We start from the raw sequence: 57671 nt of genomic DNA, 5'->3' as shown, positions 1-57671 counted from the left end.
TGCTGCGCCGGGTCGCCCGCATCGAGGAGGTCTACCGGCTGCTCGAGGTGCTGAACTCCATCGGGGTGCGCACCCGCTGGATCAACGGCGGCGTCGACCTGGAGATCGTGCCGCCCGCCGAGCTGGACATGGCGGCGATCGACGCCGACGCCGCCGTGCGCACCCGTTCCATCATCATGTTCTTCGGCCCGCTGCTGCACCGCATGGACAGCTTCAAGCTGCCGTACGCCGGCGGGTGCGACCTCGGGACCCGGACCATCGAGCCGCACATGATCGCGCTGCGCCGGTTCGGTCTCGACATCGCGGCGACGGAGGGCCACTACCACGCGGTCGTGGACCGCGCCGTGCGCCCGGACCGCCCGATCGTGCTGACCGAGCGCGGGGACACGGTGACGGAGAACGCGCTGCTGGCCGCCGCCCGCCATGACGGCGTGACCGTCATCCGCAACGCCTCCTCCAACTACATGGTCCAGGACCTGTGCTTCTTCCTGGAGGCGCTGGGCGTGCGGGTCGAGGGCATCGGCACCACCACGCTCACCGTGCACGGCGTTCCGGACCTCGACGCCGACGTGGACTACTCCCCCTCCGAGGACCCGGTCGAGGCGATGAGCCTGCTCGCCGCGGCGGTGGTCACGGAGTCGGAACTGACGGTGCGCCGGGTCCCCATCGAGTTCCTCGAGATCGAGCTCGCCGTCCTGGAGGAGATGGGGCTCGACCACGACCGCACACCGGAGTACTTCGCCGACAACGGCCGTACCCGGCTGGTGGACCTCACCGTCCGGCCCTCCAAACTGGAGGCGCCCATCGACAAGATCCACCCGATGCCGTTCCCCGGCCTGAACATCGACAACGTGCCGTTCTTCGCGGCCATCGCGGCGGTCGCCTCGGGCAAGACCCTCATCCACGACTGGGTCTACGACAACCGCGCCATCTACCTGACCGACCTGAACCGCCTCGGCGGCCGCCTCCAGCTCCTGGACCCCCACCGTGTCCTGGTCGAGGGCCCCACCCGCTGGCGCGCCGCCGAGATGATGTGCCCGCCGGCCCTGCGCCCCGCCGTGGTCGTCCTGCTCGCGATGATGGCCGCGGAGGGCACGTCCGTCCTGCGCAACGTGTACGTCATCAACCGCGGCTACGAGGATCTCGCGGAGCGCCTGAACTCGATCGGGGCGCAGATCGAGATCTTCCGGGACATCTGAAGACCCTCAGGAAGAGCGCCGTCACACCCCTGCTGACCTGCATGAACGCGAGGCAGGAGAGGAGGTGGCGGCGCTGCTGGGACTTTTCTGGGACTTTTGGCCAGGACCGAAGGCTTCCGGTCGCTACGCACTCGGCATGATGCGTCATCGACAACGTGTCGGCCTGAGCGAGTCACGGAAAAGGCCGGGTCGGGAGCCGGCCGGTCGCTGCCGCTGGCCGAGCGGGTGCTGGTGGTCGCGGTCTACTACCGCACGAACCTCACGATGCCGCAGCTCGATCCGCTGTTCGGTGTCTCCTCCTCCACCGTATGCCAGGTCATCCAGCGGCTGGGACCATTGTTCGTGATCGAGCCCGCCAGCCGCCCGGCGGAAGCCGCAGACCGGTTGCGGATCGTGGACGACACACTGATCCCTCTGTGGGACCGGAGCGTTGCGGCCTCCAGCCGCAACTACCGATTCTCGACGAACGTGCAGGTCGTCGTGGGCGCCGACCTGGCTGGTGATCGCGGCGGCACGACCGGTGCGGGTACCCCTAGGTATACCCACGCATGGCGTGCGTCCGGGCTGAGCCAGAACTGTGAGGGTGTGACCGTGCTCGGCGACGGCGCTTATCTCAACTGCGGGATGGCGGTGCCTCACCGCAAACGCCCGGGACGGGCTCTACTGCAGGCCGAGGAGGACGACAACGCCGAGCACAACAGGGTCCGCGCCCGGGTGGAACACGTCATCGGCCGGACGGAGAACTGCAAGATCCTACGCAACTGCCGCCAGCGGGGCGACGGTCTCCATCACGCGGTCCAGGCCGTCGCCCCCATGCACAACCTCGCCCTCTCATCACAAGCAGAAGAGCCCGCCACCCCGCTCTGCCCAAACTCAGCCTTGTGCAACACCCATTAGCCTGACCGAAGCATCTTCATCTGAGGGTCAAAACAGTTCAGTCCAAACCTGTTGGCAACCTGTGCCACATAAACAGACGCAATATCTGCGCGACTCCACGCGAGCGCGATGTAAATGTACGGCCCACTTGCCCCTTTGGAAAGTGGCGTTGCAGCCCAGGGCGTATCATCTCCGGTCTCACTATCAGGCCAACGCTCAGTAAGGACAGCAAGGAAGTCAGTGATGACGCTTACCATCGGGAACAGCTCATCGCTGTCGAGATATTCATCGTACATGCGATTATGTATCCTAGCGGCTTCGCGATCACTGGACGGCACATCCCCTTGCCAAACCGCCAGGTCGTAGCTCATCCTTCGCTCACTCCATATCGCAGGCAGTAGGGCTCAACGGTTATCCATGCTTTCTTCCTGGCTCCCCCTACCACGCCTTTGCCCCGCCATAGAGGATCACGCTAACGTCGGCCTGCGGGAGCAAATCGCCACTCTTCAAGCCCCAACTGTTTAGTTGGTCGGTCCGCAAAATCACATCCCCGCTATCACTAAGCTGTCCGTACACAGTTTTCTGCTGCGGTGACAGCTTGGCTGACGGACCATTCTTCACTTCAAAATATTCAGGCGCGCCCAAGCCGGGCCCATTCCTGGTTGCAACGACATCAACATACGATGTCGTCCCGTCTTTAGCTTCGAGCTTCACATGCGTACCCATGATCGTGTAACCCCGGTCCTGAAGTTCCTGAACGGCTCTTGCTTCGCCCGCCGCCCCCTTGGCCGGGCCGCACGGTCCGCTGTTGTGAACGAGCACCGGTGTGGCACCTGCGAGCACATAGTACGTGTGCAGTTGCTGAACGGTGAGGTTGTACATGTCTGCCGCACCCGGGCGGACCCGGACGGCGAGGATGCGGGCGTGCCCGTTGGTTGAGGTGTTCAGGGCGTGGCCCGGCTTGAGCCGGCCCGCCGGTACCCAGGTGTGGTCCGTGTCGTCCCAGAAGGGGTGGCGCGAGGTGGTGTGGACGATGGTGGAGTGGTAAGGCGTGGTTTCGATCGACAGGTCGATCAGGTCGTTGTCGTGGTTGACGAGGCGGGCCAGGACCGCGCGTGGGCCGCGGTGTTTTCCTGTTTCAGGGTCGGCGGCCTCGACTTGGTCGCCGTTCTTGATCTTTGCTATGGCCTTGGTCTTGCCGTTGGCCATGAGAACCTGGGTCGAGGGCGTGAAACTGCATTTCGCCCCGAGAATTCCGGCATCATCTTCGGCGAACCTTCCGCCGAGGGCCAGGAAGGGCGCCGTGAATCCGTTGTTCTTCGCCGCCTCGTAGACGCTTGAGGAAGTGTCCGCTCCCGCGCCCTTCGCCCATTCGTCATACGTTGCGCTCGTGGAGTCGGAGCTGCTGCAGAAATCTGAATCGAACCAGCAGAACGGGTTGGCCAAGTCACTTATCTTGTCGAGGCCGTTGCCTATGCCGGCGAGTTCCCCCGCGATGATCGTCGTCGAGCTGACGTGGCCATGGGATTGCATCGGGACGATGGCGCTGCCGCACGGGTTGAGCAGGACGTAGCGGCACCCGTTGTCATGACCGACCTGTGACAGATTGGTGCCGCCGTGTCGAGGACTGCCGTCGGCATTGACCATGTTGCCCTGGCCGTCGAAGCCGCCCTGGTAGACCCAGTTGTTCTCGGCGTTGAGCCAGGAGCTGCCGTCGTCGCCTTCAAGACCGGTGGGGTCGCTGTTGGTGACTGGATTGTTGGCGGCGTAGGTGTAGCCGCCGAGTTGCTGGGGGCTGGTGGCTTCGAGTACGGGGTCGGCGCTGATGAAGCGGCCCAGGGTGGGGTCGTACTTGCGGGCTCCGACGTCGGTGTAGCCGGTGGAGGTGTCCTGGGGTTTGCCGAGGAAGGAGCGGGTGGGGTCGGGCCAGGTGGTGGTGTTGGCGCTGCCCCGTGGCTGGCCGTAGGGGGTGTACTGCTGGCGGGCGACCTGCTGGGTGGTGGTGTCCATCGAGAGGGTTGCGGTGCCGTGCGGGTCGTTGAACAGGTACTTCAGCCCGCCGCCCGTGAGGCTGGAGCGGACGGCCACGGGGGTTCCGGCGCCGCCGTGGGTGTAGGTGCGGACGGCGCCGAGGAGGACGTTGGGGGTGACGCTGGTGTTGACGACGATCTGGGTGTCGCCGGCGAAGAGGGTGGTTTGGCCGGGGTCGCGGCGGATGAGCTGGTTGCCGTCGGCGTCGTACAGGTACTTGGTGGTCGTGGGGCTGGAGCCGCTGGTGTCCACTTGGGCCAGGTGGCCTTCGTCGTCCCAGGTCAGGGTCTGAGCGGGGCCGGTGGTGGGGGTGCGGGTGTGCAGGTTGCCGTTTTCGTCGTAGGTGAAGGTCGTCGGGTTGGTGCCGCCGGTGGTGGCGGTCAGGGTGTGGGGCTGGGCGCCGGTGGAGTTGCAGTTGGCGGTGCATCCGTTGGCGTAGGTGGTGGTGGCGGTGGTTCCGGAGTTGCCGATGGCGTGATCGATGCTCTGGTGGCGGTCGCCGATGGCGTCGTAGTTGAACGTCTGCCAGTACGAGCCGGCCGTCGTGGTGAGAGTGGCGGCCGTGGGCGGGTTGGCGGCGCAGTTGTCGTTCGCGGTCCAGGCGTCGGTGAGCCGATCCAGGGCGTCGTAGCCGTAGCACTGCTGGTCGGTGACGGTGTTGTCGGTCTCCGACTGCTGGTCGGTGATGGATGTCGGGTTGCCGGAGGCGTCGTAGGCGTACTTGGTGTCATCGACCGTCGGGCCGGGTGCCTGGGTTCGGCTGATGACGCGGTGCGTCAGCCGGAGGGTCTGGTCGTCGTAGTCGTACGTGGTAGTGGCCGGGTTGGTCGAGGCGCCCTGGGTGACTTGGGACAGCGCGCCGTAGGCCGTGTAGACGGTCGCGCTGACATAGCTGTTGGCGCTGCTGCCCGTGGTGGTCGGATTGCCCAGGGCGTCGTGGCCGTAGGTGATGCTTTCGCTGTTCAGCCCCTGGGTACGCGGGTCGGACTGCGTGGCCAGCAACTGGTCGTTGATGGTGTAGGTGTACGTCGTCGTGTAGGTCGACGGCAGCGGCGTCTCGGACGCCGGTAGGGTGATCTTGGTACCGGTCGGCTTGCCGAGGACGGTGTAGCCGGTAGTGGCGACCGTGTAGCCACCAGTGGTGCCCGGGACGTAGCGGGTCGACGAGGAGGGGAGGCCGATGCGCAGTGTGTCGTAGGCCCAGGAGGCGAACTGGAAGTTGGAGTTTGCTTTGTCGCTGCCGGTGAGTTTGCGGCCCAGGAGGTCGTAGGTGTAGTCGAGTTCGACGTGTTTTGCCTCGTTGGTGGTGGACACGAGGTTGTCGGCGTCGTCGTAGCCGTAGCTGCTGTTGCCCGCGTCCGGGTCGTTCTGGGACTTCTTGCGGCCGAGCAGGTCGTAGTCGGAGGTCCACGTGGTGTGGTCGGGGCCGGTTATCTGATGCTGCTGGCCTGCGGTGGTGTAGGTGTAAGTGGTGGGTGAGGTGGTGCCGCCGGTGGCGGTGAACCCGTTGGCCGGGGTTCCGGAGAGGGCGGGTGGGGCCGTGTACTGGTCGAGTTCGGTGCTCTGGCCGCGGGCGTTGACGATCGTGGTGGTGGCGACGCCGCCCTTGGGTGGCAGGACGGTGGCCTTGTCTCCGGTGTAGGCGGTGGTCGTGGTCCAGGTCTTGGAGCCGTTGTGCTCTTCGGTGACCAGGTCGGCGCGGCCCATTCCGTCGTGGTCGGTGACGGTGGTGTCGGGGATGGTCACCTGGGAGACGGTGTCCAGGCTGCTGCCGGGGTTGCCTGAGACGTTGTAGGCGTTGTTGGTGACCACGGTCCAGCCGTGGGAGTCGTATTGGGTGTCGCTGACCGTGGTGGTCGAGTTCTCCGCGGTCGCCTGTGTCTGCAGGATGCGCAGCATGGCGTCGTAGAGCGTTTCGCTGGTCTTGTAGCTGCCGTTGTCCAGGAGGGCGTTGGTGGCGACGACCGAGGGGCCCGTCTGGGACAGGTTGTAGGTGTAGGTCGTGTTCGCGGGTGCGCTGTTGGCCTTGCTCTCGTTGGGCAGCCATACGCCCGTGCGGCGGCCGAGGGCGTCATAGGTGAGTGAGGTGAGCAGGCCGGCCGCGTCAGTGGTGGCGGTGGGCTGGGCGCGGGCCGGGTCCATGGTGCTCTTGGCGACGTGGCAGTCCTTGGAGCTGGTCGTGCTGGTGGTGCAGGTGGCTCCGGGGGTGACCTGGGTGGCGGTGACGACGCTGGTCGGGAGTTCTCCCGTGGCAGGGCTGTATCCGGTGGTGGTGCTTTGGGACAAGCTGGTGTTGTTGGGGGCGGTGGAGTGGGGCGTGCGGGTGGTCAGTGTGGTGCGGCCGTAGCTGTCGTAGGTGTTCGCCGCTTCGTCGACGAACGCGGTCGCGGTGGCTCCGGTGGTGGCGGACGCCTTCTGGACCAGGGTGGCGTCACCGGTCTGGGGAAGCGTCGGGTTCTGCTGGCCGTCGCCGTCGTAGGCGAAGGCGTGGTTGTCGTAGGAGGTGCGGACGTCGGAGACCAGTGTGCCGCCGGGAGTCGCTCCGGCTGCGGAGCAGTCCTGGTCGGTGGCGATGATCTCGGCCGGTACGACCAGGGTGTCCACTGCGCCGGTGAGGTAGCGGGTGTAGGCGCATTTGGAGACGTTGGCGCTGTCTGCGGTCTCGCCGCGGTCGTCGATCTGCACCGGCATGCCGGTGGTTGGCTTGCCCAGGGTGGTGGTGTAGAAGGTGTCGGTCTCGGTCTTGCGCCATCCGTAGGAGACGGTCTGTCGGGTGAGGCTCTTGGCGGTGCGGACCATCTGTGCCGTGAGGTCGGGCAGGCCGCTGCGGGAGCGGGAGGCTGTGGGCCCGATGATCGTGGGGACGGTGACGGTGGCCTTGTCCAGGCTGCCTGTGGCGCTGGTGTAGGCGTCGGTTTCGAAGACCTGCCCGGCCAGTGCATTGTCGTCAGCGACGGAGGTGGCGCCGTCCTGGCTGGTGAGCGCGGGCACCGAGCGGGTCTTGCCTCCGGGCAGCGTGTCGCCGTTCATGCCGAGGAAGTAGTAGGTCTTGCTCAGCGTCTTCTGGTCGTAGACTTTGGCGCCGTTGGTCAGGTGGAACACGCTGGGGTCGCCGGTGGTGACGTCTACCTCCGGGTAGCCCCGGAACTGGCCCCATGTGCGGTTCTTGGCCTTGACGACCTCGTTGTCGTCGTAGTGCCAGCCGGGGTTGCCTTTGTAGGCGTAGTCCGTCTCCAGCTTGGGGGTGGTGCCGTCCTGGTAGGAGTTGTTCGGATCCTGTGTGAGGACCGAGTTGACCTTGTACTTGTAGAACCAGTCCATCATCGGCGCCGGCTGCCCGTAAGGCGTCCAGTACACGGGGAAGCACGACAGCGTGTTGGTCGACGCGAAGGTCCGGGCGGCCGCGTCCGTCGGGTCGTTGGGGTCACTGGCCGGGGCGCTGGCGCAGTTGGGCCGGTCGTAGGTGACCGTGGTCTGGGCGCCGGTCTCGCTGGTGACCGTCTGGATGCGGTCGTGGTACATCAGCGGCATCTGCGGGATGGTGCCCACCCGGTTGGGCAGTTGCAGCGGCGGGTCGAAGCTCACTGCCGGCGTGGAGGTGCTGCCCGATGCGCCGCCCAGGGTGTCCAGGCCGGTGCGCTTGATGGAGTCCAGCCACAGGGTGGGGGCGTGGTCGCCGCCGTCAGGGAAGGACTGGGTGAAGGTGTACTTGTCGACCTGCTTGGTCGCGCCGCCCACCTGGATCTGGGTGGTGATCGCCGTCAGGCGCTTGCGCGACCAGAAGCTCGGACCGTGGTTGGTACAGCTCGCCCCGGAGATGCAGTTCAGGTCGATGGGCACATCCGGCCAGTACGCGGCGTTGGCGGTCGTGAACTGACTGTCCGCGCAGGTGTTGCCCGACGGCGTGCCGGGAATGCACCGCTCGGCCGTGGTGTCGAAGAGGATCTGCTCCGGTGCCGTACCCGAGTAGATGCTCGAGGAGGTCATGCCGTAGTCGATGCGGGACAGGGTGCCGCCGCGGGTGTAGGGCACCGCGGTGTTCTTCATGTCCGTGCCGTAGTAGCCGGTCTCCGGTGCGTAGTACCAGGCTGTGGCGTTGCCGTGCAGGTCGACCGCGTAGTCCAGGTTGAACCGGTAGCCCAATACGCAGGAGGTGGCGGCGAAGTCCGTGCTGTCCGGGCAGGCGGACACGCCGCTGTGCGCGTGGTAGACCGGCTCGGTCCAGACGGATTTGGTCTCGTCCTTGCCACTGGTCCAGCCCGGCAGGCGGTTGAGGCCGAAGAAGTACTGCACTCCGCCGTCGGTGACCTTGAAGTACTCCCCGTTCTTGGTGCCGTTCGTGCCGCCGGTCAGGTCCTCGATCTTCGTGGTGGAGTTGTCGTCGACCGCCCGGAAGGTCTTGGTGGCGTCGTCGTAGACGATGTCGGTGGACTTGCCGTTCAGTGACAGGGTCAGGATCTGTCCCGCCCAGCACTGGTCCGCGTCGTCCTTCGGAGCGCCGGACGAGGAGTCGTCGTTGCATGACTTGTAGGTGCGCTCGACGTAGTTCTCCGTCGAGCTCCAGCCGTCCCCCAGCCACGAGGACTGGTTATTGGTGCCCTCGGTGCGCGCGTCCTGGCCGGCGGAGCTGTACGAGAGGCCCACTTGGGGCGCCGCCCCGCCGATCGCCGGCGGCACTGCGATCGGGTAGCTGTAGGTGAACGCACCGGTGTTCCCCGAGGTCGACCAGGAACCGCCCGGCGACAGAGCCGTCGCCGAGTAGTCACCGGATGAGCCGGAGGTACCTGCGGTCGCAGCCATCACAACCATCGCGCTGGAGGCGGCCTTCACAGAGCGCGGAGGGGCCGCAGTGCCGGAGGCGGTGGGAGAGCCGGGCACCGGGATCTGCGCGGACAGTGCTGCACCCGGGGTTGTGTGCACAGATGTCTGAGCCTGGCATTTCGCCAGTTCGGGGGTGTTGAGCACGCATGCGGGCAGCTGGACCAGGTGGAGGCGCGAGGCGAAGTCGCCACCGAAGGCGTAGCGGAAGGATGAGTCGTCCACCCGCAGCGCGACCTTCCCGCTGCCCGGGCTGGTGCGCTGCAGCGTAAACAGGACACCGTGGACGCCGGCGGCCCGGGCGGCTTTCTGATCCAGCATCGTCACCCGCACTTGCTGCGACGGGGCGACGGCGGCTGATGAGGGCTGCGAACCGGCGGCGGTGCCGAGCAGGACGGGCATGTTTCCGGCTCGTACCTGGGTCGCCTTGGCGCTCAGGCTCGCCGAGGCAGCCGTGCCGGGCAGGGTCACCACGGCGCTGCCTGCATCGGGGAGCTTCGTGTGCCCGGTGGGGTCGAAGTGTTTGAACCGCTTTGTGAAGGAGGACCGCTTGGGTGTGGAGCGGGTGAAGGGGATCAGCTTGTCGCGTGGAGCGGCGGGAGCTGACGCCTGCCCCGTCGTTGGAGAAGCCGCCGTCGCCACACCGACTGGTAGCAGGCCCACCAGCAATGCGCCGGCCGTCACCACTGCTGTGCGACGAACTCTTCGGGCACCCCAAGCCGCCCAGCCGTGTCTCCACATAGATGTCCGCACCATGCCGTGCGCTCCCCTCCCCCGTCCCAAACCACCCAAGTCCCTTGTGACTTAGATGATTTGAGTGCACGTCAAGGCGGCGACACAGCCGATCGAGCCCCCGCGAGGCATCACGCTAGGGCGCGAAGTCGACACATTTCGCAAAGCTTCCCCACAGGAAGACCAAAAGAATCACCCAGGTTGGATCGCAAGTTGACTCATACGCGCCAAAAACCCACTCCAAGCGGGCACTTGGCGATCAATTGTTGATGGACCCGGCACCCATCGGCCCTCAGAATGCACAGCGGCGCGGACCCACGGGGGGCCGCCACAGACGCGAAGGATCCCAGCCTCGATGTCCGCCTTTCGCACACCTCTACGCGCATCCAGACGTCCCGCGTCCAAACCGGTCGCCATCGCCGCTGCCGTCGCCATCGCCGCCGGCTCACTGACCGCCACAGCGACGGCCCACGCCGCGTCCGACCCCCGCCAACCATCGGCAACGTCACAGAGCACTGACGCCAAGTCAGCAACCAAGCGCCTCAACCCCACGGAGTCGGCCTCCGCGCAGGCGAAGGCGACCGGCAAGCCGGTGACCATCGACCAACTCACCGACACCGGGACCCAGGTGGTCGCCAACCCGGACGGCACCTTCACGCGGACCGACTCCTCGATGCCACAGCGTGTGCAGCAGCAAGGGAAATGGGTCCCCATCGACACCACCCTGGTGCGGCGCGCGGACGGGACCTGGGCACCAAAGGCCGCAGTGACAGACGTGGCGTTCTCCGGCGGCGGCTCCGGCGCGCTCGTCACGCTGCGCAGCGGGGCGAACAGGCTTGGTTTCTGGCCGGGCGCACTGCCCGATCCAGTGGTCTCCGGTGACACCGCCACCTACCCGGAGGTGTATCCCGGAGTCGACCTCCAGCTGACCGCAGACGCCTCCGGCTACTCCTCGATCCTGGTGATCAAGACCCCAAAGGCCGCAGTCGATCCACGACTGCAAAGCCTCGCATGGAAGACCACCTCGACGAACCTCAAGCTGGCCACCACCTCGAACGGCGGCATGCAGGCTACTGACAAGGGCACCGGTAAGACGGTGTTCCACAGTGACACCGCTTTGATGTGGGACAGCACCGGCAGCAAACAGAAGGCCGGAGCCACTGCCCGCGCCCGCACAGCGACCGCCCCTGCCGCCAGGGCCGAACACGCGGCAGCCGCGCAGGTCGGCAAGCACCGCGCCCAGGTCCATGTGACCCTCGAACACGGCAAACAGCTGCTTGGCCTGGACAAGTCCCTGCTCGCCGCCAAAACCACCACCTACCCGGTCTACGTGGACCCGGAATGGAGCGGCAGACCCTCCCAGCTCGACTGGGCCCGGATCTCCGACAACGGGTGGAACGTCTACAACTCCACATCCACCACCGGAGCGACCAATGCCCGGGAAGGATGGGACAACAACACCCCCGGCAACGGCGAACGGGCCCGCACCTACTACCAGATCAACACCAGCGGCATCAAAGGCGCCGTGGTCAGCCACGCCTCGCTGTACGTGAAGCAGCTTTCCGCCGCCTCCTGCTCCGACACCCCGGCCGCCGTCTACGGCACCGACCGCCCCGCCGGATGGAGCTCCTCCTCGCTGTACTGGGGCCACGAGCCCGGCGGGCGCACCGGCGCGCTCGGCACCAACCCGGTCAGCCACGAGGCCGGCACCTGCCCGGTCACCAACGGTTCCAACTCCTGGGTCAGCCCACCGTCGCTCGAGTTCGACGTCACCTCCCGGGCAGTGAGCGCCGCGGCAGGCAGCTGGAGCAGCATGACGTTGATGGTCCAGTCGCCCAACATGAACGACGCCACCCAGTGGAAGCAGCTCGCCTACGGCGGCGGCGCCACCCTCTCGGTCACCTACAGCTACCGCCCCAAACTCAAGAACGGCACCGGCACACCCGCCATCAAGCCCTCCATCGTCAGCTCGGGCAAGACGATGACCACCACCCACACCCCGACACTCTCCGCCCGAGCGGTCGACCCCGACCTCGCCGGCGGCAGCGAGCTCCTGCGCATCGAGTACAACCTCTACAACTCTTCGGGCACCCTGGTGCACCAAGGATTCGGCCCGAACCTCGACTCCAAGAAACGCGCACGGTACAACACCAACGGCAGCGACTGGACGACGCCGAGCCTGCCGGACGGCACCTACACCTGGAAGGCCACTGCCCAGAACGCGGCAGGCTACTGGGCCGGCACCGGCTCCGGCATCTGGACCAAGACCCAGACCTTCACCGTGGACACCAGCGCCCCGCCCTCCCCCACGGTGACCTCCAGTCAGTTCCCCGCCAAACAGATCGGCGCCGCCTTCGGCGACCCGGGCACCTTCGTCCTGGGCAACAACCACACCAACAACATCACCGGCTACCTGTTCTCCCTGGACGCCACACTCGGCAGCACGGTGTACACGAGTAGCGGCGTCATCCATCTGGTAGCCGGCACGAAGATCGCACAGGGCAAGATCTACTACGCCACCGCCGACAACGGCCCCGGCACCGGCACCTCTGTCATCAACGGCAGCGCCTCCCCTGTCTTCGCCCCGGGCGTGGTGGGGCCCCACACGCTGTATGCCAAGGCAGTGGACCAGGCCGGCTCGACGTCCGTCTCCCAGACGGCCTACGCCTTCTACGCCGGCACCAGCACCCCGACGTACGCCTACGGCGACAAGATGATCAGCGGCTGGACCGCGACCAACACCGACGGCACCACCACCGCAGTGCCCAAGGCGACGACCACCAGCACCGGCGGCCAGCTGATCAGCCAGGCCGCCGGCAGCGGCTACGAGTTTGCCGACGGCTACCAGGCCATGCTCGCCAACAAGACCAGCACCTCGAAGGTCGTCAGCGGTGACAGCGCCACCTTCAGCTTCGACGTCCCCAAGGACGGCCCATGGAGCTTCGGGGCCAATCTGACCAAGGGCAAGGACTACGGGATTTACCACCTGATCCTGGACGCGGGCAAGAGCACCCAGTCCACGCTGATCAGCGGATTCGACGCCTACAACTCCTACACCACCACCCAGTTCGTCAACCTCGGCATCCCCAAGGTCGGCAACCAACTACTCACCCTCAGTCAGGGCGTACACACCCTCACCCTGACCCTGAGCGGCAAGAACCCTAACTCGACCGGTTACCAGGCTGGCATCGACTTGTTGCGCCTCGGACCGGCGCTGACTTGCGCGATCAACGCCACCAGCGCCTGCCAGAACAACACGGCCACCAGCACCTTCACCACCACGACCAGCCCGGCCGACGCCGACGGCTCCGGCAACAGCATCAACTCCGCCGACCTCACGACCACATCGGGCTGGCAGAGCAGCAAGACGGTGACCGTCGACGGCGCCACCGTCGCGTTGCCGAAGTTCGGCACCGGCAGCTACGACAACATGCTGGCCTCCGGCCAAACCATCACCCTGCCGGAAAGCGGCGTAGTGAACACCGGCGACGCCGTGGTCTTCCTCGCCTTCGCCACCGGCGGCGACGCCAAAAGCGCCAAGGGCACCCTCACGTACGCCAAAAACAACTGCCTGAGCAGCGATCCCGCCGACCAGGACTACCAGCTGGACACCGTGCCCGACTGGCTCTCGGGCCCAGCCTCCGCAGCCTCAATCACCCTCGTCCACGAGAACCACAGCAACAACACCCAGACCAGCCCGAGCTCCGGCCCGAAGCTCTACGCCATCAGCGTCCCCCTGCAATGCCCCGGCTCGGTCATCAGCAGCATCTCCCTGCCGCTGTTCACCAACGGAGTCCAGCCCGGCCAGCCGGCCCTGCACGTCCTCGGACTGGGATTGCGGCCGATGACCCTCACCGGCAGCGGATCGAGCGCCAAGCACTGGGTCGGTACCTGGGCTTCCGTCCAGGACACCGCCAAGGTGCAGCTCTCCAACGGCAGCACCGCCACCGTCAACGGACAGACGCTCCGTATCCCCGCGCACGTCAGTGTCGGCACCGATGAGGGCAACGGGGTACGCATCCACCTCTCCAACGCCATGGGCACCACCCCGGTGACCTTCGACGCGGCATCCGTCGCACTGCAGGACACCACAACGGGCGGAGCCACCGCAGCCGCGGCGCCCACAGCGCTGGCCTTCGGCGGCTCCGCCTCCGTCACCATCCCCGCAGGCGGCGACGCCACCAGCGACCCGGTAACCCTGTCCGTCGCGCAGCAAGCGACCGTCCTGGTCAGCCTGCAGGTGCACGGCTCCGTGTCCGCCATGCCCGGCCACGCCACAGCCCAGACTCCCGTCTGGACCAGCGACGCCGCGAACCGCACCGGCGACACCGCGGCCGCCAGCTACACGCAGACCACCTACACCGGTCTGCCGTACCTCGCCGGCGTCGACGTGACCACCCCCACCGCCGCCCCCACCGGTTCGCTGGTCCTCTACGGCGATCAGAGCGTCAACGGGGACACCGCAAGCGGTGACGGACAGCACCATCTCAGCGATGCGATCACCGATGCTCTCGTCACCGACTCCAACGGGGACAACTCCGTCGACTATGGCGTCCTCAACGCGGGCACCAACAGCACCAGTCTGAGCAACAACCTGCTGCCGCAGATCACCAACAACAACGCCCCGGTCAACGCGCTCAACCCCCTGGACCGCAACGTGCTGGCCCAGGGAAACGTACGCACCGTCCTCGTCTCCACTGGGGCCACCGACCTGCTCAACTGCACCAGCGACGCCAACACCTGCGCCACCAACGTGGAGAACGGACTGGCCTCCCTCAACAGCCAGCTGAGCTCGTACTGCACCGACGACAGCCAGACCTCGGTCACCCAGAACTCCAACATCACCGTCTACCTCGCGACCATCCCGCCCTTCACCGCCGCCCACCCCAGTACGGCAACGCAGGAATCCGCCCGCCAACTGGTCAACAGCTACCTCCTCAACAACCTCCCCAGCCAGGTCATCGACTTCGCCGCCGCCGTCTCCACGGACGGCACAGCCACCTCCTCGACAGTGAAGGCGGCAGACCTATCAGGCAGCAACCCATCCAACGCCTACTACGCCGACCTCGCCGGCCGGTACGTCAACGACACGAACACCGTGGTCGGCATCGCGCCGAACCTGGTCGTCCCACTCGCCACGGGCAGCGACACTCCCGAGAACGAGTGGCAGCTGGACACCGACGGCACCGACACCAACGGGGACAACCCGTTCACAGCGGTCGGCGGCGCAGCCTTCACCTCCGACGGCCCGGACGCCGTCAACGCCGGCCCCGGCGCCGCGTCCTTCGACGGCAGCACCGGATTCCTGGAGAGCGACCACACCCCCGTCAACACCCTCGGCGACTACACCATCTCCGCCTGGGTGAAGATCAACTCGGCCGTCGACGCCACCGCCATCTGCCAAGGCACCAGCCAGCACCAGGCGTTCTACATCGGCTATGACAGCGGCAACAAGGGCTGGATGTTCCAGACCACCACGACCAACGATGCCAACGCCGGCTTCCCCACGGCGGAGGGCGACACCGACACGGGCGCCGTGGGCACTTGGGCACACCTTCTGGTCACCTACACCGCCCCGATCGACGGAGACACAAGCACAGGCGTGATGTCGATCTACCAGAACGGCAGCCTGATGGGCACGGCCACCAACCTCACCCCGCAGTACGACTCATCCCTCCCGCTGACCATCGGCGGCTGCGTCAACAGCGTCGACGCGACCAGTCCGTACGCCGCCTTCCCCGGTTCCGTGGCAGACGTCCACGTCTACCCTTACGCGATGGCGGCGAGCCAAGCCGGCGCGAACAGCGTGATCGTGCCGGCCGGCTGGGACAACGGCATGCCCGAGGACGAGTGGAAGCTCGCCGCCAACGGGTCCGACACCGCGACCCTCAACCCGCTCACCGCTTCCGGCAGCGCCACGTTCGGTACCGACGCGCCGAGCGGGATGTCCGGCAGCGTCGCGTTCGACGGCAGCACCGGCTTCCTCAAGAGCAAGCAGAGCGCCGTGAACACCCTCGGTGATTACACCGTCTCCGCCTGGGTGAAGATCAACTCAGCACTCGGCACCACAGCCGTCTGCCAAGGCACCACCCAACACCAAGCGTTCTACATCTCGTACGACAAGCCCAGCGGTGCGTGGATGTTCCAGACCACCACCACCAACGACGAGAACTCCGACTTCCCCACCGCAGAAGGAGACCCCAACACCGGCCCCATCGGTACCTGGACCCACCTCGTCGCCGCCTACCGGGCACCCATAGCCGGAAAGTCCGGCACCGGCTCGATGGCCCTCTACCAGAACGGCACCCTCATGGGGACAGCCACCAACCTCAGCCCCCAGTACGACTCCTCGCTACCCCTGACCATCGGCGGCTGCGTCAACAGCGCAGCCGCCACCAGCCCGTACCTGGCCTTCCCCGGCTCCGTGGCCGACGTCCACGTCTACTCACGGACCCTCTCGGCGACCGAGGTCGGCGCACTGCACTGACCACACCGTCAACCTGGGCCCCGACCGTTCGCGCCGCGAGCGATCGGGGCCCGCCCGCCTCCCCAACCGAAACGAAACAACGCCGCTCCAAGACATTCGGTACCCGAGGATGAAGCGGGTCCACGGACCGAGCTGAGTGGTCCGGCAAGAGCGCCGTTCGCCTGGTCAAGGCATAGCAACTCCTCCGTCAGGTGCTCGCTCCAAGTGCTCGAAAGCGGAGAGCCTGAGTTCGACGTCGGGGCGTTTGAGGCCCACACCGCGCTGCCTCACCCTGAAGCCGGAAGGGCATCCGTCAGCAGTGAGATCTCTCTGGGACTTTTCTGGGACTTCCGGCTGCATTGACGGGCACGAGCGTGAAACAGTCGAAAGGTCATTTTTGCTGGTCACCGCACCCCGACTGCTCATCGTTGCAGGTCACAGGGCTGGTGCGTCTCTTCCGGGACATCTGAAAGGCGGGTGCCCGCCGTCGGAGACGTGGTGGGGATGCGCTCAGTCCGTACCGGCGGCGCCGCCGTAGCCGTGCAGGAACGCGTCGACCGCGCGGGTGACGCAGGCGCGGACCTGTGCCGGGCTCGGGGCGCGGCTGGCGTAGGGACTGATGGTGATCTCGGAGTTGACCAGGGCGACGAAGTGGAGGGTGGCGCGGGCGGGGCTGGAGATGTGCAGGAGGCCGGCGTCGGCGAGCTGGGAGAGGCGCTGGGAGACCTCGTGCTGGACGCGCAGGGGTCCTGCCTGCTGCCAGGTGTCGATCAGGGCGGGCGAGAAGTGCTGCACCTCGGCCTTGATCTGCCGGATCATCGCGAAGTGGTCGGGGAACTGGGTGCGCTGGCCGACGAGGGCGCGGCCGAGGGCGATCAGGTCGGCGCGGGCGTCGGTGCCGGAGAGCTGTTCGGCCACCGTCGCGATGAAGGCGTCCGCGACCTGGCCGGCGCTGTCGTGGACGACCTCCGAGAAGAGGTGGTCCTTGCCCTGGAAGTGGTTGTAGATCGTGCGGGTGGACACCCCGGCCTCGGCGGCGATGGCCTCGATGCTGGTGCGACTGTATCCCTCGCGGCCGAAGACGGTACGCGCGCCTTTGGTGATGGCCCGGCGTTTCGCGGCTCTGCCGCCGGGTCGGCCGGGGCTTGGCGGCGCGTCCGGGGCGGGGGCCGCGGGTGTGGTGTTCAGGGGAGCCTCCGGTGGATCGGGTGGCCCGTCGGCCAAATTGCCATGCACGTTGCATTTTACTTCCTTGAGGGTCGAGCGGTCCTCCGCTCGGGCTCTCAAGCCAAGGGTGGCATCTCCAGGACGGTCTTGCCCCGGCCGTGTCCGCCCTCCACGGCCCGGACCGCCTGCGGTGCCCGCTCGAACGGAATCACGTGCGTCACCTTCGGGTCCAGGGCGCCGGTGCGGACCAGTTCCACGACCGCGCCCAGGATCGCGGGGTCGCGCACCGGCCCCACCGGTGCGCCGCCGAGTGCGGCGACGGCGTCCCGGTCGGCGCCGCTCACCAGTTTCGTACGGTCCGCCAGGAGCGCGGCGCTCTCGCGCAGGACCTCTCCGCCGACCAGGTCGAGTACGCCGTCCACGCGGCCCGGTATCCGCGCGGCGAGGCCGGGTCCGGAGGCGACGAACCGTACACCGAGTTCCTCGACGAACGCCCGCTTGTCCTCGGCCGCCGAGCCCACCACGGTCAGCCCCAGGCCCGCCGCGACCTGCGCGGCGGCCACGCCGACGCCTCCCCCGACACCGGTCACCAGCAGCGTCGCGCCTGGCGGCAGGGCGAGTTGGCGTACCGCGCCGTAGCCGGTGGCGGCGGCGATGGGCAGGGCGGCGGCGTCGGTCCAGGAGACTTCCGGCGGTTTGCGGACCGCCGCTCGCACGGGCAGCAGGGTGTACTGCGCGTACCCGCCTGTCGTCGGGCCGCCGAGGACCGCGTCGCCCACGGCGAAGCCGGTGGTGCCACGGCCGAGCGCGACGACCCTGCCTGCCGCCTCGCCGCCCATCACGGCGGGCAGCACGACGGCGGGCGCCCCGGCCGGGCGGCGGCCCGAACGGCGTTTCCAGTCGACGGGGTTGACGCCGGCCGCGCGTACAGCGACCAACAGGTCACCGGGGCCCGGAACCGGTCGCGGGAGGTCGGCGAAGTGCTCGACCTCCGGTCCACCGAAACGGTCGTACACATAGGCCAGGGGCATGCGACACCTCGATGTCTCTGTCTGGCTTCGGGCATTAATTGCCATGCAGATTGCACTTTACCTAAGTCGCCGGTTAGGCTTCCCTGGCGTCGGCGGAGCCCTGTCTTCCGCCAGTGGTACCGACACGGTGAGCACAAGGAGCGCAACATATGGGCAGCACGGTCGCGATCGTCGGCGGCGGATACGGAGGGGCTGCGCTGGTCCGTGAGCTGGACCCGGACTTGGACGTCGTCCTGATCGACCCCAAGGACGCCTTCGTCCACGCGGTGGCGGCCCTGCGCGGGCTGGTCGACAAGGAGTGGGCCAAGCGGATCTACTTCGGGTACGACGGGCTGTTCACCCGGGGTCGGCATGTGCGCGACCGCGCCGTGGCGGTGGACACGGGAGGTGTCACCACGGCCGACGGCACGCGCATCGACGCGGACTACGTCGTCCTCGCCACCGGTTCGTCGTACCCCTACCCGGCGAAGCCGGACACCGAAGACAGCGCCGACTCCGTGCTGCGGCACGCGGACACGCGGGCCGAACTCGCCGCCTCCTCCCGGGTGTTGCTGCTCGGGGCCGGTCCCGTCGGGCTTGAGCTGGCCGGGGAGATCACCGAGCAGTGGCCGCAGACGGAGGTGGTCGTGGTCGACCCCGCGGAGGACGTGCTGGGCGGGCGTTATCTGCCCGAGCTGCGCGGCGCGTTGCGCGAGCAACTGGCCCAGCGGGGCGTGCGGCTGGAGCTGGGCAGCGCGCTGACCGCCCCGCCGTCGGCGCCTGCGGGGGTGCGCGAGCCGTTCTCGGTCACCACCGAGGCGGGCATCCGGATCGACGCGGACCTGTGGTTCCGCTGCTACGGCATGACGCCGCTCAGCGACATGCTGGCCGGTGAACTCGCCGCCGCCCGGCGGCCGGACGGGCATGTGGAGGTCGACGAGCACCTGCGGGTGGCGGGCGCATCGAACGTGTTCGCCATCGGTGACGTCACGGCCGTGCCCGAGCCGAAGCGGTCCAAGGCGGCCACCGAACACGCCGTCACGGTCGCGGCCAACATCAGGGCGCTGGCCGCCGGGCGCCCGGTGGAGCAGACCTACCGGCCGGGGCCGGACGCGGTGCTCGTGCCGCTGGGTTCGACCGGCGGCGCCTCCCAGGTGCCGGGCCCCGAGGGTCCGGTCGTGCTGGGCGCGGCGGAGACCTCCGGCTACAAGGGCGCCGACCTGCTGCTCGGACGGTTCGGCGAGCTGTTCGGCGCCTCCGCCTGACCTTTCCGGACACCCGATACGACCGTACAGCGCCGCTTCCCCGCACGTCCGCCTGGCTACGAAAGGTCGGTCACCGATGACGAACGGAACGCAGTCCCTGGTCGGCAAGGTGGCCGTGGTCACCGGCGGCGCGGGAGGGATCGGCGTCGCGACGGTGGAGGCGCTGGCGGTCGCGGGGGCGCAGGTCGTCCTCGCGGACGTCGCGGACGACACGGCGAAGGCGGCCGCCGAGAAGCTGGCCGCGCAGGGGCTCTCGGTGGTCGGGCACGGCGTCGACATATCCTCCGAGGCGAGCGTCGAGCGGCTGGTGGACTTCGCCGTCGACACCTTCGGCGGCATCGACGTCCTGGACAACAACGCGGCGCTGACGTCCGCGATCCGGCAGGACCGGGACGTCGTGTCGATGTCGGTGGAGTTGTGGGACCAGGTACTCGCGGTCAATCTGCGGGGGCCGATGCTGCTGTGCAAGCACACGGTTCCGGTGATGATCGAGCGCGGCGGCGGGTCGATCATCAACATCACCAGCGGCCAGGGCCTGTCCGGTGACCGGGTGATGGTCGCCTACGGCAGCTCCAAGGGCGGGCTGATCGCGCTGACCCGGTTCGTGGCCGCCGCGTACGGCGCGGACGGCATCCGCTGCAACGCGGTCGCGCCGGGGCTGGTCCGCACGCCGGCGCTGGAGGCGGACATGCCGGTGCCGGTGCAGCAGATGTTCCAGAGCGCGAACCTGATCCCGCGCCTCGGTACTCCGGAGGACGTGAGCCAGTTGGTGGCGTTCCTCGCCTCCTCGGCCGCCTCGTTCATCACCGGGCAGGTGCTCTCCGTGGACGGCGGCTTCCTCGCCCACCTGCCGACGCTCTCGCCGCTGCCGCCGCGCTGAGGGCCCGGGATGGTCTGCGTACGGCCGGTGGTGGCGGACCGCTCTGACGCGGTCCGCCAAGTCCGGTCAGCCCGTCCAGGGGGCGAGGCCCGCCTCGATGACGGGGACCTGCGGCGCTCCCGCCCAGGCGTAGTAGCCGTCGGGGCGGACCAGGAGCGCCTCGTCGCCGCCGGTGCGGTGGGCGACGACCAGCCCGTCCCGGGCAAGCCCGCCGGCCTCCGTACCCGGCGGCAGGGCCAGCACGAAACGTCCCTCGCGCAGCACCTCGTACAGGCGCCCTCGGTCCAGCTCCAGGTCGGGGGCGCGCTTGCCGGTCAGGGGGTGCGCGCCTCTCGGGGCGGGGTAGGAGAAGCCGATGCCGGTGATCTCGCCGACGGCCTGCCGGGTCACCGGGCGTACGTGGGTGACCACCAGCTTGCGTACGGTGCGCAGGGCGATCTCCAGTGGGTTGTGGGCCATGGCGAGGCGCAGGTTGAGGCCGCTGCTGCGCAGGACCGCCTTGCCGATGGGGTGGCGTTCGGTGTGGTAGGTGTCCAGCAGGGCGTCGGCGGACCGGCCGTTGTGTACCGCCGCCAGCTTCCAGCCGAGGTTGGCGGCGTCCTGGAGGCCGGTGTTCATGCCCTGGCCGCCGGCCGGGGAGTGCTGGTGGGCGGCGTCGCCGGCCAGCAGGACGCGGCCCACGCGGTAGTCCGGGACCTGGCGTTCGTCGCTGTGGAAGCGGGACAGCCAGCGCGGGTCGTGCATCCCGAAGTCGGAGCCGAAGGCCCGCTCGATGAGTTCGCGCAGCTCCTCGAACTCGACCGGGGCGTCGTCGGGTTCGCCCCGGTGCGCGCGGTCCCAGCCGCCGACCCGCCAGTAGCCGTCACCGAAGGGGGCGATGAAACCGAACGCGCCGCCGGTGCCATGCACCCGCACCACGAGGGACGGCTCCTCGGTGAACTTCACGTCGGCGAGCGCGACCGACCGGATCACCACCTTTCCGGGGAAGGGCAGCCCGAGCGCCTCCCGCACCGCACTGCGCGCCCCATCGGCGCCGACGAGATACCTGGTCCGTACGGTCGTGTCGCCCGCCTCCGTCCGCACCGACACGGTGACGCCGTCGCCGTCCTGCTCCAGACCGGTGACCTCCGTGCCGTACCGGATGACCGCGCCGTTCTTCAGGGCCCGGCGCAGCAGCAGCTTCTCCACCTCGTACTGCGGGGTGACCAGCAGGAAGGGGAACCGGGACGGCAGCGTGCCGATGTCGAACGGCACCGCCCCGAACAGTCGCAGCTCGCGGATGGTCTGGCCGGTGAGGACGAGTTCGTCCGCGAGCCCCCGGGCGTCGAGGAGTTCGAGGGTCCGGGCGTGCACGCCGAAGGCGCGGGTCAGGTTACTGATGCCCTTCGGGCGCTTCTCCAGTACGACGACGTCGACGCCGGCCGCCGCGAGGTCACCGGCGAGCAGCAGCCCGGTGGGGCCTGCGCCGGCGACGACGGCGGGGAACTCATGCGTGTGAGACATCCGCGACTCGCTTCCATCGGTGGGAATCGGAGTCCGCCCCCCTGGAGGGGTCGGAAAACGCGGTGGTGCCGGAATCCGTTTTCAGGTCCGGCACCACGCGAGTGATTTTCGGGCGGTCGCCTCGATCTATTCCGTCGCGGCGACAAAAGTTACGGCAAAAAAAGGCCGCATGTAGCTCTTCGTATTGCCATGAGCGGAAATTCAGGCGTGTCCGAGCCGGAATCCGACGCCGCGTACGGTGACGACCCAGCCGCTGTCGCCGAGCTTTCTGCGGAGGCTGCTGACGTGGGTGTCGACGGTCCGCCGGGACCAGGAGTCGCCCCACACCTGCTGGAGCAGGCGCTTGCGCGAGATGACCGTGTCGGGGTGGGAGGCGAGCAGGCAGAGGAGGTCGAACTCCTTGCGGGTCAGCTCCACGCTGTGGCCGTCCATGCAGACCTCGCGGGAGTTCACGTCGATGTGCAGCGGGCCGTGGTCGATCGCCCGGCTCAGCCTGCTCTGGATGCGCACACGCCTCATGACCGCGTCGATGCGGGCCATCAGCTCACGGAAACCGTACGGCTTGACCAGGTAATCGTCCGCGCCGGCCTGGAGTCCGAGGACTCTGTCCAGCTCCGAGCCGCGCGCGGTGACGACGATCAGCGGGACACAACTGACGGCGCGGATGGCCTTGCACACCTCCAGGCCGTCCAGGTCCGGCAGTTCGAGTTCCGTCAGGACGAGGTCCACGCTCTCGTGGGCGGCCAGGGCGACGCTGCCCCGGTCCACGGCGGCCACCTCGTGGCCGTGCCGGCGCAGCCCCTCCTCCAGGGCGCAGGCCGCAGAGGCGTCGCCCTCGACGAGCAGGATGCGCCAGCCTGCGGTGCCGGGTACCGCGACAGGTGCCGGGCCCGGCAGGAGTTCGGTGCGCTGGTTGGGTATAAGAGGCCCTCGCAAGAACTCTGACGTCTGCGTCATACTCTCTCCCCCGGTAAGTCATGTTCGTCGCACGAAGCAAAACTCACGCACGATTCTATGAAATCGGGGCCGCGCATTCCAACCCGACGCAGTGAAGTTTCTGTTGCAGCAGTATGAAACGGTTTTCGGTCACTTGGCGCGCGGAATCTTCCTTTACGAAATTCGGTTGCGTGTTTCTCGGCGCGGCCGGTCGTCGGCGTCCAGCAGTCTGCGCAGCAGCATCGTCAGCGTGTCCCGCTCCTCGGGGGTGAAGCAGCTGAGGAAGGAGTCCTGGGACTCCTGGGCCACCTGCCACAGTCGGCGCTGCAACTGGGCCCCCTCGTCGGTCAGTTCGACCAGTTGCCGGCGCCGGTCGGACCGGTCGCGGGTGCGGCGCACCAGCCCGCGCTCCTCGATCGCGTCCAGATAGCCGCCCAGGTGGCTGCGCTGGAAGCCGAGCCGGTCGGCCAGCACGTGCTGGGGCAGCGGGCCGAAGTCCGAGAGCGCGGTCAGGGTCGCGAAGTGCGGCAGCCGCAGCCCGTGCCGGCCCACCGCCTCGACGAGCGCGTCGTGGCCGATTCGCGCCATGTGCCCGGCGAGGTACGACGGCAGCGCCAGCAGGCTCGGCGGGCGAGGCGCGCTGTCCTGGGTTGTGGCACCCGAAGCAGATTCAGGGGTTTCGCTCATGCGTTCACGATACGGGAATGCGGTGACTGGACGTAAGAATGACATCGTGTAATCATTACAAGACGATACTAGTTCGGCGCTCATTCCGTGCTCCGAAACAGCGGACCGAGGCGCCCGTCCCCGGAGGACCGCTCCATGACCGACACACCAGCCCCCGGCGCACAGCGCGGCACCGCCGCCCCGTTCGGCGCCCTGCTCCTGGCCGTCCTGTCCTTCTCCCTGATGCAGACGATGGTCGTGCCCGCGCTGCCCGACCTCCAGCGCGAGTTCGACGCCTCGACGACGGCCGTCTCCTGGGTGCTCAGCTCCTTCCTGCTCACCGCGTCGGTGGCGACGGCCCTGCTGGGGCGGGTCGGCGACATGTTCGGCAAGCGCCGGGTGCTGATCGCCAGCCTCACCGTCTTCGCCGCGGGCACCCTGCTCGCCGCCCTGTCCGACTCGCTCACCCTGCTGATCGCGGCGCGCGCAGTGCAGGGTGTCGGGTCGGCCGCCTTCCCGCTGGCGTTCGGGATCGTGCGCGACCAGTTCCCGCGCGAGCGGGTGCCGGTGGCGATCGGCCTGATCTCGTCCACGTTCGGCATCGGCTTCGGCGTCGGGCTCGTCATCCCCGGCCCGATCGTCGACGCCCTCGATTGGCACTGGATCTTCTGGCTCGGACTGGTCGTCATCCTGCTCGGCATCGCCGCCGTCACCGCGTTCATCCAGGAGTCCTCGGCCACCAACCCCGAGCGCATCGACTGGGCCGGTGTGGTGCTGCTCAGCGCGGGTGTCGTGGCACTGCTGCTCGCCATCAGCGAGGGCAAGTCGTGGGGCTGGACGTCCGGCGGGATCGTCGGCCTGTTCCTCGCCGCCGTCGTGCTGCTCGCGGTGTTCGTATACGCCGAGAGCAAGGTCCGCGAGCCCCTCATCGACCTCGAACTGCTGCGCCGACCCGCCGTGCTGACCAGTCACATCACCGCGCTCATCATCGGGTTCGGCATGTACGGCGCGTTCACGCTGGTGCCGCTGCTCGCCCAGACCCCGTCCAAGGCCGGGTACGGCTTCGACGCGTCCGTAACCGAGGCCGGGCTGTTCATGGTGCCGATGGCCGTGACGATGCTGATCGCCAGCCCCCTCGCCGGGCGCATCGGCGCGGCCGTCGGCTGGAAGCTGCCGCTCGTCCTGGCCTGCCTGATCGGCGTCGTCGGCTTCGCGGTCTATGCGGGCGCGCACGACACCGAGTGGACCATGTACGTCGGCTCCGGGGTCCTCGGCATCGGAGTCGGTTTCGCCTTCGCCGCCCTCGCGAACCTCGTCGTCAGCGCGGTCGACCGCAGCCAGACCGGCGAGGCGACCGGCATCAACACGATCATGCGTACGATCGGCGGCTCCCTCGGCGCCCAGATCGCCGCGTCGATCGTCGTCTCCAAGACGATCCCCGGCACCCGAGTACCCGCCGAGTCCGGCTACACCACCGCGTTCGTCATGTCGGCGATCGCCCTGGGCGTCGCGACGCTGGCCGCGCTGGCGGGTCCGGGCAGGTTCTGGGGCAGGACTCCGGCGCCGGTGGCTCCGGACATGGAGCAGTCACCGTCGGCGGCTTGAGGGGGCTGGGTGCGGGCATCCATGCAAGCACAACCACCCTGCCGCACCGGCCAGTTGCCATCCCCGCCCGCCGGGAGACGCCCGGCACCCCTGCCTCAACGTCGCGCCGACAACCAGGAGTTCGCGCACATATGCCTGACTACGGACACGACCTCCTCTTCGGTGCCGTCCTGGTGCCGAGTGCGGGGCATGCCGAGGACGCGGTGGAGCTGGCCCGGGTCGCCGACCGGGCGGGACTGGATCTGGTGAGCGTGCCGGACCACCCTTACCGGCCGGACCTGCTCGACGCGTGGATGGCGCTCGCGGTGATCGCCGCGTCCACCACCCGCGTACGGGTCTTCCCGAACGTCGCGAACCTCCCGCTGCGCCCGCCCGCCGTGCTGGCCCGCACCGCCGCCGGCCTGGACCTGCTCAGCGGGGGCCGGGTCGAACTGGGGCTGGGTGCCGGGGCGTACTGGGACTCCATCGCCGCCGACGGCGGACCGCGCCGCGGTCCCGGCGAGGCGGTGCGGGCGACCCGCGAGGCCATCGACGTCATCCGGGCACTGTGGAGCGAGGGCCGACGGGTCCGCGTACCCGGCGAGCACTACAGGCTCGACGGCGCCACCGCGGGACCGGCACCCGCTCACCCCATCGGCATCTGGGTCGGCGCGGTCGGCCCCCGCATGCTGAGGCTGACCGGCGCGACGGCGGACGGCTGGCTGCCCAGCGTCCCGCACGTACCGCCGGGCCGCCTCGCGGCAGGGCACCGGGTCGTCGACGAGGCGGCGGTCTCCGCCGGCCGCGACCCGTCCGAGGTCCGCCGGCTGTACAACCTCTCACCGGGACCGGGCGGCTTCCCGCAGGGCCCACTCGACGCCTGGCCCGAGCAACTCGCCGCGCTCACCCTCGAACACGGCACCAGCAGCTTTCTGCTGCCCGCCCATCAGCCGGGCCTGCTCCAGGCGTTCGCTGCAGAAGTGGCACCGGCGACACGGCAGTTGGTGACGGCGGAACGCAAGCGTGCGGCGGAAAAACCGAGTTCGGCGAACGGCTCGGGCACGGCGGGTGGCCGGGGCGATGTCGCCGGGCAGCGTGCGGGTGGTGCTGGGGCCCCGGTCCCGGCCGCCTTCGCCCGGAACCGCCCCCGCCCCCGAGCCACCCCCTCCGGGGATCCACTGTCCGTACGGCCCACTCCGCCCCCGAAGGCGTGGCGGTCCGCCGAGCGGTTGTGGGACGAGTCGACGCGCCCCGTCGGGCCACCCGCCGACCCGGAGCGGCGCTATCCGCGTCGCGAGCAGGAGCCGGCCCGGAATCTCGTCGCCGCGCACGATCAGCTCCGCGCCGATCTCGACCGGCTCGGTGAGGTGGTGCGGGAGGTGCTGGCCGACACCCTCGCCCCGGTGGACGCGCGGTCGGAGATCCAGCGGCTGAGCCTGCGGCAGAACGCCTGGACGCTCGGCGCGTACTGCGCGTCGTACTGCCGGATCACCACCCTGCACCACACCCGGGAGGACGAGGACCTCTTCCCCTACCTGCGCCGCTCCGATCCCCGGCTCGGCGAGGTGCTGGACCGGCTGACCGAGGAACACCACGCCATCCACGGGGTGATCGAGCACATCGACCGTGAACTGGTCGCCTTCGTCGGCGAGGAGGGCGGTGAGAAGGAACGGGAGGCGCTACGGGCGGCGATGGACCTGCTCACCGACGCACTCCTGTCACATCTCGCTTACGAGGAGCGGGAGTTGATCGAACCGATGGCGAGATTCGGGACGGGCTGGTGAACACCGGCCCCTACCCGGGCTCCTCGCCCGTCGCCACCGGCCGGGACAGGTCCGTCGACCAGGCGGACCAGGAGCCCGGGTAGAGGGCCGCGCCGGTGATGCCGGCGTGTTCGAGGGCGAGGAGGTCGTGGCAGGCGGTGACTCCGCTGCCGCAGTAGACGACGACGTCGGTGCCGTCCTCAACCCCCAACCGCTGGTAGCGCACGCGGAGTTGGGTGGGCGTCAGGAACGCGCCGTCCGGTGTGAGGTTCGCGCTCCAGGGGGCACTGTGGGCGCCTGGGATGTGGCCGGAACGGACGTCCGCCGGGAGGACGTTCGCACCGGAGTACCGGTCGGCGGCACGGGCGTCGAGGACGATCGCGTCGCCCGCCGCGACCTGATCGGCACTGCGCAGCGCCTCCTGGGGCCACTTCACCGGCGTCAGCCGCGCCTCGGGGAGTACGACGGCGCCGGTCTCGGTCTCACCGGGCCAGCCCGTCAGCCCGCCGTCGAGCAGGGCGGCGGGCCGTCCGGTGCGGCGCAGCAGCCACACCAGCCGGGCGGCGTACGGCCCTCCGTCGGCGTCGTACGCCACCACGGTCGTACCGTCCCCGATGCCGAGCGCGCCCAACGCCCTTGCGAACTCGGCCGGTTCGGGCAGGGGGTGGCGTCCGCCGGTCTCGTCGGGCGGGGCGGACAGAACCGTGTCGACGTCGACCCAGACCGCGCCGGGCACATGGCCGGCGAGGTAGGCGTCGTAGCCGCTGCGGCCGTCCAGGAACCAGCGGACGTCGGCGAGGACGAGGGTGTCGCGGTGGGCGCGCACCCACCCGGCGTCGACCACGGGCGGCAGCTCAGGCACCGGCCACCGCCTCGGTCCCGAGACCGGCGACCTGGGGAAGGACCTCGGCGGCGGTCAGTTCGGTGGCCGCCTGGACCTCCGCGTACGGGATGCCTCCGACGTCGATGGCGAGGAGGTGCAGGTCGTGGCCCCACAACTCGTGCAGGCGGCCCAGTTTGTCGACGACCTCGGCGGGGCTGCCGCAGATCGCGGGCCCGTTGTCGCCGATGTACGTGTCGAAGTCCGGCGGGGTCGTGAAGTGCGTGGTGCCGGGCTTCTTCACGGTCAGGTAGTTGTCCATGTAGGAGGCCCACACGGCGCGCGCCCGCTGGGACGACTCGGCGACGAAGACATGGCTGGCGGCGCCGAGCCTGCCGGGCGGGTCGGTGCGTCCGCTCTCCTGCCACAGGGTGCGGTACGCGGCGAAGACCGGTACGAACGTGCCGGGTTCACGCGCGGTGGTCCCCACGACCAGTGGCAGCCCGTGTTCCACCGCGAGCTGCACGGACTCCGACCCGACTCCGCCGCTGATCCACAGCGGCGGCTTCGGCTGCAACGGCCTCGGCTGTACGGTGACTTCGGCCAGCGGCGGCCTGAACTCGCCCTGCCAGGTGACCCGTTCCTCGGTCCACAGCCGGATCAGCAGCTCCGTGTTCTCCCGTTTGCGCGCCGCCTTCGACTCAAGGGACTGACCGAACACCGCGTACGGCTCGGGGAAGAAAGAGCCGCCCGCGATGAGTTCGAGCCGGCCGCCGGACAGCAGGTCGACGAGCGCGTAGTCCTCGGCGACGAGTACGGGGTCGCGGTTGGCGACGAGCGTGGTCCCTGTCGCCAGCCTGATCGTCGACGTGTGCTCCGCGATCGCGGCCAGCACCAGCGCGGGCGAGGAGATGACGTCTCGCTCCCCGAAGTGGTGCTCGCCGACGGTGTACCAGACGAACCCGGCGTCCTCCGCCTCCGCCGCCGCGCGCACCACGTCCCGCAACCGCTGGCGCTGGGTGAGGGTCCTGCCGGTGAGCGGGTCGGGCAGAAGACTGCCGAACGTGATGAGCCCTAGCTGCATGGAATGTCCTCCGTCGCGCTGCGGCCCGGCACGGCGGCCAACAGCTCCCGGGTGTAAGGGTGTTGCGGCGACCGCAGCAGTTCCTCCGCGGGCCCGCTCTCCACGATCCGGCCGCCGCGCATGACCGCGATCCGGTCACTGACCTGCGCGACGACAGCCAGATCGTGAGAGATGAACAGATAACTCAGCCCACGCCGCTCCTGAAGCCCGACGAGCAGCTCCAGGATCCGGGCCTGAACGGTGACGTCGAGCGCGGACACCGGCTCGTCGCACACCAGCAGTTCCGGCCCGAGCGCCAACGCCCGTGCGATGGCGACCCGTTGCCGCTGGCCCCCGGACAACTCAGCCGCCTTGCGCCGCTCCACGCCGGCCGGCAGCGCCACATCGTCGAGGAGCCGCCGCACCTCCCCGCCCCACTCCGCCCTGCTCCCGATCCCGTGGTTCCGCAACGGCTCGGTCAGCAACTCCTCGACGGTGGAACGGGGGTTCAGCGAGGCGTACGGATTCTGATAGACAAGCTGGATACGACGGTGGAGCGCCCGCCGCGCGGCTCCCCGCACGGTGGTGACATCGACCCCGTCCAGCAGCACCGTGCCGCTGTCGACCCGCTCCAGCCCGAGAATCATCCGCGCGGTCGTCGACTTCCCCGACCCGGACTCCCCCACCACGCCCAGGGTCTCGCCCCTGCCCAACTCGAACCCGACCCCGTCGACGGCGGTGCGTGTACGACGTCGTGACAGCACCGGGCCCCGGACGGGGAAGGCCCGGGTGAGACCGGTGACACTCAACAGGGGAGCCGGTGAAGCCAGTTCGCTGGGGGTAGGCCGAGCGGTGAGGGTGGCCGCAATCGCTGACGCTGGGTCAGCCTTGCCGGAACGGCCACGCGGAGGCCGGGCCGTGAGGGTCGGCGCGTCCGCCAACAGTGCGCGTGTGTACGGGTGTTGGGGATCCGCGAGTACCCGCCCGGCAGGCCCCACCTCTACCACCCGCCCCTGGGACATCACCACCACGTGCTGCGCCCGGTCGGCGACCACCGCGAGGTCGTGGGTGACCAGGAGCATGGCGGTGCCGGTGGTGGTGACGACTTCCTGGAGATGGTCGAGGAGTTGGCGTTGGACCGTGACGTCGAGGGCCGAGGTGGGTTCGTCGGCGATGAGGAGGCGGGGGCGGGCGGCAGTGGCGATGGCGATGAGCACGCGTTGGCGCATGCCACCGGAGAGTTCGTGGGGGTACTGGCGGGCACGCTGTGCCGGATCGAGCAGTCCGGCCTCGGCGAGGAGGTCGACGGCTCGGGCGGGGGCGTCCCTGCGGGTGGCCAGGCCGTGTACCCGGAGCACCTCGGCGACCTGCGCGCCGACCGGCTTGACCGGGTCGAGGCTGACGCCGGGGTCCTGCGGGATCAGCCCGATACGCCGCCCCCGCACCTGTCGCCAGGCCCGCTCCCCGAGCCCGGTCAGCTCATCGCCCTGGAGCCGGACAGAACCGCCCAGCACCACACCCCCGGCCGGCAACAGCCCGACCAGCGCATGAGCGGTACTGCTCTTCCCCGACCCGGACTCCCCCACCACAGCGGTGATCTCCCCGGCCGCCGCTCTCAGATCGAGCCCGTCCACAGCGAGGTGCGTACCACTCGCGGCGCGGTACCCGATCCGCAGCCCTCGCACGGCCAGCAGCGGATCCCCGGCCGACTCCACAGGGGGAACCGCAGCCGAGTCGTGATCACGCACCCGTTCCACCGGATTCACCGATGTCCCCCTTCCGCTTCGAGCACCCGTGACAGCCGGTTCGCCGCGAGGACGACGACCGTGACCGTGAGACTGGGCAGAGTGGTCAGCCACCAGGCCGTCGCTAGGTAGTTGCGGCCGTCGGCGACGAGGGAGCCCCATTCGGGGGCCGGTGGGGGTTCGCCGTAGCCCAGGAAGCCCAGACTGGAGACGGCGAGGACGACGAGGCCGAAGTCGAGGGCGGCCAGGGCCAGGACGGGGCCGATGGCGGACGGGAGGATGTAGCGGGGAAGGATGCGCCACCATCGCGCGCCGCAGAGGATCGCGGCCTCGACGTACGGTGCGGCCCGTACGCGCAGTACTTCCGCCCGCATGACTCGGGTGAACGCGGCGACGCTGGTCGCGCCGATGGCGACGGCGATCTGGCCGGTGCCCACGCCGAGCGCGGTGACGAGGGTGAGGGAGAGCAGGAGCGGCGGGACGGACATCGTGACCTCGACGGCCCGCATGATGACCGCGTCCGTCCAGCGGCCGAAGAACCCGGCGACGAGCCCGAGGATCACTCCGCCGCCCAGGGCGATGAGGATGGCCAGGGCGGTGGCGCGGAGCGAAAGGGCTGCGCCGTGGACCACTCGGGCGTAGATGTCGCGGCCCAACTGGTCTGTTCCGAAGGGATGTTGGGCGCTCGGCGGTTGGAAGCGGTCCGCCGGTACGCCGGTGAGGGGGCTGCGGGAGGTGAACCAGTCCGGTACGAGGACCCAGCCGAGGACCAGCGCGAGGACGAGGACGGAGAGCGTGACGCCGGGTGAGCGGAGTGGGGCCGAGAACACGCGGCGAAGCCGTGCGGGCTCCTGGACCGGCTCGACGGGCAACTGAGTCAGCGTCGTCATGCGGTCACCAGCCGTCCCGTGGCGCGGATCCGGGGGTCGAGCACCGGATACAGCAGGTCGATCAGCAGGTTGACCACCGCGAAGGCCAGCGCGGCGACTACCACCACCCCCTGTACGACCGGCAGGTCCTGCGCGGAGACGGCGGACTGGGTGACGCGGCCCATGCCGGGCCGTGAGAAGACCGTCTCGACGACGACCGCGCCGCCGATCAGGGAGCCGACGAGCATCCCGGCGACGGTCGCGGCCGGGATGGCCGCGTTGCGCAGCCCGTGGCCGAAGAGGAGCCGGGCCCGGCCCGCGCCAGTGGCGCGGACCGTGTCGGCGTACGGCTCCTGGAGGGTCGTGTGGAGGGACTTGCCGAGGACCTGGGCGACGAGTGCGGCTCCCGGGATCGCCATGGTGCAGGCGGGCAGGATCACGCTGTCGAAGCCGCTGTCGCCGAGGGAGGGGAAGAGGTGCCAGCGGAAGGAGAGGAACTGGATCAGGACGAGCCCCACCCAGAAGGAGGGCAGGGACACCGCGAACGACGGGAGTGAGCGCAGGAGTTGGCGTAGGAGAGGGCTCGCGGTGAGGTTCGCGGCGACTCCGAGCAGCGTGCCCAGGGTCAGCGCGAGCAGCAGTGCGAGGGTGCCGACCTGGAGGGTCGGCGGGATCGCGTCGGCGATCATGCGGGAGACCGGCTGCCCGGTCTGGAGGGACGCGCCGAGGTCGCCGTGGAGCGCGTCGGCGAGCGCGGAGCCGTACTGGACCATCAGCGGCCGGTCGAAGCCGAGTTCCGCGCGCGCCTGGGCGATCTGCTGCGGTGTCAGTTCGGCGAAGCCGCCGCGCCCGCTGAGCATGAGCGCGACCGGGTCGCCGGGCAGCAGTCGCAGCGCGACGAAGGTGAGGGTGAAGGCGGCCCAGACGACGAACACCGCGCGCAGTGTCCGGGTGGCCGCGTACAGGGCCGTGTGCACAGTCGACCTCCCTCAGCCCAGCCAGGTGTCGTACAGGTCGAACCGGTTGGAGGCGTCGAGCGTGAAGCCCTTGACCTTGTCGGAGACGCCGTGGACCTGGGCGCCCTCGTACAGCGGGACGGTGTCGGCGTGGTCGAGGATCCAGCGGACCGCGTTGGACACGGCGGTCTGGCGGGTCTTCGCGTCGGTCGCCGCGGCCTCCTGCTCAAGGTAGGTGTCGAGTTCGCTCGGCGGCAGGTGCCAGAGGTTGGCGCTCTTGGTGTAGAAGATGTTGCGCAGGACGTCCGGGTCGGCGCGGGTGACACCGACGGCGGTGAGGTCGAAGTTGCCCTTCTGCTGCTGCTCGACGTAGACGGCGGGGGTGACGGCCTTCAGCTTCAGGTCGACGCCGATCTTCCGGAGCTGCTGCTGCACGGCCTCGTTCGCGGGCGGCATCGGCGCGGGGATCAGCCAGGTGAGGGCGAGCGGCTTGCCGTCCTTCTCGCGGATGCCGTCCTTGCCCTCCTTCCAACCCGCGCTGTCCAGCAGGGATTCGGCGCCCTGCGGGTCGTAGCGGAGTCTGTCGGAGAAGTCCTCGTAGTACGGCGTCGTCGAGGACAGCACGCTTGTGGCGGGCTGGTACGAGTCGCTGAACACGGAGTCGACGAGCCCCTGCCGGTCGATGCCCTCGAGGAGCGCCTCGCGGACCTTCCGGTCGGCGAGGATCCCCTGATGGTTGAGGGAGAGCGGCGGTACGAGCCCGGGTCCCGGCGCCGACAGGACGCGGAAGCCGTTGCCCTTGAACTGGGCCTCGTCCGTGGGCTGAAGTGCCTTGGCCATGTCGACCTGACCGGAGGAGAGGGCGCCGGTGCGGGCGCCGGCCTCCGGGATGAACGTGAACTTCACCTCGTCGAGGCGGGCGGCGCCCTTGTGCGTGGCGAGGGACGACGGCCAGGCGTAGTCCGCCCGCTTCTTCAGTACGGCTTCCTGGTTGGTGGTGTAGTGGTCCAGGACGTACGGGCCCGAGCCGATGAACTTGCCCCGGCAGCGGTCGGCGGCCGAGGCCGTGAACGACGCGGGCGACAGGATCCCCAGGCCGACGGTCGAAGTCGCCTGGAGGAACTGGGCGTTGGCCGTCGCGAACTTGACGGTGAGGGTGTGCGCGTCGGTGACGGTCGTGCCCTGGTAGCCGATCAGATAGCTGGGGGCGCCGTTCGCGGGCAGCTTCACCAGGTTGTCGAACGTGGCCTTCACCGCCGCCGCGTCGACGGGCTTGCCGTCGCTGAAGGTGACGCCGTCGCGCAGCACGAACGTGAACGCGCTGCCGTCCGCGCTGGTCGTGAACGACTTCGCCAGCCACGGCACGATCTTGCCGGACTTCGGATCCTGAGCGGTGAGCGAGTCGACCACGGACCGGGTGACGTCGATCGCGCTGATCTGCCCCGTCTGCTGCGGATCCAGGCACCCCGGATCCGCCTCGGCCCCGACCAGCAGCGTCCCCCCGTCACGCGGCGCCCCGTCGCTCGTACCGCCCGAGTCCCCGCCCCCGCCCGAACATGCGGCGACGGGCAGGACGACCGCGAGCAGCGCGCCCGCGAGACGAAGCCGACGGCGCGAGCGGGTGGTTCTGGTGGGCATCTCAGGACCTTTCTCAAAGGAACTCGGGTCTCGAAGGGACTCGGGAGAAACGGCGAGGGGGGGTTCGTCAGCCCTTGGCGACCGCCTCACGGACGGCCGGCACGATCTCCTCGGCCCACCGCCCGAGGCCGACCTGCCCCGAGGGGTCACCGGACGCGAAGTACACGAACCCGGATGCGCCGTGTTCGAGGACGGCCTCGGTCAGTTCGGTGATCCACTGGCCGACGGAACCACCCAGCCACCGCCCGGACGAGTCGCGCGGGGCGTTGACGGGGGCGTCGGTGATGCGGGCCGGCAGGTTGAAGACGGTCGCGATGTCCGCGGGGTCACGGCCGACGGAGCGCGCGGCTTCCTCGACCAGCGGCCGTGAGCTGCGGTACCGCTCGCTGTGCCAGTCCGCCGCGTTGCCGGGGATCCAGCCGTCCGCCGAACGCCCGGTGACCGCGAGGGACTTGGGGCCCACGGACCCCGTCCAGACCAGCGGCGCGGGCACCGGCGCCGGGTCGAGCCCGACGACCTGGGTGAACTCGCCGTCCAGGGTGACCGGGGCCGGGCCGCCGGACAGCGCCCGCACCAGGCCGATGGCCTCCTCCAGGGCGCGTACGGCGGCGGCCGGGTCGAGCCGGGTGACACCGAAGCGGGCGATGTCGTCCCAGTAGCCGCCCGCGCCGATGCCGAGGACGACCCGGCCCCCGGAGAGCGCGGACAGCGTCGACAGGGTGCGGGCCAGCAGCGGCACCGGGCGGGTCGGCAGGTTGGTGACGGTCGTGACGCCGGTGATGGTCCGGGTCCGGCCGAGGAGCAGTCCGAGCGTGCCGTACGCCTCCAGCCGATCGCCGTAGTACGGGTGGTCGGACAGGGCGAAGAAGTCGAGCCCCGCCCGGTCGGCGTACTCGACCCGGCGTACGACGTCCGGCGCGTCGTCGACGGCGACCCCCGGTCCGATCCCGAACCACAGTTTGCGTGCGAGCCGTTCTGTCATCTGCTTCTTTCCTCGGTACGGATTCTCGGTACGGATTTCAGTGGGCCTTACCGGAGACACCCACTCCGTGTCAGACCCGTGCAGCCTCGATCACGCTGCAATGCCCACCCGGCACGACCCGCGTCAGCTTGAGCCCCGAGTCCGCCAGCAGCGCCTCGAACTCACCGGCCGTACGCTGCTGTCCCCCGGCGACGACCAGCATGTCGAGGTCCATCAGGGAAACCGTCGGCGAGGGCCGAGGCCGGTCCGGCAACACGGCCTCGACCAGCAACACGTGCCCCTCGTCGGCCAGCGCGGCACGCGCGTTGGTCAGGATGCGCCGGGACTGCTCGTCGTCCCAGTCGTGGATGATGTTGGAGAGGATCACGGCGTCACCGCCGCCCGGCACGGACTCGAAGAAGTCCCCGGCGACCAGCTCCGCCCGGTCGGCCACCCCGGCGTCCCGCAGCGGCTGCCCGGCCGAGGCGATGACCTCGGGCCGGTCGTACAGAATCCCGCGCGTCCCGGGCGCGGACGCGAGGACGGCGGCCAGCAGCGCGCCCCGCCCGCCGCCCGCGTCGACGATCGTCGGGAACCGCCCGAAGTCGTACGCGGCGACGACCGGCGCGATGATCTGCCGGGACGCCTCGGTCATGGCCCGGTCGAAGACGCCGAGCACGTCGGGGTGGTCGTGCAGGTAGTCCCAGACGGACTTGCCGAGCACCTCGGGGAAGGCGGTGTGCCCGGTGCGTACGGCGTCGGCGAGGCCGGCCCAGGCGTGCCGTTCGGCGGGCAGCCCGGTCCAGATCGCGAAGTTGCGCAGGCTGACCGGGCTGTCGGCGCGCAACGCGTCGCCCAGCGCGGTCAGTTCGAAGACCTGGCCGTCGTGTTCGGTGAACAGGCCGATATCGGCGCCGGCCCGCAGCAGCCGGTAGAGGCTGGGCGCGTGCGTGTCGGTCGCGGCGGCGAGTTCGGCTAGCGGTCGGGGGCCTTCGGCGAGCGCGTCGGCGACGCCGAGTTCGGCGGTCGCACTGACCGCCTGGGCGAGCCATCCTGCGGTGACGAGCTGCAACACCTGTGCGTGCAGGGGCAGTTCACGGGTGCCTGGGGGCATGGCGGAGCTTCCTCCTTGGCGGCGGGGTCGGCCGGTGGGGTCCGACCGGGACACACCGACAGGCCCACCTGAAGTGTGTCGAGGCCGGTCGGGCGGTACAAGCCGAGCTGATGTCAGGTCTTTGCGCGGTACGTCAGATCTCTGCAAAGTCGCTGGGTCAGTGCCCCGGCGCGCCCTGCGGGCCCTGCCCTTCGTGCCACACCAGGTCGAAGACGAACCGGTCGATGCGCCAGCCGTCGGCGGTCCGCACCGCACCGGCCTCGTAGTGCCCGCCGATGGTGAAGTGGACGCCGGGCTCGGCGGCCTTGCGGACGTGTACGGCGGTCAGGTGCGCGCGGATCGTGGCCCGGTCGCCGTGGACGTCGATGGAGTAGTTGGACGCGGTGTGGTGGGTGCGCTCGAAGGTCGTACGGGCCATCTCCTGGAACTCGGTGAGCCCCGCGATCCCCTTGTACTCGCCCATGGGGAAGGTGAGGTGGGCGTCGTCGGTGAAGACCGCGCCGAACCAGTCGTCGCGGTGCCGGTCGCGGTCGAGGTGGGTGACGTAGCGGTCGGCGAGGGCGGTGAGGTCGGCCCTGTCCCGCAGGTCGGCGAGGGTCTTTTCACTCATGCCGGTACTGCCTTTCGGTCGGTGACGGGTCCGAACCAGCGGTGCAGGGCGTCGGTGAGCCCCTCGCCGCCGGGCGCGGCGGACACCCACGCGGCGTGTCCGTCGGGGCGGATCAACAGGGCGTGCAGGTCGGCCGGTTCGTCGTACGGGTCGTCGGCCGGCTTGGCGGTCGTGACGGTCACCCGGTCGTGCCAGGGGGCGGCGGCCGTGCGGATCTCCGGGTCGTCGGCGAGGTCGAGGAGGACACCGCGCGCGGGGTGCAGGAGTTGGGCGGTGCTGGTCTCCCCGGCGGGCCCGACCAGGGCGCGGGGTGCGACGCGCCCGCCGGTCAGCGGGTGGCCGCCGCCGAGGTCGTACCGGACGTCGATACCGCTCACCGCGCCGGCGAGATGGCGTTTGACGTCGTCGTACGCGATGAGTTCGGCGAACAGGGCGCGCAGCGGGTCGGACTCCCGGCCGCCGAGGAAGACCGTGCCCTGGGCGCGGGTGTTCAGCAGCAGGCGGGCGCCGACCGGGTGGCGTTCGGCGTGGTAGGTGTCGAGGAGGCCGGGGTGGGCGCGGCCGGTGACCTCGGCGGCGAGCTTCCAGCCCAGGTTGACGGCGTCCAGGATGCCGGTGCTCATGCCCTGGCCGCCGGCCGGGAGGTGGATGTGGGCGGCGTCCCCGGCGAGCAGGACCCGGCCCGCGCGGTAGGTGGCCGCCTGCCGGGTGGCGTCGGTGAAGGAGCTGACCCACTCGGTGTCGGCGTCGGCGATGTCCTCGCCGGTGAGCCGCCACCAGGCGTCCGCGACCTCGGCGAACGTGACGGGCGCCGCGTCCTCGCGGGGCGGGGCGCCGTCCGGGCAGACGATGATGCGGTCGACCTCGTCGGTCAGGGGCGCCGCCATCACCATGCCGTGTTCCAGACGCTCCCCGAGCGGCCGGGGCCGCAGCTTGCGGCCCACCACGTCCGCGAGGTACATGACACGGGCGGCCGGTGTGCCGGGGAAGGCGATCCCGGCGGCCTCACGCACGGGGCTGTGCCCGCCGTCGGCGCCCACGAGGTAGGCGGCGCGCAGCCGCCCAGGCCCTTCGGGGGTGCGTACGGTGATCTCCACCGCCGAGTCACCGGCATCCAGCCCGGTGAACTCCCACCCCCGGTGGACGACCGCGCCGAGTTCGACCGCCCACTCCTCCAGCACCGCCTCGGTGCGCGACTGCGGTATCCCCCGGGCCCCGAAGTGGGCACCCGGCAGGACGGTGTAGTCGAACCGCACCCCGCCGAAGTGGCCGACAGGGCTGATCTCCGGCGTTCCGAAGCGCGGCAGCAGCCCCCGCTGGTCGAACGCCTCCATGGCACGGGCGGTGAAACCCAGCCCCCGGGACTGTCCGGTGGGCTCGGCGAGCCGCTCCACGACCGTCACGCGCGCGCCGCCCAGGCGCAGTTCACCGGCGAGCGTCAGCCCGGTCGGCCCCGCGCCGACGACGATGACGTCGGTGTCGGCCATGCCGGTCAGTCCTGCGCCGGCAGAGCTGACCGGGAGTGTGTCACCCGGTAGGTGTTGGCCTGCCGCCCGGTGACGAGGGACCGCGCCCGCTCCCGGCCCTGGCGAATGTCGGCCGGCCGCTGCTCCTCGGGAAGGGTGTGGAACGCGTCGTACGCCTCCTTGCTGTCCCACTGGGCGTAGTTGACGACGTACGTGCCGTCCACGCCCCGGAAGTAGGTGTGCGAGCGGTAGCCGGGCACGGTCGTGATCCACTCGTCCGGTTTGGCGAGGGTCTCCAGGAGGTCCTTCTGGTCCTCGGGGCGCGTGTCGAAGACGATCACGACGGTGTAGTCGTCGCGTTCCGGCGAGATCTCGATGCCCCGGTCCAGCGCGGGGTGGTGCTGGGCGAAGGCCAGTTCGGTCTTCAACAGGCGTACGGTCCGAGCGAGTTTGTGGAACAGCGGCACGGTCTTCTGCCGGAACTTCTGGCCCTCGTACCGGGCCTGGAGGTCGGCGGCGCTGCGCCACTGGATGTAGTTGACGGTGCCCGGCTCGTCCACGCCCGAGTGCAGCGTCGAGGAGATCCAGCCGGGGTAGTCGGCGTGGTCGATGATGTCGCGCATCGCGTCGAGCACGTCGTCCTGGAGGGGCCGGGTGTCCGTCTCGAAGAGGTTGAAGACGGTCAGGTAGCCGTCGTCGGGCGAGATCAGGGGCATGGCGGGTTTCCTTACGTCGTTGGTGGGCCGAACCAGCGGGCGAGCACCTCTTGCGGCGGCGGGGCGGACGGGTCCGCCCAGACGACGTGCCCGTCGGGCCGTACGAGGGTCCAGTGCTCGGCGGGGGCGTAGGGGACGCCGCCCAGGATGTCGGCGGGGCCGAGGAGCAACCCCCGTCCGGCGCGCAGGAGGTCGGCGCTCTGCGGCAGGCGGGCGCCGACGCCGTCGTAGTGGACGTCGAGGCCGCCGATCGTCGCGGCGAGGTGGGCGCGGACCGGTTCGTGGCCGATGAGTTCGGTGAGCAGGGCGCGTACGGGTTCCACCTCGGGGCCGCCGAACAGCAGCAGCGCCTGCGCCTCGATGATGGAGAGGGTGCGCGCGCCGACCGGGTGGCGTTCGGCGTGGTAGGTGTCGAGGAGGCCGGGGTGGGCGCGTCCGGTGACCTCGGCGGCGAGTTTCCAGCCCAGGTTGAAGGCGTCGTGCAGGCCCAGGTTGAGGGCCTGGCCGCCGATGGGGGGCTGGCGGTGCGCGGCGTCGCCCGCGAACAGGACGCGGCCGTGCCGGTAGTGGGTGAGCTGGCGGGTCGTGTCGTCGAACGCGTTCACCCACAGCGGGGTACCGCCGCCGACGTCCTCGCCGGTGACCCGCTTCCAGGCGCGCGCGATCTCGTCGTACGCGGGCGGCCCGGTCCGTACGGGCACCGGCGCGCCGTGCTCGTGCACCATCACCCGCGTCACCCCGTCGGCCCGGCGCGCGGCGACGGCCAGCCCGTCCGGCAGCCGCTCGAAGCGCCGGTCGGGGACGTCGATCCCGGCGACGTCGGCCCGCAGCAGCTCGCGCCGCGCGTCGTGGCCGGGGAAGTCCGCGCCGAGGAGGCGGCGTACGGTGCTGTCCTCGCCGTCGCAGGCGACGAGCCAGGCGGCGCGTACGACGTGGTCGCCGGTCTCGACCTCGACGTACGCGCCCGCGTCGGTGACCGCCCGCACCTCCTGCCCGCGCCGCACGTCGGCGCCGAGCCCGGCGGCCCGGCGCGCGAGCAGCCGTTCGGTGTCGAACTGGGGCACCTTCCACAGCCCCGGCCGGCTGCCGGGCAGTGTCAGGTCGACCGGGATCCCGGCGAAGTGCCCGCGCGAGTCGCCAGCCGGGCTGTCGCCCCCGTCCCACAGCCCCCTGCTGTCGAAGATCTCCATCGTGCGGGCGTGAAGGGTCGAGGCCCGCGACTCGGTGGTGGGCTCTTCGAGCCGTTCGAGTACGACGACGTCGGCGCCGCCGAGGCGCAGTTCCCCGGCGAGTAGCAGCCCGACGGGGCCCGCGCCGACGACCACGACCTGCGTGTCGGGCACGTCAGCCCCGCTCCCCCGCGAGCGTCTCGGCGTACGCCTTGGCGTGGCCGAGGGTGGCGAGGCTGTTGGTGGACAGGGCGGTGTGGACGTATGTCCGGGCGTCGGCCACGGTCGCCTCGGGGCCGAGGACGGCGGAGATGTTGTCGGTGTTGAGGCTGACGGTGTGCTGGGAGGAGGCGACGGTGCCTTCCCCGGTCTCCTCGAAGGTCCACACGCCGGTGTGCAGGGTCAGCAGCGCGGGCAGGGTGACCTGTTTGTAGGCGATGCGGTGGTGGGGGAAGGTCACGCGGTAGGACTTGGTGGTGTGCGTGGAACCGTCCTTGGCGCGGGTGTCCATCTCCAGGGTCTGGAGTCCTGGGGTGTCCTCGGTGAGGCGTACGGACGCGACGTGCGGGAGCCGCTCGGCCCACTGGTCGGCCTCGTTGACGAAGTCGAAGAGGTCCTTGGCGGCGCCGGTGACGGTGACGCTGTCGGTGAAGGAGAACGTCAGGTCCTCGGCGGCGTGGGCGGCTTCTACGTTGGTGCGCAGCGCGGCGAGTTCGGAGCGGCTGTTGCGGTCGACGGCCTCGTCGATCCAGGCGAGCCCTTCCGGGGCGTCGTCGACCGCGCGGTAGTCGTGTGTGAGCCGGACCCGGGCCTTGTTGTCGCCGAGGGGTTCGATGATCCAGGCGCCGCCCATCGCGGCGACCGGCGGGGTGCTGATCTCCTGCCGGAAGGTGATGCGCAGGCCCTCCGGGTCCAGGGTGCGGCGGGAGGTCCAGTTCTTGGCCTCGCCGCGTGCCGTGGCCCAGATCCGGATGCGTTCCTCGGCGCCGGTGTGCTCGACCTGGTCGACGTGGATGGTGGGCGGGAAGATCCGGGGCCAGTTCACCACGTCGGCGATGAGGCGGTAGACGGCCGCCGCGGGGGCGCCGACGGTGATCTCGTGCTCGACCTCACGGGTTGTCATGGTCGGGGCTCCTTCGTCATGGTCCTGGGTCCTGGTCAGAAGTTGCCGAGGCCGCCGCAGACGTTGAGGGCCTGTGCGGTGATGGAGGCGGCGGTGTCGGAGGCGAGGTAGCCGACCAGGCCCGCGACCTCTTCCGGGGTGGAGTACCGGCCGAGCGGGATCTTCGCCTGGAACTTCTCCAGGATCGCGTCCTCGCTGGTGTCGTAGGCGGCGGCGTACCCCTGCCGGACCCGCTGCGCCATCGGCGTCTCGACATACCCGGGGCAGACCGCGTTGACGGTGATGCCGGTGGGCGCGAGTTCGTTGCCGAGGGCCTTGGTGAAGCCGACGACGCCGTGCTTCGACGCGGAGTAGGGGGCGCCCAGTACGACGCCCTGCTTGCCGGCCGTGGAGGCGATGTTGATGATGCGGCCCCGGTCCTTGTGGCGCAGCCCGCCCGTGGTGAGGACCTCGCGGGTGAGCCGGAAGACGCTGGTGAGGTTCGTCTCGATGACGTCCTCCCACAGCTCGTCGGCGATGTCGGCGGTGACGCCGCCGCCGGACCGGCCCGCGTTGTTGACGAGCACATCGATCGTCCCGAACCGCTCCAGCGCGGCCCGCACGAAGTTCCGTACGGCCTCGGGTTCGCGGACGTCGACGGTCGTACCGGCCACGTCGAGCCCCTCGGCGACGAGTTCCTTGACGGTGGCCTCGACGTTCTCCGCGTCGCGGGCACCGATGAACACGCGGTGACCCTGGACGGCGAGCAGCCGGGCGACGGCCAGACCGATGCCGCTGGTGGCGCCGGTGACGAGAGCGACGCGGCCGGTGGTGGTCGTGGTCATGGCGGCCTCTCAGACGGTGCGGGAGACGGTCAGCAGGTCGTTGACGACGCCGATGAGGGCGCGCGGGGTGAGCGCGTCGGTCAGCAGGTCGTCGTCGAGGGCGATGCCGTACGTGCGCTCGATCCGGCTGCCGGTCTCCAGGAGGGCCAGCGACTCGTAGCCGAGCGCGGTGAACTCGGTGTCGAGAACGTCTCCGTCGAGGTCGACGCCCTCTTCGGCGCCGGCGGCTTCCAGGAGGATGCGCTTGAGATCGGCGAGGGTGAATGGGTCGGCAGACACGGGGGTCCTTCCGGTGAGGGGGCTGGCTGGTGGGGGCGCGCGCGGGGAAACGGTCCTTCCGGGCGGGGCTGTCAGTGCGGTGCGGGCGCCCGCAGGACGACTGCGGAGTTGAAGCCGCCGTATCCCCGGGCCAGGACCAGCGCGGTGCGCAGGCCGAGGCGGCGCGGCTGGTCGACGACGAGGTCCAGGTCGTACTCGGGGGAGAGCTCGACGTTGACGGCGGCGGGGACGATCCCGTCGCGCAGGGCGAGCAGGGCGGTGGCCAGGTCGAGAGGGGCGGCGCCCGAGTAGAGGCGGCCGGTCATCGTCTTGGGGCAGCTGACCGGGACGCCGTGCGGGCCGAAGACCTGGGTGAGCGCGTCGGCCTCGGCGCGGTCGAGGTCGGGGTCACCGGCCGCGTCGGCGAACACGACGTCCACGTCGGCGGGTTGGGCGCCCGCGTCGGCGAGGGCGAGTTCGACGGCCTTGCGCAGGCCGGGCGGACGCCCGCTGCCGGGCTTGGGGTCGAAGGTGGCGCCGTACCCGGCGATCTCGCCGTAGGAGTGCGCGCCGCGTTCGCGGGCGGCCTCGGCGGCCTCCAGGATCAGGATCGCGCCGCCCTCGCCGGGCACATAGCCGCGGGCGTCGCGGTCGAAGGGGAGGTAGGCGCGGGCGGGGTCCTCGCTGGTGCTGAGCCGGCCGCTGGCGAGCTGCGCGACCCAGCCCCAGGGGCACAGGGAGGCGTCGACGCCGCCGGACACGACAAGACGGGTGCCCTTGCGGATCTGCCGGCGGGCCTGGGCAACCGCGTCGAGGCCGCCGGCCTGGTCGCTGACGACGACGCCGCTGGGGCCCTTCATGCCGTTGCGGATGGAGATCTGGCCGCTGTTGACGGCGTAGAACCAGGCGAAGGACTGGTACGCGGACACGTACTGGCTGCCCTGGCTCCACAGCTTGCGCAGCTCGTTCTGGCCGAACTCGAAGCCGCCGGACGCGCTCGCGGTGACCACGCCCATGTCGAAGGAGGCCAGCTCGTCGGGGCGTACGCTCGCGTCGGCCAGCGCCCAGTCGGCGGCGGCGAGGGCGAGCCGGGTCATCCGGTCGGTCTGCGGGATGAGCCGGCCCGGCAGGTGCTCCTCGGCGGTGAACCCGGTGATCTCGCCGGCGAGTTTCGCCGGGTAGCCGGACGGGTCGAAGCGGGTGAGGCGGCCGATGCCGCTGCGGCCCTCGCGCGTGGCCGCCCAGTGCTCGCGCGTCCCGAGACCGGTCGGCGCGGCGACGCCGAGTCCGGTCACCACGACGGTCGCCGTACTCACACCTGCTTCCTTTCCGGCTCGGCCAGTACCATCGCGCTCTGGAACCCGCCGAACCCGCTGCCGACGGTGAGTACCGCGTCGACGAGCTGGTCGCGGGCGTCGAGCGGCACGTAGTCGAGGTCGCACTCGGGGTCGGGGGTGTGGAGGTTGGCGGTCGGCGGAACGACGTCGTACTCCATGGCCAGGACCGATGCGGCGATCTCGATGGAGCCGATCGCGCCCAGGGAGTGGCCCACCATCGACTTGATCGAGCTGACCGGGGTGCGGTAGGCGTGCGCGCCGAGGCTGCGTTTGAACGCGGCTGTCTCGTGACGGTCGTTCTGTTTCGTGCCCGAGCCGTGCGCGTTGATGTAGTCGATGGCCTCGCCGGGCAGCCGCGCCTCGTCGAGGGCGACCCGGATCGCCTCGGCCATCTCCGCGCCGTCGGGGCGTAATCCGGTCATGTGGTAAGCGTTCGAGCGGGTCGCGTACCCGGCGATCTCCGCGTAGATGTGGGCGCCGCGCCTGCGGGCGCTGTCGAGTTCCTCCAGCACGAACACGGCCGCGCCCTCGCCGAGCACGAACCCGTTGCGGGTGCCGTCGAAGGGGCGGGAGGCGTGGGCCGGGTCGTCGTGGCGGGGGGTGGTGGCCTTGATCGCGTCGAAGCAGGCCATGGTGATCGGGGAGATCGGCGCGTCCGACGAGCCGGCGACCATGATGTCCACCGCTCCCTCGCGGATCAGCTCGGCGGCGTACCCGACGGAGTCGATGCCCGAGGTGCAACCGGTGGAGACGACGGTGGCGGGGCCCTCGGCGCCCACCGCCCAGGCGACCTCGGTGGCGAAGGAGCTGGGCACCAGGTGGTCGTAGAGGTGCGGTGCCGCGTACGCGTGGTCGACGAGGGCGAGCCGCCCGCCGTCGCTGACGACGCGGTACTCCTCGTCCAGGCCCATCGTGGCGCCGACCGCGCTCCCGATGGTGACGCCGGTGCGGTACGGGTCGAGGTCGGCGAACTCGATCCCGCTGTCCGCTACCGCTCCGCGCGCCGCGACCACCGCGAACTGGGCGGCCCGGTCCATGCGGCGCACTTCCTGCGGGGTGAGGCCGTGCTCGTACGGATCGAAGTCGATCTCGGCGGCGACGCGGGAGCGGAACGGCGCAGGGTCGAAGAACGTGATTCCCCGAGTCGCCGTACGCCCCTCGCTCAGCAGGCTCCAGAAGTTCTTGGCGCCCATGCCGCCCGGCGCGAGAACCTCAAGTCCCGTGATGACGACGCGCCGCGCGCTCACGCGGACGCCTCCCACGAATAGAACCGCGTCGCCATCGCGTCCGCCGGTGAGCGCCAGGTAGCCGGGTCGTACGCCTCGATGAACGGCTTGAGGTCGTTGCTGATCCCGACGAACCGGGGGTCGGTCTTCGCCGCCTCGATCAGCTCTCCCCCGTTGTCCTCGTCGAAGTCCTGGAGGTGGAAGTACAGCCCCCGATAGTGAAAGAGCTGGCGCCGCCTCGTCCCCATCCTGTGCGGCATCTCGGTCGCGTCGAAATCGGCGAACAGGCCGGCCACGCTCGCGCTCGCGCCCGGTTCCAGCCTGGCGACGATCAAGGTGCTGTGCATCCGTACCCACTCCCCGCTCATGTAATGACCATGACATCGCAGCGGCACATGTCGCGTCCGGCCCTCAAATGCCCACGCTGACCCGCGACTTCAAGCCTCCGGGGTGACGGGGTCACGTTCAAGGGAGGCCGGTTCAGGGCTTTGTCAGGGTTTTTCGGGGGACTGCGCAGAAAGGTCAGACGGGTGCAGGTCAACGACAGAGGGGAGTGCGGGCGGGACAGGGGACTGCGGGGTGGCTCAGACGATCGTCATGAGGAGGTGGGGGCTTCGCGGGGGTGTTCCGGCGAGCGGTACTGCTGGGGGCGACCGGTACGGCCGTGGCGAGGAGACCGGCGCTCTCGGTGCCGTTGAGCACCCGCGTCGGGATGCGTCAGCGGTGGGTGGGGTGCGGTGGGTCGTCTCGGCCGACCGTCAGCCGGGCCGGTTGATAGGCGATGTACGCCGCACCGTCCAGACCGAGCCCGGTGGCGGACCGCTGGAGCGCGGCCGGGGTGGCGACGCCGTCCCAGCGGCCGGTCGCGACGCGGTGTTCGAGCGCGTGCAGGGCGGCCACGGTCTCGGCGGTGGTGAACGCGCAGTGGCCCTGCCGTTCGACGAACGCCTGCCGCAGCAGCGCGCCGTCGCCGGCGGCGCGCACGCGGGCGGCGAAGCGGTTCTCCTGCTCGACCGGAACCAGGTTGTCGGCGGTGGTGTGGACGTCGAGCAGGGGCACCTCGAGTCCCTGGCCCGCGGAGGACGTCCGCCGCGCGGTGCGGACGGCGGCGGGGTCGGCGGTGACCGTGGCCTCCTCGGTGAGCGTGCGCAGGTCGGCGCGCAGGTCGAGACCGGCCGCCCGGTAGAGGGCGTGGACCTGTGCCGCGTGTGCGGAGCCGGCGAGCAGCCGGGCGTAGTCGACGCCCCGATTCCAGGAGTTGTTGCCGCCGACGGACTGCTCCACGGCGTACCGGCCGCCCTCGACGAAGGACAGGACGCCCTGCGCGAACCACGCGTACTGCTGCTCCTCCTGGCCCGCCCAGTCGGTCGGGGCGGGCCGGTTCTCTCCGGGCGCCCAGGCGGGCAGGTTGAGGAAGGCGGCGGCCAGTGCGGTCCGGGCGCGGCCCCGCGGGGTGCTCTGGGCGGCGGTGACCGCCCGGGTGAGCAGGTCGGCGGCGGCGGAGGCCTCGGCGGAGGTGCCGAACCGCACGAGTTTCACGTCCTGCGCGGGCAGCAGCAGGCGGGCGATCGTGTACTCGGCGTCCAGTTGGTAGTTGTCCAGGTCGGTGCCGCCCGCGACCAGGCCGCACTGGCCGAGCGCGCCGTCGACGCGCCCGCCGCCGTCCCGGGCGATCTGCGCGTTGACGAGTCCGCCCATCGACTGGCCGATGGCCAGTGTGCGCCGGGGGGTGCCGATCTGCGCGGTGACGGCGTCGAGAGTGGCGAACTGGTCGCGTTCGGCGCTGTCCAGGGCCCACATCGAGCCGTGGGGATCGTACGAGGACCCGGCCATCGCATAGCCCTCGGCGAGCAACTCGGCGCGTACGGCGTCGGTGGGGGCGTCCCTGGCGACGGTGGGGCCGAAGCCGTGGCTGAACAGCAGCAGGGTGCCGTTCCAGCGCTCGGGGACATCCGCGACCCAGGTGGCGCCGTCGGAGAGGGTGCCGGCGAGGTGGCCGCTGACCGGCGGCTCCGCCTCGGCGGCCGGCGAGGGGAGGGCGGTGAGCGCCGCGGACGCCAGCGTGGCCAGGGCGACCAGGGCGATACGCAGGCGGGTTCGGGGAAGGCGGCGGAGGGTGCTGACAGGCATGGTGGCGGCTCCTGGTGGGGGGCGGGGGCCGGAGGGATGCTCAGTGCACTGAACGATGCGTCGAGGAATGTAGGGCATATTTCTTACAGTCGTCAAGAGAATGCACAGAGTTGCCGCCCGGCGCCGCCCGTCGGCACCTCACGGGAGGCCGTCCGCGAACGCACCGGCCCCCTTGAACCCCAAAAAACGTGCAGGCCTCACCGCCGGCCGCCGGCCGCCGTCCGGCGGGGCGGCCGGCCGTGAGGCCCGTGCGTCAGCGGCCGAGCGCGTTCTCCAACTGCTTCTTCGTCATCGAGGAGCGGCCCTGGATGTTGCGCTTCTTCGCCTCTTCGTACAGCTGCTCCTTGGTGGGCCCTTCCGCGCCGCTGTGCGAACGCTGCCCGCCCCGCTGGTACGACGACTTCGGGTCACGGACGGAGGCCTTCCCGGCGGTCTTCGACTCGCCCGACCTGGCCCGCTCCTTGTTGACCGTCCGTGCCGCGATCTCCTTGGCCCGCTTCGACGACTCGCCACGGCCCTCGGCGCTCTCCTTGATGTGCTCGTACTGGCGCTCACGCTTGGCGTTCGATCCAGCCGGCATGACGTCTCCCCTTGTCTCGCGTCGCCCCGGGCGGACCCCGCATGGACAGCGGCGACGGCCCGCTCGGGTCGGTGCTCGGTGCTCAGTGGTCGGTGGGATCGACGAGTTCCCCGGGGAGCCCTACTCGAACAGAGAAAAAAGTCCGGTATATCGCATATGTGCACATGGGTGGCGTCGAGCCGGATACACGTGCGGAATGGTGAGGACACTGAAGCCGCACAGACGGCACGGCGAACGCGTAGCGGAGGACCATGAAGGCGGGACCGGGAAGGCCCCGACCGCCGCCGGTCCGGACGCGCAGGTGGAGCGGCAGGCCCCGGACAAGCCGACGGACCTGCCCAGGCGCTCCTGGGGGGCGGTGCTGAAAGGCACCCTGAAGGAGTTCAAGAAGGACGAGCTGGCCGACCGGGCCGCGGCTCTGACCTACTACTCGATCCTGGCCGTGTTCCCCGCGCTGCTCGCGCTGGTGTCTCTGCTGGGAGTCGTCGGGCAGTCGGCCACGCAGGCGGTCCTGGACAACATCCAGAAGCTCGCCCCGGGCGCGGCTCAGGACGTCCTGCGGAGCGCTGTGCAGCAGATGCAGGGCAAGGGCGGACTCGGCTCGGTCATGGCGATCGTGGGCCTGGTGCTCGCGGTGTGGTCGGCTTCGGGCTACGTCGCCGCGTTCATCCGCAGCGCCAACGCGGTCTACGACATCCCCGAGGGCCGTCCGGTGTGGAAGGTGCTGCCGGTCCGGGTCGGCGTCACCGTGATGCTGATGGTGATGGCCGTGATCAGCGCGCTGATCGTGGTGTTCACCGGCGGCCTCGCCCGGCAGGTCGGCACCGCGCTCGGGGTCGGCGACACGGGCCTGACCGTGTGGTCCTACGCGAAGTGGCCGGTGCTGGTGCTCCTGGTCACGGTGATGATCGCGGTCCTGTACTGGGCGACCCCGAACGCGCGCGTCCGCGGCTTCCGCTGGATCACGCCGGGCAGCTTCCTGGCTCTGCTGATCTGGATGGCCGCCTCGGCCGGGTTCGCGCTGTACGTGGCGAACTTCGGCTCGTACAACAAGACCTACGGCGCCCTCGCGGGCGTGATCATCTTCCTGGTGTGGCTGTGGATCACCAACCTGGCGATCCTGCTCGGCCTGGAGTTCGACGCCGAGCTGGTGCGCCAGCGCGCCGTCGCCGGCGGCCACCCGGCCGACGAGGAACCGTACGTCCAGCCGCGCGACACCCGGGCCTGGGACGAGGAGGACCACCGCCGCCTCGGGGGCTGACACGTGGGCGGCCGGCCTCCGTGTCAGCCCGGGTCACTCCGGGTGGGCCACCGCGTCGTCGCGCAGTCGCACGGCCTCCAGCAGACTCAGCCCCGGCTCGGCCTCGCGCAGCGCCTTCACCGCCTCCGCCGAGGTGAGGTCTCCCGAGAAACCGGCATCGGCCCACCGGGAGCGGGCCCAACGGCCGCGGACCTGGGCCTCGGTGGCGGCGGCAGCGGACCGGGCCAGCGCCACGGCGTGCTCCAGGCCCGGCCGCAGTTCGTCCGAGGCTTCCTCCAGTGCCCGGCCCAGGGCCGCCGCGATCACATCGGCATCACGGATCACCACGACACTGCTCTTCTCGGCACTGCTCTTCTTGAACATTTCAGGAATTCCTCTCATGTAGCCGTCGCCGCTCCGCCGCCCGCGTGGCGCGTCAGGTGACCGGCCGGGTGGTCAGACGCCCAGAGGGAAGTCGAAGCCGATGAAGGCGACGCAGACGACCGTGCCGTCGTCCTCCAGCGCTTCGTAGCCGTCGCGTTCCCCGTCCTCGACCGGGAAGAACAGGGCGTTGCCGGCACGCTCCGGGTCGGTGACGATCTCGGCGTGGTTGGCTCGGCGGCCCTGCTCGTCGCCGGTCGCGATGATCCGCTTGGCCTCACGGAGATCGGCCTCGGCGTCACGGCCGGGGATACTGGTGGGATCGAACGCGCTGCTGCACAGGACGGCGTATCCGTCCACCGCCGCCGGTTCGTAGCCTTCGTACCCGTCGTTCCACTCCGCGGCCATGATCCGGGCCGGATCCGCCATCGGCACGACGACCATGCTGGCCCGGGCCACCGGCGGCCCGTCGTCCGGCCGGACCCAGTGATACCCCGCGTACACCGGGGCCTTCTCCAGACCGGAGGGCAGGTCACCGTGGTACCAGCCGCCGCTCCCCATCCCGAACCAGGTGATCTCGTCGGCCAGGGTCAGCTCCCCGGCGGGCGCGAACCATTCCGGCCGGGTCATCCCCTTCTCGCCGTCGCGGTCGACGTGGTCGGCCCACCGCCACAACAGAGTGTGGACGCTGTCCGCGGGATCCACGATGTCGGCGGCGGCGGTTGAATCGTCGGCTGTTGTCATGACGCCCAGCATGGCAGGGGGGACTGACAGTCCGCGGCCGCGGCGGCCACCGGGCGAAGTCGTCAAATGCCTTGTGGCGCGCCATAGTTGATGGCACGGCACCGCGCTGCGCCTCCGCTATGCTCGGCCCCGTTCGAACGGACGACGGCCGGCGGCTCCCTGACCACCGGGAAAGAGACGTGAGAGAGCGCGTGATATCCGGAGATGGCGACCCCCAGGCTGCGGTGCGTTCGGCACACGGCTCGGGACAGGGATCCGAACACGGCTCTGCAGGTGGCTCGGAGCGGCTGGTCGCCGGCCGGTATCTGCTTCACGACGTCCTCGGCAGAGGCGGCATGGGCACGGTCTGGCGCGCCCACGACCAGTTGCTGGACCGCCCCGTCGCCGCCAAGGAACTGCACATCCTCACCCAGGGCGACGAGGAGCACCGCACCCGGATGCGCCGCGCCGTCCGTGAGGCCCGCGCGGTGGCCCGCGTGCCGCATCCCCATGTGGTCGGCGTCCACGACCTGATCGAGTCCGAGCACCGGCTGTGGATCGTCATGGAGCTGGTCGAGGGCCCGTCGCTGGCCCACCAGCTCGCCAGGACCGGCCCGCTCACCCCGCGGCACACCGCCGTCCTCGGCCTGCAACTGCTGGACGCGCTGGGAGCCGTGCACGCGGCCGGTACCCTGCACCGCGACGTGAAACCCGCCAACGTCCTGCTGCGCCGGGACGGCAACGCCGTCCTCACCGACTTCGGTATCGCGGCCCTGGACGACGGCGAGTTCCTGACGACCACCGGTGAACTGATCGGCTCCCTGGAGTTCATGGCGCCCGAGCGGGTGACGGGAGGGGAGGTCGGCCCGGCCTCCGACCTGTGGTCACTGGGCGCGACCCTCGCCACGGTCTGCGGCGGGCAGTCTCCGTTCCGCAGGCCGGGACCGCCCGCGACGCTGCACGCGGTGGCGTACGAGGAACCCGTCCTGTCGGAGCGGCTCGGCCCGCTGCGCCCGGTCATCGAGGGGCTGCTGCGCAAGGCCCCGGGCGAGCGCCCCACGGCGGATGTCACGCGGACGGCGTTGCAGCGTGTCGCGGCGGAGGAGGAACCCGGGCCGCTGCCGTCGCCGACCGTGCGCGTACCGGCGCCCTCGGCCCAGTCGACGGCTTCGGCTCACTCGGCTCTCCCTCCTGCTTTTCCTCCCGCTTACTCGGCTCCCTCGGCTCCCTCCGCTCCCCCCGCTCAGTCCGCCTACGCGGAGACGCTGACCAGTGGTCAGGAGCGGCTCGTTCCGGCCGCGGGGGCCATGCCGACGGCGCGGCACACGACGTCGCTCCAGCCCCCGCAGCACCAGCCGTCCCGCTCGACACGTCCGAAGCGGCTGCTGTGGTGGGCGTCGGCCGGTGCGGCCGTGCTGGCGGCGGGCGTCGTGGGCGGTCTGTTCCTCACCGGGACACTGCCGCTCGGGAAGGACCCGAAGACGACGACCACCCATCAGGTCGTCGAGTCGGCGACCGGCTGGCAGTCGATGACCGGAGCGTCGGTGAAGCGGGGAGACGTGGTCACCGTGCGGTTCGTCTCCGGGGAATGGACGGCCGACAACCGGAACATGCCGATGACCGGGCCGGCCGGGTACGACGCGGAGACCGACAAGCGGCTCGACGGGGCGAAGGACTGCAAGGTCAAACCATCGGCCCCGTTCGGCACCCTGGTGGCGCGCCTGGTGGGCGAGAAGGACTTCCCCATCCACTCCGTCGGCCGGAAGCTGACGTTCCGGGCCACCGGGGACGGCGACCTGCAACTGGGGATGAACGACACCGCCGGGTTCTGCTCGCAGGACAACCGGGGCTCGCTGACCGTACGGGTGAGTGTCACCCACCAGCCCTGACGGTCGGCCACCGCGTCCGCACGCCGCCCGGAAGCCCGGCTCCGCCCGGAGGCCGGACTTCCGGGTACGGACCCGGCGCGGGCGGTTATGCCTTGGTCAGCGTGACGTCCTGCGCCTTGGTCGAGTGGAAGCGGGGCAGGGGCAGGCCGCCGTGCGGCTCGAGCTCCATCAGGGTGGCCTCGACCTGGGCGGCGCCCGCCTTCAGGGTGTCCGTGCCGGGCTTGCCGGTGTTCGCCCAGGCGTGCAGGACGCCGTCGCACACGGCGTGGGTGCCGCCGATGCCGTAGCGGGTGGTGCCGGAGTCCTGCCGGACGGAGGAGCTGACGAAGACGGGGCCGGTGCTGCCGACGCAGCGGTAGGTGCCGGTGAGGGTGACCGTGCCGTCGGCGGCGAGCTGTCCGACCGGGTCGACGGTGACGCTCTCCGCCGGACCGGCGGCGGCTGCGGTCTGCCCGGGGACGGCGAGCAGGAACAGCACGGCGCCGGCGGCCGCGGCCAGAGCGGGGCGGAACGACATGGAAGACCTCCTGTGATGGGGGGATTCCACTGGTACCGGGCGGGCGGGCCCGAGGCCGTGACCGTCACTCCTTCGGTGGCGAGTCCGCACCGGTCGTCGGCGAACGGTCCGCGAGTTGTCCTGGTGCTGTCACGCTTGCGGGCACCCTCTGGCGATGGCTCCGGGTCTGGCGCATGGTCTGGATATGCGAGGCCGACCGGCCGGCCGGCCCCCACCGACGTGGAGGTGCGCCATGTGTTCCCACTCCTTCCCGAGCGCCTGTGCCGACGCCCACCCCGTGCACGTCCTCGCCGCCCACCCCGAGCAGGGCTGGAGTCTCCTGTGCGACGGCACGATCGTCTTCGACGACTCCGGCGAGCTGCTCCCCGACGGCCGGATCGTCCACCCCCACCGCGTCACCGCCGACCGGCTGGCCGTCGCCGCGTGACGCGGCCGCACGGGTCCTTGGTGCCGGGGGTTCTCCTGGCCCCGGGTGGTCAGTCCAGCACCGCGAACCCGTCCATCTCGACGAGAGCCGTCTCGTCCCACAGGCGCACGACGCCGACGACCGCCATCGCCGGGTAGTCCCGCCCGGCCAACTGCCGCCAGATGCGGCCGAGTTCGGCGGCGTGGGAGCGGTACTCGGCGACGTCCGTGACGTAGACCGTGACGCGGGCCAGGTCCGCCGGTGTGCCGCCCGCCGCGGTGAGCGCGGCCAGCAGGTTGGCGAGCGCCCGGGCGAACTGTGCGGGGAGCGAGTCCCCGACGACCTTTCCGTCGGCGTCCAGCGCGGTCTGGCCGGCCAGGAAGACCAGCCGGGAGCCGGTGGCGACCACGGCGTGCGAGAAGCCGGTGGGCGGGGCCAGTCCAGGCGGGTCGACGCGTTCGGCGGTCATCGGACGGCCTTCAGGCCGGCATACAACTCGCGGGCGATGATGCTCCGTTGGACCTCGCTGGCGCCTTCGTAGATCCGTGGGGCGCGCACTTCGCGGTAGAGGTGTTCGAGGAGATGGCCGCGGTGCAGGGCGCGGGCACCGTGGAGTTGGACGGCCGCGTCGACGACGTACTGCGCGGTCTCGGTGGCGAGGAGTTTGGCCATGGCGGCACGCTTGGGGACGTCGGGGGCGCCGGTGTCGTACGCCGTGGCCGCCGCGTGCACCATCAGGCGGGCGGCCTCCGTGCGCAGGGCCATCTCGGCGACGGTGTGGGCGACCGTCTGCAGGTCCCTCAGCCTGCCTCCGAAGGCTTCCCGTTGCGAGGTCCAGTCGAGCGTGGCGTCGAGGGCCGCCTGGGCCATGCCGACGGCGAAGGCGCCGACGCTGGGGCGGAAGAGGTCGAGGGTCGTCATGGCGACGCGGAAGCCGCGGTCGCCTTCGCCGAGGACGTCGGCCGCGGTGACGGGGACGGCGTCGAAGTCGAGGGTGCCGATGGGGTGCGGGGAGAGCATGTCCAGGGGGGTGCCGGTGAGTCCGGGGCGGTCGGCGGGGACGAGGAAGGCGGTGACGCCCCGGGCCCCGGCACCCGGTGTCGTACGGGCGAAGACGGTGTAGAAGTCGGCTTCGGGGGCGTTGGAGATCCAGTGTTTCCCGCCGGTGAGGCGCCAGGCCTCAGGGCCGTCGGGTTCTGCGGCGAGGGACAGCGCCGCCGCGTCCGAGCCGGCGCCGGGTTCGGACAGGGCGAAGGCGGCGACCGCGCCGCCGTCGGCGACCCGTGGCAGCCAGCGCTCCCGCTGGGCCGGGGTGCCGTGGGCGTGCACCGGGTGCGCGCCGAGGCCCTGGAGGGCGAGGGCGGTCTCGGCCTCCGTGCAGCCCTGGGCGAGGGACTCGCGCATCAGACAGAGGTCGAGCGCGCCGGAGGTGAACAGGCGGGAGAGCAGGCCCAGTCGGCCGAGTTCGGCGAGCAGCGGCCGGTTGACGCGGCCCGGTTCGCCCTTGTCGGCGAGCGGGCGCAGCCGTTCCGCGGCCAGGGCGCGCAACTCGGCACACCAGACGGTCTGTGCCGGTTCGAGCGAGAATGCGGGCATCGCCGGTCCCCTCTCCCGTGTCTCCCCCGACGGTATCGCGTCCTGTTGACTGCCGTCACCGACGCGATACGCTCGGTGCGCGAGACCACCTCGACGCCCGCCGGTGAGGCCCGTCCAGGCAAGGGGGCGAACGCCCATGAACGTCTCGGCCCATGTCGACACCTTCGCGCGCGACCACCTTCCCCCGCCGGACCAGTGGCCCGGTCTCCGCTTCGACCTGCCGGAGCTGGACTACCCCGACCGGGTGAACTGCGCCGTCGAGCTGCTCGACCGGTCCGGCTCCCCTCACCGTCCGGTGTTCCACACGCCGATGGGGCCGTCCTGGACGTACGGGGAGCTGCGGACCCGCGTGGACCGCATCGCGCACCTGCTCACCGGCGATCTCGGAGTGGTCCCCGGGGCGCGCGTCCTGCTGCGCGGTCCGACCACGCCCTGGCTCGCGGCCTGCTGGCTGGCGGTGCTCAAGGCGGGCGCGATCGCGGTGACCGTGCTGGCCCAGCAGCGGCCCCACGAGCTGCGCACGATGTGCGAGATCGCCGAGGTGGGGCACGCCCTGTGCGACGCCCGGGCGGTGGACGACCTCGCCAGGGCCGGGACACCGGGGCTGCGGATCACCACGTACGGCGGTGACGCGCCGGACGACCTGCTGAGGCGGCCGGCGCCGAGCGGCCCGTACCGGGCCGTGGACACCGCGGCCGACGACGTGGCGCTGATCGCCTTCACCTCCGGCACCACCGGGCGGCCGAAGGGGTGCATGCACTTCCACCGGGATGTGCTGGCGATCGCCGACACCTTCTCGCGGCATGTGCTGAGACCGCTGCCGGACGACGTCTTCGCGGGCAGTCCCCCGCTCGGTTTCACCTTCGGCCTGGGCGGGCTCGTCGTGTTCCCGCTGCGGGCCGGGGCCAGCGCGCTGCTGCTGGAACAGGCGGGCCCGCGGCAGCTGTTGCCCGCGATCGCGGAGCACCGGGTGAGCGTGCTGTTCACGGCGCCCACCGCCTACCGCACGATGCTCGACGACCTCGACGGGCACGACGTGACGTCCCTGCGCCGCTGTGTCTCCGCCGGGGAGAACCTGCCCGCGGCGACCTGGCGGGCCTGGCACGAGCGGACCGGGCTGCGGCTGATCAACGGCATCGGCGCCACCGAACTGCTGCACATCTTCATCTCCGCCGCCGACGAGGGCATCCGCCCCGGCACCACCGGAGTCCCGGTGCCCGGCTGGCACGCGCGCGTGCAGGACGTGGACGGCGCGCCGGTGCCCGACGGGGAGCCCGGCCTGCTCGCCGTGCGCGGCCCGGTCGGCTGCCGCTACCTCGCGGACCCGCGGCAACGGGAGTACGTGCGGGGCGGATGGAACGTCACCGGCGACACCTACGTCCGCGAGCCCGACGGCTACTTCCGGTACGTCGCCCGCGCCGACGACATGATCGTCTCGGCGGGGTACAACATCGCGGGCCCCGAGGTCGAGGAGGCGCTGCTGCGTCATCCGGACGTCGTCGAGGCGGCGGTCGTCGGGCGGCCGGACGAGCGGCGGGGGCAGGCGGTCGTGGCGTTCGCCGTGCTGCGGAAGGGCGCGCGGCGCGACGCGGACGCCCTGCGCGTGTTCCTCAAGGAGGAGCTGGCACCGTACAAGTGCCCGCGCGACCTCGTCTTCCTGGACGCGCTGCCGCGCACCGCGACCGGCAAGCTCCAGCGGTTCAGACTGCGCGCCGCGGGGCACCCGGAGACTCAGAACCAAGATCAAGACGAACGTCACACCGGCGGTGACACCGATGATGACCAGCCGTGATACGGACGACCTTAAGATGATCAACGTGTCCGACCAGCCCGCACCTCGGTCTCTCATCGTCACGCTCTACGGCGCGTACGGCCGCTTCGCCCCGGGCCCCGTGCCCGTGGCCGAGCTGATCCGGCTGCTCGCCGCGGTCGGCGTCGACGCCCCCTCCGTACGCTCCTCGGTGTCCCGGCTGAAGCGGCGCGGGCTGCTGCTTCCGGCCCGTACCGCGCAGGGCGCTGCCGGATACGAACTCTCCGAAGAAGCCCGCCAGTTGCTCGACGACGGCGACCAGCGCATCTACGCCGGCGCGCCGGCCGGGGACGAGGGCTGGGTGCTCGCGGTGTTCTCCGTACCGGAGTCCGAGCGGCAGAAGCGGCACGTCCTGCGCTCCCGGCTGGCCGGCCTCGGCTTCGGGACCGCGGCCCCGGGCGTGTGGATCGCCCCGGCGCGGCTGCACGAGGAGACCCGGCACACCCTCCAGCGGCTCGGGCTCGATCCGTACGTCGACCTCTTCCGCGGCGAGCACCTCGGGTTCGCGCCGACCGCCCTGGCCGTCGCCCGCTGGTGGGACCTGGCGGCCATCGCCAAGGAGCACGAGGCGTTCCTCGACCGGCACGCGCCCGTGCTGCGGGACTGGCAGCAGCGCTCGGACACCCCGCCGGAGGCCGCCTACCGCGACTACCTCCTCGCCCTGGACTCCTGGCGCCACCTGCCCTACGTCGACCCCGGCCTGCCCGCCCGGCTGCTCCCCGCCGACTGGCCGGGGGCGCGGTCGGCGGCCGTGTTCCACGGGCTGCACGAGCGACTGCGGGACGCGGGAGCGGAGTTCGCGGGAGTGTGACCTCCTGAACACCGGGTGTCACTCAGCTAAACCTCAGGTTCCTTGACCTCTCTTCTCAGAGTCCTTACCTACGGTTCGACGGGTTGCACGCCGGTAGGAAAGAGGACTGTTGCGCATGACCAACACGCCAAGGGCCACCGCTCCGAGGGCCCAGGGGGCCACGGTCTGGCTCACGGGACTGCCGAGCGCGGGCAAGACGACGATCGCCCGCCTCCTGGGCGACCGGCTGAAGGCCGAGGGGCGTCGCGTGGAGGTTCTGGACGGCGACGAGATCCGCCGCTTCCTCTCCGCCGGACTGGGCTTCAGCCGCGCGGACCGGCACACCAACGTGCAGCGCATCGGCCTGGTCTCCGAGGTCCTGGCCCGCAACGGCGTCCTGTCCCTCGTCCCCGTCATCGCGCCCTACGCCGACAGCCGCGAGGCGGTGCGGCTGCGGCACGAGAAGAGCGGGACGCCGTACGTCGAGGTGCATGTCGCCACCCCGGTCGAGGTGTGCGGCGAGCGGGACGTGAAGGGGCTGTACGCCAGGCAGGCGGCGGGCGAGCTGACCGGGCTGACCGGTGTCGACGACCCCTACGAGGCCCCGGTGGATCCGGCGCTCGTCCTGCCGACGCAGGAGCAGACGCCGAAGGAGTCGGCGGACGCGGTGTACGCGGTGCTGGCCGGGCGGGGACTCGTATGACCGGCCACGGGCTGTCCCATCTGGACGCGCTGGAGTCCGAGGCGGTGCACATCTTCCGCGAGGTGGCGGGCGAGTTCGAGAACCCGGTGATCCTGTTCTCCGGCGGCAAGGACTC

At 70.5% G+C, this 57671-nt stretch carries 45 protein-coding genes and 1 pseudogene (1 of these 46 running past the window's edge); 14 read left to right on the top strand and 32 right to left on the bottom strand.

Translation table 11 applies throughout. The features are described from left to right. Positions 1-1199: the 3' portion of a UDP-N-acetylglucosamine 1-carboxyvinyltransferase gene (locus ABT057_RS19875; protein ID WP_352344382.1), read on the top strand. The gene continues 331 nt to the left of window position 1, outside the view; 1199 of the gene's 1530 nt are visible here — the last part of the coding sequence; its start codon lies beyond the left edge, outside the window; it ends in the stop codon at positions 1197-1199. Between the two features lie 96 nt (positions 1200-1295). Next, on the top strand, positions 1296-2096 hold the full coding sequence (locus ABT057_RS19870) for a transposase family protein (protein WP_502973945.1): 801 nt from the start codon (positions 1296-1298) through the stop codon (positions 2094-2096). Here ABT057_RS19870 and ABT057_RS19865 read toward each other — a convergent pair. Both ABT057_RS19865 and ABT057_RS19860 read right to left on the bottom strand, forming a co-directional pair. Then, positions 2093-2446, bottom strand: coding sequence for a hypothetical protein (locus ABT057_RS19865; protein ID WP_352344381.1), 354 nt, complete (start codon positions 2444-2446; stop codon positions 2093-2095). The genes ABT057_RS19870 and ABT057_RS19865 overlap by 4 nt on opposite strands. A gap of 67 nt (positions 2447-2513) precedes the next feature. Beyond that, on the bottom strand, positions 2514-9398 hold the full coding sequence (locus ABT057_RS19860) for a polymorphic toxin-type HINT domain-containing protein (protein ID WP_352344380.1): 6885 nt from the start codon (positions 9396-9398) through the stop codon (positions 2514-2516). 613 nt (positions 9399-10011) lie between these two features. Between ABT057_RS19860 and ABT057_RS19855 the strand changes: the two genes are divergently transcribed. Continuing rightward, positions 10012-16143 carry a LamG-like jellyroll fold domain-containing protein gene (locus tag ABT057_RS19855; protein ID WP_352344379.1) on the top strand — a complete coding sequence of 2044 codons (6132 nt, stop codon included), beginning with the start codon at positions 10012-10014 and terminating at the stop codon, positions 16141-16143. 489 nt (positions 16144-16632) lie between these two features. Here the strand turns inward: ABT057_RS19855 and ABT057_RS19850 are convergent, their stop codons facing one another. Next, positions 16633-17358 (bottom strand): TetR/AcrR family transcriptional regulator, encoded by a 726-nt coding sequence (locus ABT057_RS19850; RefSeq protein ID WP_352344378.1) that lies wholly within the window; start codon positions 17356-17358, stop codon positions 16633-16635. Between the two features lie 47 nt (positions 17359-17405). Next, positions 17406-18320 (bottom strand): NADP-dependent oxidoreductase, encoded by a 915-nt coding sequence (locus tag ABT057_RS19845; protein ID WP_352344377.1) that lies wholly within the window; start codon positions 18318-18320, stop codon positions 17406-17408. A 149-nt stretch (positions 18321-18469) separates the two neighbouring features. Here ABT057_RS19845 and ABT057_RS19840 point away from each other — a divergent pair, with 149 nt between their 5' ends. Both ABT057_RS19840 and ABT057_RS19835 read left to right on the top strand, forming a co-directional pair. Next, a complete protein-coding gene (locus ABT057_RS19840) occupies positions 18470-19564 on the top strand; it encodes an NAD(P)/FAD-dependent oxidoreductase (protein WP_352344376.1) in 1095 nt (364 codons plus the stop codon). A 76-nt stretch (positions 19565-19640) separates the two neighbouring features. Continuing rightward, on the top strand, positions 19641-20444 hold the full coding sequence (locus ABT057_RS19835) for an SDR family NAD(P)-dependent oxidoreductase (protein ID WP_352344375.1): 804 nt from the start codon (positions 19641-19643) through the stop codon (positions 20442-20444). A 66-nt stretch (positions 20445-20510) separates the two neighbouring features. Here ABT057_RS19835 and ABT057_RS19830 read toward each other — a convergent pair whose 3' ends face one another. The 3 genes from ABT057_RS19830 to ABT057_RS19820 all read right to left on the bottom strand — a co-directional run bounded on the left by ABT057_RS19830 (position 20511) and on the right by ABT057_RS19820 (position 23570). Further along, the gene (locus ABT057_RS19830) at positions 20511-21947 is read right to left on the bottom strand and encodes an FAD-dependent oxidoreductase (protein ID WP_352344374.1); all 1437 of its coding nucleotides are present in this window, start codon (positions 21945-21947) and stop codon (positions 20511-20513) included. A gap of 201 nt (positions 21948-22148) precedes the next feature. Beyond that, positions 22149-22904 carry a response regulator transcription factor gene (locus tag ABT057_RS19825; protein ID WP_352344373.1) on the bottom strand — a complete coding sequence of 252 codons (756 nt, stop codon included), beginning with the start codon at positions 22902-22904 and terminating at the stop codon, positions 22149-22151. 153 nt (positions 22905-23057) lie between these two features. After that, positions 23058-23570 carry a MarR family winged helix-turn-helix transcriptional regulator gene (locus ABT057_RS19820; RefSeq protein ID WP_352344372.1) on the bottom strand — a complete coding sequence of 171 codons (513 nt, stop codon included), beginning with the start codon at positions 23568-23570 and terminating at the stop codon, positions 23058-23060. 135 nt (positions 23571-23705) lie between these two features. Here ABT057_RS19820 and ABT057_RS19815 point away from each other — a divergent pair, with 135 nt between their 5' ends. Next, a complete protein-coding gene (locus ABT057_RS19815) occupies positions 23706-25154 on the top strand; it encodes an MFS transporter (protein WP_352344371.1) in 1449 nt (482 codons plus the stop codon). 131 nt (positions 25155-25285) lie between these two features. Further along, positions 25286-26917 (top strand): LLM class flavin-dependent oxidoreductase, encoded by a 1632-nt coding sequence (locus ABT057_RS19810; RefSeq protein WP_352344370.1) that lies wholly within the window; start codon positions 25286-25288, stop codon positions 26915-26917. Positions 26918-26927: 10 nt separating this feature from the next. Here ABT057_RS19810 and ABT057_RS19805 read toward each other — a convergent pair whose 3' ends face one another. From ABT057_RS19805 to ABT057_RS19710, 20 genes are all read right to left on the bottom strand, one after another. After that, positions 26928-27758, bottom strand: coding sequence for a sulfurtransferase (locus ABT057_RS19805; RefSeq protein WP_352344369.1), 831 nt, complete (start codon positions 27756-27758; stop codon positions 26928-26930). Beyond that, on the bottom strand, positions 27751-28800 hold the full coding sequence (locus ABT057_RS19800) for an LLM class flavin-dependent oxidoreductase (protein WP_352344368.1): 1050 nt from the start codon (positions 28798-28800) through the stop codon (positions 27751-27753). The genes ABT057_RS19805 and ABT057_RS19800 overlap by 8 nt, the downstream gene beginning before the upstream one ends. Beyond that, positions 28791-30536 (bottom strand): dipeptide ABC transporter ATP-binding protein, encoded by a 1746-nt coding sequence (locus ABT057_RS19795; RefSeq protein ID WP_352344507.1) that lies wholly within the window; start codon positions 30534-30536, stop codon positions 28791-28793. The genes ABT057_RS19800 and ABT057_RS19795 overlap by 10 nt, the downstream gene beginning before the upstream one ends. Before the next feature lie 5 nt (positions 30537-30541). Then, positions 30542-31414, bottom strand: a complete 873-nt coding sequence (locus ABT057_RS19790) for an ABC transporter permease (RefSeq protein ID WP_352344367.1) — start codon at positions 31412-31414, stop codon at positions 30542-30544. Next, a complete protein-coding gene (locus ABT057_RS19785; protein WP_352344366.1) occupies positions 31411-32370 on the bottom strand; it encodes an ABC transporter permease in 960 nt (319 codons plus the stop codon). Before ABT057_RS19785 ends, ABT057_RS19790 begins: the two co-directional genes overlap by 4 nt. A gap of 12 nt (positions 32371-32382) precedes the next feature. Next, on the bottom strand, positions 32383-33987 hold the full coding sequence (locus tag ABT057_RS19780) for an ABC transporter substrate-binding protein (protein ID WP_352344365.1): 1605 nt from the start codon (positions 33985-33987) through the stop codon (positions 32383-32385). Between the two features lie 67 nt (positions 33988-34054). Further along, on the bottom strand, positions 34055-34969 hold the full coding sequence (locus ABT057_RS19775) for an LLM class flavin-dependent oxidoreductase (RefSeq protein ID WP_352344364.1): 915 nt from the start codon (positions 34967-34969) through the stop codon (positions 34055-34057). A gap of 70 nt (positions 34970-35039) precedes the next feature. Next, positions 35040-36062: a methyltransferase gene (locus ABT057_RS19770; protein WP_352344363.1), complete on the bottom strand. Its 1023-nt coding sequence runs from the start codon at positions 36060-36062 to the stop codon at positions 35040-35042. 157 nt (positions 36063-36219) lie between these two features. Next, positions 36220-36672 (bottom strand): nuclear transport factor 2 family protein, encoded by a 453-nt coding sequence (locus ABT057_RS19765; RefSeq protein ID WP_352344362.1) that lies wholly within the window; start codon positions 36670-36672, stop codon positions 36220-36222. Further along, entirely contained in the window at positions 36669-38159 is a 1491-nt protein-coding gene (locus tag ABT057_RS19760) for an FAD-dependent monooxygenase (protein ID WP_352344361.1), read from the bottom strand. The genes ABT057_RS19765 and ABT057_RS19760 overlap by 4 nt, the downstream gene beginning before the upstream one ends. A gap of 5 nt (positions 38160-38164) precedes the next feature. Then, positions 38165-38854 (bottom strand): antibiotic biosynthesis monooxygenase family protein, encoded by a 690-nt coding sequence (locus tag ABT057_RS19755; protein WP_352344360.1) that lies wholly within the window; start codon positions 38852-38854, stop codon positions 38165-38167. Between the two features lie 11 nt (positions 38855-38865). Continuing rightward, positions 38866-40197, bottom strand: a complete 1332-nt coding sequence (locus ABT057_RS19750) for an FAD-dependent monooxygenase (RefSeq protein ID WP_352344359.1) — start codon at positions 40195-40197, stop codon at positions 38866-38868. 1 nt (position 40198) lies between these two features. Continuing rightward, positions 40199-41146, bottom strand: coding sequence for an aromatase/cyclase (locus ABT057_RS19745; RefSeq protein ID WP_352344358.1), 948 nt, complete (start codon positions 41144-41146; stop codon positions 40199-40201). A 35-nt stretch (positions 41147-41181) separates the two neighbouring features. Further along, positions 41182-41970 carry a 3-oxoacyl-ACP reductase FabG gene (gene fabG, locus ABT057_RS19740; RefSeq protein ID WP_352344357.1) on the bottom strand — a complete coding sequence of 263 codons (789 nt, stop codon included), beginning with the start codon at positions 41968-41970 and terminating at the stop codon, positions 41182-41184. A gap of 9 nt (positions 41971-41979) precedes the next feature. Then, positions 41980-42249, bottom strand: coding sequence for an acyl carrier protein (locus ABT057_RS19735; protein WP_352344356.1), 270 nt, complete (start codon positions 42247-42249; stop codon positions 41980-41982). Between the two features lie 71 nt (positions 42250-42320). Continuing rightward, a complete protein-coding gene (locus ABT057_RS19730; protein WP_352344355.1) occupies positions 42321-43544 on the bottom strand; it encodes a ketosynthase chain-length factor in 1224 nt (407 codons plus the stop codon). Beyond that, entirely contained in the window at positions 43541-44812 is a 1272-nt protein-coding gene (locus ABT057_RS19725) for a beta-ketoacyl-[acyl-carrier-protein] synthase family protein (RefSeq protein WP_352344354.1), read from the bottom strand. Before ABT057_RS19725 ends, ABT057_RS19730 begins: the two co-directional genes overlap by 4 nt. Next, on the bottom strand, positions 44809-45138 hold the full coding sequence (locus ABT057_RS19720) for a TcmI family type II polyketide cyclase (protein ID WP_352344353.1): 330 nt from the start codon (positions 45136-45138) through the stop codon (positions 44809-44811). Before ABT057_RS19720 ends, ABT057_RS19725 begins: the two co-directional genes overlap by 4 nt. Before the next feature lie 370 nt (positions 45139-45508). Beyond that, positions 45509-46921: an alpha/beta fold hydrolase gene (locus tag ABT057_RS19715; RefSeq protein ID WP_352344352.1), complete on the bottom strand. Its 1413-nt coding sequence runs from the start codon at positions 46919-46921 to the stop codon at positions 45509-45511. A 253-nt stretch (positions 46922-47174) separates the two neighbouring features. Next, a complete protein-coding gene (locus ABT057_RS19710; RefSeq protein ID WP_352344351.1) occupies positions 47175-47501 on the bottom strand; it encodes a plasmid stabilization protein in 327 nt (108 codons plus the stop codon). 196 nt (positions 47502-47697) lie between these two features. Between ABT057_RS19710 and ABT057_RS19705 the strand changes: the two genes are divergently transcribed. Next, positions 47698-48762, top strand: a complete 1065-nt coding sequence (locus tag ABT057_RS19705; protein ID WP_352344350.1) for a YihY/virulence factor BrkB family protein — start codon at positions 47698-47700, stop codon at positions 48760-48762. Positions 48763-48795: 33 nt separating this feature from the next. Here ABT057_RS19705 and ABT057_RS19700 read toward each other — a convergent pair whose 3' ends face one another. Both ABT057_RS19700 and ABT057_RS19695 read right to left on the bottom strand, forming a co-directional pair. Further along, positions 48796-49125, bottom strand: a complete 330-nt coding sequence (locus tag ABT057_RS19700) for a hypothetical protein (RefSeq protein ID WP_352344349.1) — start codon at positions 49123-49125, stop codon at positions 48796-48798. Between the two features lie 72 nt (positions 49126-49197). Next, the gene (locus ABT057_RS19695) at positions 49198-49866 is read right to left on the bottom strand and encodes a hypothetical protein (RefSeq protein ID WP_352344348.1); all 669 of its coding nucleotides are present in this window, start codon (positions 49864-49866) and stop codon (positions 49198-49200) included. 119 nt (positions 49867-49985) lie between these two features. On the opposite strand from ABT057_RS19695, the gene ABT057_RS19690 reads away from it, so the two are divergent. Then, on the top strand, positions 49986-51734 hold the full coding sequence (locus ABT057_RS19690; RefSeq protein ID WP_352344347.1) for a serine/threonine-protein kinase: 1749 nt from the start codon (positions 49986-49988) through the stop codon (positions 51732-51734). An 85-nt stretch (positions 51735-51819) separates the two neighbouring features. Here ABT057_RS19690 and ABT057_RS19685 read toward each other — a convergent pair whose 3' ends face one another. Then, positions 51820-52251, bottom strand: coding sequence for a DUF6299 family protein (locus ABT057_RS19685; protein WP_352344346.1), 432 nt, complete (start codon positions 52249-52251; stop codon positions 51820-51822). A 232-nt stretch (positions 52252-52483) separates the two neighbouring features. Here ABT057_RS19685 and ABT057_RS19680 point away from each other — a divergent pair, with 232 nt between their 5' ends. Then, complete coding sequence (locus ABT057_RS19680; RefSeq protein WP_352344345.1) at positions 52484-52678, top strand: DUF5999 family protein; 195 nt, start codon at positions 52484-52486, stop codon at positions 52676-52678. A gap of 49 nt (positions 52679-52727) precedes the next feature. On the opposite strand, the gene ABT057_RS19675 is transcribed toward ABT057_RS19680, so the two are convergent. Together ABT057_RS19675 and ABT057_RS19670 are read right to left on the bottom strand one after the other, a co-directional pair. Further along, the gene (locus ABT057_RS19675; RefSeq protein WP_352344344.1) at positions 52728-53126 is read right to left on the bottom strand and encodes a RidA family protein; all 399 of its coding nucleotides are present in this window, start codon (positions 53124-53126) and stop codon (positions 52728-52730) included. Beyond that, positions 53123-54253, bottom strand: a complete 1131-nt coding sequence (locus tag ABT057_RS19670) for an acyl-CoA dehydrogenase family protein (RefSeq protein WP_352344343.1) — start codon at positions 54251-54253, stop codon at positions 53123-53125. Before ABT057_RS19670 ends, ABT057_RS19675 begins: the two co-directional genes overlap by 4 nt. 136 nt (positions 54254-54389) lie before the next feature. Here ABT057_RS19670 and ABT057_RS19665 point away from each other — a divergent pair, with 136 nt between their 5' ends. The 4 genes and pseudogenes from ABT057_RS19665 to ABT057_RS19650 all read left to right on the top strand — a co-directional run. Beyond that, a complete protein-coding gene (locus ABT057_RS19665) occupies positions 54390-56045 on the top strand; it encodes an AMP-binding protein (RefSeq protein WP_502973944.1) in 1656 nt (551 codons plus the stop codon). A 16-nt stretch (positions 56046-56061) separates the two neighbouring features. Beyond that, entirely contained in the window at positions 56062-56874 is an 813-nt protein-coding gene (locus ABT057_RS19660; RefSeq protein ID WP_352344342.1) for a PaaX family transcriptional regulator, read from the top strand. 115 nt (positions 56875-56989) lie between these two features. Beyond that, positions 56990-57556 (top strand): adenylyl-sulfate kinase, encoded by a 567-nt coding sequence (cysC, locus tag ABT057_RS19655; RefSeq protein ID WP_352344341.1) that lies wholly within the window; start codon positions 56990-56992, stop codon positions 57554-57556. Positions 57557-57561: 5 nt separating this feature from the next. Further along, positions 57562-57671: pseudogene (locus tag ABT057_RS19650) on the top strand (sulfate adenylyltransferase subunit CysD); the annotation flags it as partial.

This window comes from Streptomyces sp. NPDC002588 (genome assembly GCF_040295925.1).
Lineage (GTDB): Bacteria > Actinomycetota > Actinomycetes > Streptomycetales > Streptomycetaceae > Streptomyces.
This window is presented reverse-complemented; position numbering and strand designations above follow the sequence as displayed.

Excerpts from the sequence above, each read along its gene's own strand:
- ABT057_RS19865 (WP_352344381.1), bottom strand. The coding sequence starts at position 2,446 with ATGAGCTACGACCTGGCGGTTTGGCAAGGGGATGTGCCGTCCAGTGAT.
- ABT057_RS19855 (WP_352344379.1), top strand. The coding sequence starts at position 10,012 with ATGTCCGCCTTTCGCACACCTCTACGCGCATCCAGACGTCCCGCGTCC.
- ABT057_RS19845 (WP_352344377.1), bottom strand. The coding sequence starts at position 18,320 with ATGCCCCTGGCCTATGTGTACGACCGTTTCGGTGGACCGGAGGTCGAG.
- ABT057_RS19840 (WP_352344376.1), top strand. The coding sequence starts at position 18,470 with ATGGGCAGCACGGTCGCGATCGTCGGCGGCGGATACGGAGGGGCTGCG.
- ABT057_RS19835 (WP_352344375.1), top strand. The coding sequence starts at position 19,641 with ATGACGAACGGAACGCAGTCCCTGGTCGGCAAGGTGGCCGTGGTCACC.
- ABT057_RS19830 (WP_352344374.1), bottom strand. The coding sequence starts at position 21,947 with ATGTCTCACACGCATGAGTTCCCCGCCGTCGTCGCCGGCGCAGGCCCC.
- ABT057_RS19825 (WP_352344373.1), bottom strand. The coding sequence starts at position 22,904 with ATGACGCAGACGTCAGAGTTCTTGCGAGGGCCTCTTATACCCAACCAG.
- ABT057_RS19820 (WP_352344372.1), bottom strand. The coding sequence starts at position 23,570 with ATGAGCGAAACCCCTGAATCTGCTTCGGGTGCCACAACCCAGGACAGC.
- ABT057_RS19815 (WP_352344371.1), top strand. The coding sequence starts at position 23,706 with ATGACCGACACACCAGCCCCCGGCGCACAGCGCGGCACCGCCGCCCCG.
- ABT057_RS19810 (WP_352344370.1), top strand. The coding sequence starts at position 25,286 with ATGCCTGACTACGGACACGACCTCCTCTTCGGTGCCGTCCTGGTGCCG.
- ABT057_RS19800 (WP_352344368.1), bottom strand. The coding sequence starts at position 28,800 with ATGCAGCTAGGGCTCATCACGTTCGGCAGTCTTCTGCCCGACCCGCTC.
- ABT057_RS19790 (WP_352344367.1), bottom strand. The coding sequence starts at position 31,414 with ATGACGACGCTGACTCAGTTGCCCGTCGAGCCGGTCCAGGAGCCCGCA.
- ABT057_RS19780 (WP_352344365.1), bottom strand. The coding sequence starts at position 33,987 with ATGCCCACCAGAACCACCCGCTCGCGCCGTCGGCTTCGTCTCGCGGGC.
- ABT057_RS19775 (WP_352344364.1), bottom strand. The coding sequence starts at position 34,969 with ATGACAGAACGGCTCGCACGCAAACTGTGGTTCGGGATCGGACCGGGG.
- ABT057_RS19770 (WP_352344363.1), bottom strand. The coding sequence starts at position 36,062 with ATGCCCCCAGGCACCCGTGAACTGCCCCTGCACGCACAGGTGTTGCAG.
- ABT057_RS19765 (WP_352344362.1), bottom strand. The coding sequence starts at position 36,672 with ATGAGTGAAAAGACCCTCGCCGACCTGCGGGACAGGGCCGACCTCACC.
- ABT057_RS19760 (WP_352344361.1), bottom strand. The coding sequence starts at position 38,159 with ATGGCCGACACCGACGTCATCGTCGTCGGCGCGGGGCCGACCGGGCTG.
- ABT057_RS19755 (WP_352344360.1), bottom strand. The coding sequence starts at position 38,854 with ATGCCCCTGATCTCGCCCGACGACGGCTACCTGACCGTCTTCAACCTC.
- ABT057_RS19745 (WP_352344358.1), bottom strand. The coding sequence starts at position 41,146 with ATGACAACCCGTGAGGTCGAGCACGAGATCACCGTCGGCGCCCCCGCG.
- fabG (WP_352344357.1), bottom strand. The coding sequence starts at position 41,970 with ATGACCACGACCACCACCGGCCGCGTCGCTCTCGTCACCGGCGCCACC.
- ABT057_RS19720 (WP_352344353.1), bottom strand. The coding sequence starts at position 45,138 with ATGCACAGCACCTTGATCGTCGCCAGGCTGGAACCGGGCGCGAGCGCG.
- ABT057_RS19715 (WP_352344352.1), bottom strand. The coding sequence starts at position 46,921 with ATGCCTGTCAGCACCCTCCGCCGCCTTCCCCGAACCCGCCTGCGTATC.
- ABT057_RS19710 (WP_352344351.1), bottom strand. The coding sequence starts at position 47,501 with ATGCCGGCTGGATCGAACGCCAAGCGTGAGCGCCAGTACGAGCACATC.
- ABT057_RS19705 (WP_352344350.1), top strand. The coding sequence starts at position 47,698 with ATGGTGAGGACACTGAAGCCGCACAGACGGCACGGCGAACGCGTAGCG.
- ABT057_RS19700 (WP_352344349.1), bottom strand. The coding sequence starts at position 49,125 with ATGTTCAAGAAGAGCAGTGCCGAGAAGAGCAGTGTCGTGGTGATCCGT.
- ABT057_RS19695 (WP_352344348.1), bottom strand. The coding sequence starts at position 49,866 with ATGACAACAGCCGACGATTCAACCGCCGCCGCCGACATCGTGGATCCC.
- ABT057_RS19690 (WP_352344347.1), top strand. The coding sequence starts at position 49,986 with ATGCTCGGCCCCGTTCGAACGGACGACGGCCGGCGGCTCCCTGACCAC.
- ABT057_RS19685 (WP_352344346.1), bottom strand. The coding sequence starts at position 52,251 with ATGTCGTTCCGCCCCGCTCTGGCCGCGGCCGCCGGCGCCGTGCTGTTC.
- ABT057_RS19680 (WP_352344345.1), top strand. The coding sequence starts at position 52,484 with ATGTGTTCCCACTCCTTCCCGAGCGCCTGTGCCGACGCCCACCCCGTG.
- ABT057_RS19675 (WP_352344344.1), bottom strand. The coding sequence starts at position 53,126 with ATGACCGCCGAACGCGTCGACCCGCCTGGACTGGCCCCGCCCACCGGC.
- ABT057_RS19670 (WP_352344343.1), bottom strand. The coding sequence starts at position 54,253 with ATGCCCGCATTCTCGCTCGAACCGGCACAGACCGTCTGGTGTGCCGAG.
- ABT057_RS19665 (WP_502973944.1), top strand. The coding sequence starts at position 54,390 with ATGAACGTCTCGGCCCATGTCGACACCTTCGCGCGCGACCACCTTCCC.
- ABT057_RS19660 (WP_352344342.1), top strand. The coding sequence starts at position 56,062 with ATGATCAACGTGTCCGACCAGCCCGCACCTCGGTCTCTCATCGTCACG.
- cysC (WP_352344341.1), top strand. The coding sequence starts at position 56,990 with ATGACCAACACGCCAAGGGCCACCGCTCCGAGGGCCCAGGGGGCCACG.